At 69.3% G+C, this 55,487-nt stretch carries 51 protein-coding genes, 1 tRNA gene and 1 riboswitch (1 of these 53 only partly in view); of the genes, 34 read left to right on the top strand and 18 right to left on the bottom strand.

Translation table 11 applies throughout. The annotated features are described in order from the left end of the window. The 3 genes from GGQ63_RS07590 to GGQ63_RS07580 form a co-directional block, all read left to right on the top strand. Positions 1 to 945, top strand: partial view of a type III PLP-dependent enzyme gene (locus GGQ63_RS07590; RefSeq protein ID WP_183854317.1) — the 3' portion only. 186 nt of this gene lie to the left of the window's left edge; the window shows 945 of its 1,131 coding nt (coding positions 187–1,131); its start codon lies off the left edge, out of view; the stop codon is at positions 943 to 945. 10 nt (positions 946 to 955) lie between these two features. Next, positions 956 to 1,534: a GNAT family N-acetyltransferase gene (locus GGQ63_RS07585; protein WP_183854315.1), complete on the top strand. Its 579-nt coding sequence runs from the start codon at positions 956 to 958 to the stop codon at positions 1,532 to 1,534. Between the two features lie 109 nt (positions 1,535 to 1,643). Beyond that, positions 1,644 to 3,083 carry a homospermidine synthase gene (locus GGQ63_RS07580; RefSeq protein WP_183854313.1) on the top strand — a complete coding sequence of 480 codons (1,440 nt, stop codon included), beginning with the start codon at positions 1,644 to 1,646 and terminating at the stop codon, positions 3,081 to 3,083. A 14-nt stretch (positions 3,084 to 3,097) separates the two neighbouring features. On the opposite strand, the gene GGQ63_RS07575 is transcribed toward GGQ63_RS07580, so the two are convergent. Further along, positions 3,098 to 3,679 carry a DUF2937 family protein gene (locus tag GGQ63_RS07575; RefSeq protein WP_183854311.1) on the bottom strand — a complete coding sequence of 194 codons (582 nt, stop codon included), beginning with the start codon at positions 3,677 to 3,679 and terminating at the stop codon, positions 3,098 to 3,100. A 133-nt stretch (positions 3,680 to 3,812) separates the two neighbouring features. Here GGQ63_RS07575 and GGQ63_RS07570 point away from each other — a divergent pair, with 133 nt between their 5' ends. Next, positions 3,813 to 4,178: a hypothetical protein gene (locus GGQ63_RS07570; protein ID WP_183854309.1), complete on the top strand. Its 366-nt coding sequence runs from the start codon at positions 3,813 to 3,815 to the stop codon at positions 4,176 to 4,178. A 114-nt stretch (positions 4,179 to 4,292) separates the two neighbouring features. Here GGQ63_RS07570 and GGQ63_RS07565 read toward each other — a convergent pair whose 3' ends face one another. The 3 genes from GGQ63_RS07565 to secA form a co-directional block, all read right to left on the bottom strand. Continuing rightward, the gene (locus GGQ63_RS07565) at positions 4,293 to 5,273 is read right to left on the bottom strand and encodes a WD40 repeat domain-containing protein (RefSeq protein ID WP_183854307.1); all 981 of its coding nucleotides are present in this window, start codon (positions 5,271 to 5,273) and stop codon (positions 4,293 to 4,295) included. 30 nt (positions 5,274 to 5,303) lie between these two features. Next, positions 5,304 to 6,368 (bottom strand): CobW family GTP-binding protein, encoded by a 1,065-nt coding sequence (locus GGQ63_RS07560; protein ID WP_183854305.1) that lies wholly within the window; start codon positions 6,366 to 6,368, stop codon positions 5,304 to 5,306. A 476-nt stretch (positions 6,369 to 6,844) separates the two neighbouring features. Next, a complete protein-coding gene (gene secA, locus GGQ63_RS07555) occupies positions 6,845 to 9,568 on the bottom strand; it encodes a preprotein translocase subunit SecA (protein WP_183854302.1) in 2,724 nt (907 codons plus the stop codon). A gap of 370 nt (positions 9,569 to 9,938) precedes the next feature. Here secA and GGQ63_RS07550 point away from each other — a divergent pair, with 370 nt between their 5' ends. After that, the gene (locus GGQ63_RS07550) at positions 9,939 to 10,829 is read left to right on the top strand and encodes a peptidylprolyl isomerase (protein WP_183854300.1); all 891 of its coding nucleotides are present in this window, start codon (positions 9,939 to 9,941) and stop codon (positions 10,827 to 10,829) included. Positions 10,830 to 10,841: 12 nt separating this feature from the next. On the opposite strand, the gene GGQ63_RS07545 is transcribed toward GGQ63_RS07550, so the two are convergent. Beyond that, a complete protein-coding gene (locus GGQ63_RS07545; RefSeq protein WP_183854298.1) occupies positions 10,842 to 11,468 on the bottom strand; it encodes a TetR/AcrR family transcriptional regulator in 627 nt (208 codons plus the stop codon). A gap of 129 nt (positions 11,469 to 11,597) precedes the next feature. Between GGQ63_RS07545 and GGQ63_RS07540 the strand changes: the two genes are divergently transcribed. From GGQ63_RS07540 to GGQ63_RS07520, 5 genes are all read left to right on the top strand, one after another. After that, the gene (locus tag GGQ63_RS07540) at positions 11,598 to 11,876 is read left to right on the top strand and encodes a putative antibiotic biosynthesis monooxygenase (RefSeq protein ID WP_183854296.1); all 279 of its coding nucleotides are present in this window, start codon (positions 11,598 to 11,600) and stop codon (positions 11,874 to 11,876) included. A 67-nt stretch (positions 11,877 to 11,943) separates the two neighbouring features. Further along, positions 11,944 to 13,185 carry a bifunctional glutamate N-acetyltransferase/amino-acid acetyltransferase ArgJ gene (argJ, locus tag GGQ63_RS07535; protein WP_183854294.1) on the top strand — a complete coding sequence of 414 codons (1,242 nt, stop codon included), beginning with the start codon at positions 11,944 to 11,946 and terminating at the stop codon, positions 13,183 to 13,185. 1 nt (position 13,186) lies between these two features. Beyond that, a complete protein-coding gene (locus GGQ63_RS22335; RefSeq protein WP_183854292.1) occupies positions 13,187 to 13,936 on the top strand; it encodes a GNAT family N-acetyltransferase in 750 nt (249 codons plus the stop codon). A 12-nt stretch (positions 13,937 to 13,948) separates the two neighbouring features. Then, the gene (locus GGQ63_RS07525) at positions 13,949 to 14,350 is read left to right on the top strand and encodes a (deoxy)nucleoside triphosphate pyrophosphohydrolase (protein WP_183854290.1); all 402 of its coding nucleotides are present in this window, start codon (positions 13,949 to 13,951) and stop codon (positions 14,348 to 14,350) included. 39 nt (positions 14,351 to 14,389) lie between these two features. Continuing rightward, complete coding sequence (locus tag GGQ63_RS07520) at positions 14,390 to 14,611, top strand: hypothetical protein (protein WP_183854288.1); 222 nt, start codon at positions 14,390 to 14,392, stop codon at positions 14,609 to 14,611. Positions 14,612 to 14,629: 18 nt separating this feature from the next. Here GGQ63_RS07520 and GGQ63_RS07515 read toward each other — a convergent pair whose 3' ends face one another. Then, positions 14,630 to 15,520 (bottom strand): methyltransferase domain-containing protein, encoded by an 891-nt coding sequence (locus tag GGQ63_RS07515; protein WP_183854286.1) that lies wholly within the window; start codon positions 15,518 to 15,520, stop codon positions 14,630 to 14,632. A gap of 81 nt (positions 15,521 to 15,601) precedes the next feature. Here GGQ63_RS07515 and GGQ63_RS07510 point away from each other — a divergent pair, with 81 nt between their 5' ends. From GGQ63_RS07510 to GGQ63_RS07495, 4 genes are read left to right on the top strand one after another with little or no spacing between them, the layout of a single operon-like run. After that, entirely contained in the window at positions 15,602 to 16,408 is an 807-nt protein-coding gene (locus GGQ63_RS07510; RefSeq protein WP_183854284.1) for a ComF family protein, read from the top strand. Between the two features lie 42 nt (positions 16,409 to 16,450). After that, positions 16,451 to 16,705: a glutaredoxin 3 gene (gene grxC, locus GGQ63_RS07505; RefSeq protein ID WP_183854282.1), complete on the top strand. Its 255-nt coding sequence runs from the start codon at positions 16,451 to 16,453 to the stop codon at positions 16,703 to 16,705. A 35-nt stretch (positions 16,706 to 16,740) separates the two neighbouring features. Further along, positions 16,741 to 17,589 (top strand): carbon-nitrogen hydrolase family protein, encoded by an 849-nt coding sequence (locus tag GGQ63_RS07500; protein WP_183854280.1) that lies wholly within the window; start codon positions 16,741 to 16,743, stop codon positions 17,587 to 17,589. 15 nt (positions 17,590 to 17,604) lie between these two features. Continuing rightward, positions 17,605 to 18,054, top strand: coding sequence for a DUF1178 family protein (locus GGQ63_RS07495; RefSeq protein ID WP_183854278.1), 450 nt, complete (start codon positions 17,605 to 17,607; stop codon positions 18,052 to 18,054). 17 nt (positions 18,055 to 18,071) lie between these two features. Here the strand turns inward: GGQ63_RS07495 and GGQ63_RS07490 are convergent, their stop codons facing one another. Then, positions 18,072 to 18,332: a BolA family protein gene (locus GGQ63_RS07490; protein WP_183854276.1), complete on the bottom strand. Its 261-nt coding sequence runs from the start codon at positions 18,330 to 18,332 to the stop codon at positions 18,072 to 18,074. Positions 18,333 to 18,423: 91 nt separating this feature from the next. Here GGQ63_RS07490 and GGQ63_RS07485 point away from each other — a divergent pair, with 91 nt between their 5' ends. From GGQ63_RS07485 to GGQ63_RS07470, 4 genes are all read left to right on the top strand, one after another. Then, on the top strand, positions 18,424 to 19,053 hold the full coding sequence (locus tag GGQ63_RS07485) for a J domain-containing protein (protein WP_183854274.1): 630 nt from the start codon (positions 18,424 to 18,426) through the stop codon (positions 19,051 to 19,053). Between the two features lie 82 nt (positions 19,054 to 19,135). Continuing rightward, a complete protein-coding gene (gene cobS, locus GGQ63_RS07480; protein WP_183854272.1) occupies positions 19,136 to 20,122 on the top strand; it encodes a cobaltochelatase subunit CobS in 987 nt (328 codons plus the stop codon). Then, positions 20,119 to 22,020, top strand: a complete 1,902-nt coding sequence (gene cobT / locus GGQ63_RS07475; RefSeq protein WP_183854269.1) for a cobaltochelatase subunit CobT — start codon at positions 20,119 to 20,121, stop codon at positions 22,018 to 22,020. The genes cobS and cobT overlap by 4 nt, the downstream gene beginning before the upstream one ends. Beyond that, complete coding sequence (locus tag GGQ63_RS07470) at positions 22,017 to 23,063, top strand: esterase-like activity of phytase family protein (protein WP_183854267.1); 1,047 nt, start codon at positions 22,017 to 22,019, stop codon at positions 23,061 to 23,063. Before cobT ends, GGQ63_RS07470 begins: the two co-directional genes overlap by 4 nt. A 52-nt stretch (positions 23,064 to 23,115) precedes the next feature. Here the strand turns inward: GGQ63_RS07470 and GGQ63_RS07465 are convergent, their stop codons facing one another. Both GGQ63_RS07465 and rpmB read right to left on the bottom strand, forming a co-directional pair. Then, positions 23,116 to 23,754, bottom strand: coding sequence for a VUT family protein (locus GGQ63_RS07465; protein WP_183854264.1), 639 nt, complete (start codon positions 23,752 to 23,754; stop codon positions 23,116 to 23,118). A 25-nt stretch (positions 23,755 to 23,779) separates the two neighbouring features. Then, on the bottom strand, positions 23,780 to 24,070 hold the full coding sequence (gene rpmB, locus GGQ63_RS07460) for a 50S ribosomal protein L28 (protein ID WP_183854262.1): 291 nt from the start codon (positions 24,068 to 24,070) through the stop codon (positions 23,780 to 23,782). 279 nt (positions 24,071 to 24,349) lie between these two features. Here rpmB and GGQ63_RS07455 point away from each other — a divergent pair, with 279 nt between their 5' ends. The 6 genes from GGQ63_RS07455 (at position 24,350) to GGQ63_RS07430 (ending at position 34,060) form a co-directional block, all read left to right on the top strand. Continuing rightward, complete coding sequence (locus tag GGQ63_RS07455) at positions 24,350 to 25,201, top strand: DUF3108 domain-containing protein (protein WP_183854260.1); 852 nt, start codon at positions 24,350 to 24,352, stop codon at positions 25,199 to 25,201. A 1,344-nt stretch (positions 25,202 to 26,545) separates the two neighbouring features. Then, on the top strand, positions 26,546 to 30,043 hold the full coding sequence (locus GGQ63_RS07450; protein ID WP_183854258.1) for a helicase-related protein: 3,498 nt from the start codon (positions 26,546 to 26,548) through the stop codon (positions 30,041 to 30,043). A 6-nt stretch (positions 30,044 to 30,049) separates the two neighbouring features. Next, the gene (locus tag GGQ63_RS07445) at positions 30,050 to 30,346 is read left to right on the top strand and encodes an RNA-binding S4 domain-containing protein (protein ID WP_183854256.1); all 297 of its coding nucleotides are present in this window, start codon (positions 30,050 to 30,052) and stop codon (positions 30,344 to 30,346) included. Between the two features lie 144 nt (positions 30,347 to 30,490). After that, entirely contained in the window at positions 30,491 to 30,829 is a 339-nt protein-coding gene (fdxA, locus tag GGQ63_RS07440) for a ferredoxin FdxA (RefSeq protein WP_183854254.1), read from the top strand. Between the two features lie 384 nt (positions 30,830 to 31,213). Next, a complete protein-coding gene (locus GGQ63_RS07435; RefSeq protein WP_183854252.1) occupies positions 31,214 to 31,810 on the top strand; it encodes a CarD family transcriptional regulator in 597 nt (198 codons plus the stop codon). A 1,380-nt stretch (positions 31,811 to 33,190) separates the two neighbouring features. Further along, entirely contained in the window at positions 33,191 to 34,060 is an 870-nt protein-coding gene (locus tag GGQ63_RS07430; RefSeq protein WP_183854250.1) for an RNA polymerase factor sigma-32, read from the top strand. Positions 34,061 to 34,106: 46 nt separating this feature from the next. Here the strand turns inward: GGQ63_RS07430 and GGQ63_RS07425 are convergent, their stop codons facing one another. Together GGQ63_RS07425 and GGQ63_RS07420 are read right to left on the bottom strand one after the other, a co-directional pair. Then, a complete protein-coding gene (locus GGQ63_RS07425) occupies positions 34,107 to 35,594 on the bottom strand; it encodes a M48 family metalloprotease (protein ID WP_183854248.1) in 1,488 nt (495 codons plus the stop codon). Next, positions 35,581 to 36,309 (bottom strand): thermonuclease family protein, encoded by a 729-nt coding sequence (locus GGQ63_RS07420; RefSeq protein ID WP_183854246.1) that lies wholly within the window; start codon positions 36,307 to 36,309, stop codon positions 35,581 to 35,583. Before GGQ63_RS07420 ends, GGQ63_RS07425 begins: the two co-directional genes overlap by 14 nt. Before the next feature lie 214 nt (positions 36,310 to 36,523). Here GGQ63_RS07420 and GGQ63_RS07415 point away from each other — a divergent pair. From GGQ63_RS07415 to GGQ63_RS07385, 7 genes are all read left to right on the top strand, one after another. Further along, positions 36,524 to 36,600 (top strand) — tRNA-Arg (locus GGQ63_RS07415). A 116-nt stretch (positions 36,601 to 36,716) separates the two neighbouring features. Further along, entirely contained in the window at positions 36,717 to 41,018 is a 4,302-nt protein-coding gene (locus GGQ63_RS07410) for a methyltransferase domain-containing protein (protein ID WP_183854244.1), read from the top strand. A 139-nt stretch (positions 41,019 to 41,157) separates the two neighbouring features. Continuing rightward, positions 41,158 to 41,264: riboswitch (guanidine-I (ykkC/yxkD leader) on the top strand. Between the two features lie 172 nt (positions 41,265 to 41,436). Further along, on the top strand, positions 41,437 to 42,249 hold the full coding sequence (locus GGQ63_RS07405) for an ABC transporter ATP-binding protein (RefSeq protein ID WP_210308432.1): 813 nt from the start codon (positions 41,437 to 41,439) through the stop codon (positions 42,247 to 42,249). Then, the gene (locus GGQ63_RS07400) at positions 42,246 to 43,148 is read left to right on the top strand and encodes an ABC transporter permease (protein WP_183854242.1); all 903 of its coding nucleotides are present in this window, start codon (positions 42,246 to 42,248) and stop codon (positions 43,146 to 43,148) included. Before GGQ63_RS07405 ends, GGQ63_RS07400 begins: the two co-directional genes overlap by 4 nt. Positions 43,149 to 43,260: 112 nt before the next feature. Continuing rightward, complete coding sequence (locus GGQ63_RS07395; protein WP_183854240.1) at positions 43,261 to 44,265, top strand: ABC transporter substrate-binding protein; 1,005 nt, start codon at positions 43,261 to 43,263, stop codon at positions 44,263 to 44,265. A 61-nt stretch (positions 44,266 to 44,326) separates the two neighbouring features. Further along, the gene (locus GGQ63_RS07390) at positions 44,327 to 45,103 is read left to right on the top strand and encodes an N-acyl homoserine lactonase family protein (protein ID WP_183854238.1); all 777 of its coding nucleotides are present in this window, start codon (positions 44,327 to 44,329) and stop codon (positions 45,101 to 45,103) included. A 17-nt stretch (positions 45,104 to 45,120) separates the two neighbouring features. After that, positions 45,121 to 45,834: an urea carboxylase-associated family protein gene (locus GGQ63_RS07385; protein ID WP_183854236.1), complete on the top strand. Its 714-nt coding sequence runs from the start codon at positions 45,121 to 45,123 to the stop codon at positions 45,832 to 45,834. Between the two features lie 16 nt (positions 45,835 to 45,850). Here the strand turns inward: GGQ63_RS07385 and GGQ63_RS07380 are convergent, their stop codons facing one another. From GGQ63_RS07380 to GGQ63_RS07360, 5 genes are all read right to left on the bottom strand, one after another. Then, entirely contained in the window at positions 45,851 to 46,789 is a 939-nt protein-coding gene (locus GGQ63_RS07380) for a threonine ammonia-lyase (RefSeq protein WP_183854234.1), read from the bottom strand. Between the two features lie 22 nt (positions 46,790 to 46,811). After that, entirely contained in the window at positions 46,812 to 47,657 is an 846-nt protein-coding gene (locus GGQ63_RS07375; protein ID WP_183854232.1) for a carbohydrate ABC transporter permease, read from the bottom strand. Continuing rightward, positions 47,654 to 48,541, bottom strand: a complete 888-nt coding sequence (locus GGQ63_RS07370; RefSeq protein WP_183854229.1) for a carbohydrate ABC transporter permease — start codon at positions 48,539 to 48,541, stop codon at positions 47,654 to 47,656. The genes GGQ63_RS07375 and GGQ63_RS07370 overlap by 4 nt, the downstream gene beginning before the upstream one ends. A gap of 67 nt (positions 48,542 to 48,608) precedes the next feature. After that, complete coding sequence (locus GGQ63_RS07365) at positions 48,609 to 49,946, bottom strand: ABC transporter substrate-binding protein (RefSeq protein WP_183854227.1); 1,338 nt, start codon at positions 49,944 to 49,946, stop codon at positions 48,609 to 48,611. 205 nt (positions 49,947 to 50,151) lie between these two features. Then, positions 50,152 to 51,162 carry a succinylglutamate desuccinylase/aspartoacylase family protein gene (locus tag GGQ63_RS07360; RefSeq protein WP_183854226.1) on the bottom strand — a complete coding sequence of 337 codons (1,011 nt, stop codon included), beginning with the start codon at positions 51,160 to 51,162 and terminating at the stop codon, positions 50,152 to 50,154. A gap of 61 nt (positions 51,163 to 51,223) precedes the next feature. Here GGQ63_RS07360 and GGQ63_RS07355 point away from each other — a divergent pair, with 61 nt between their 5' ends. After that, positions 51,224 to 51,964, top strand: a complete 741-nt coding sequence (locus tag GGQ63_RS07355; protein WP_183854223.1) for an MBL fold metallo-hydrolase — start codon at positions 51,224 to 51,226, stop codon at positions 51,962 to 51,964. Positions 51,965 to 51,980: 16 nt separating this feature from the next. Here the strand turns inward: GGQ63_RS07355 and GGQ63_RS07350 are convergent, their stop codons facing one another. Beyond that, positions 51,981 to 52,751, bottom strand: a complete 771-nt coding sequence (locus GGQ63_RS07350; protein WP_183854221.1) for an SDR family NAD(P)-dependent oxidoreductase — start codon at positions 52,749 to 52,751, stop codon at positions 51,981 to 51,983. Between the two features lie 152 nt (positions 52,752 to 52,903). On the opposite strand from GGQ63_RS07350, the gene GGQ63_RS07345 reads away from it, so the two are divergent. Then, positions 52,904 to 53,413 (top strand): RidA family protein, encoded by a 510-nt coding sequence (locus GGQ63_RS07345; RefSeq protein WP_183854219.1) that lies wholly within the window; start codon positions 52,904 to 52,906, stop codon positions 53,411 to 53,413. Between the two features lie 5 nt (positions 53,414 to 53,418). Here GGQ63_RS07345 and GGQ63_RS07340 read toward each other — a convergent pair whose 3' ends face one another. Next, positions 53,419 to 54,228 (bottom strand): IclR family transcriptional regulator, encoded by an 810-nt coding sequence (locus tag GGQ63_RS07340; RefSeq protein ID WP_183855354.1) that lies wholly within the window; start codon positions 54,226 to 54,228, stop codon positions 53,419 to 53,421. 230 nt (positions 54,229 to 54,458) lie between these two features. Between GGQ63_RS07340 and GGQ63_RS07335 the strand changes: the two genes are divergently transcribed. Next, complete coding sequence (locus tag GGQ63_RS07335) at positions 54,459 to 54,965, top strand: heme-degrading domain-containing protein (RefSeq protein ID WP_183854217.1); 507 nt, start codon at positions 54,459 to 54,461, stop codon at positions 54,963 to 54,965. Positions 54,966 to 55,487 lie beyond the last annotated feature (522 nt).

The following is a 55,487-nucleotide window of genomic DNA, read 5'->3' as shown; positions in this document are numbered from 1 at the left end:
TCCAATTTCGACTGCGCCTCGGTGGCGGAGATCGACATGGCGCGCACCGCCGGCGCGACCGCCGAGCGCATCTCCTTTGGCAACACGATCAAGAAAGAGCGCGACATCGCCGCCGCCTTCGCCCGCGGCATCAACCTCTTCGCGGTCGATTGCGAGGCCGAGGTCGAGAAGGTCGCCCGCGCCGCCCCCGGCGCGCGCGTGTTCTGCCGTATCCTCTGCGACGGCGCCGGCGCCGAATGGCCGCTGTCGCGCAAGTTCGGCTGCGAGCCCGACATGGCGGTCGGCGTGCTCGAGCACGCCCATCGTCTCGGCCTCGCGGCCTATGGCGTGTCGTTCCATGTCGGCTCGCAGCAGGGCAATGTCGAAGCGTGGGACGCGGCGCTCGCGTCTGCGGCCGGCATCTTCGAACTGCTCGCCGAGCGCGGCATCCAGCTGCAGATGGTCAATCTCGGCGGCGGCTTCCCGACCCGCTACCTCAAGGAGGTGCCGGGCGTGCCTTCCTATGCGCAGGCGATCGACGGCGCGCTGAAGCGGCATTTCGGCAACCGCATTCCGGAGACGATCATCGAGCCGGGCCGCGGCATGGTCGGCAATGCCGGCGTGATCAAGGCCGAAGTGGTGCTCGTGTCGAAGAAGCACGAGAGCGATTCGGTGCGCTGGGTCTATCTCGACATCGGCAAGTTCGGCGGCCTCGCCGAGACGATGGACGAATCGATCCGCTATCCGATCCGCACCAGCCACGACGCGGACGAGAAGGCGCCCTGCGTACTCGCCGGCCCGACCTGCGATTCGGCCGACGTACTCTACGAGAAGACCCCGTACGACCTGCCGATCTCGCTGTCGATCGGCGACGAGGTGCTGATCGAGGGCACCGGCGCCTATACGACGACCTATTCGGCCGTCGCCTTCAACGGTTTCGAACCGCTCGCCTCCTACGTGATCTGAGGGGGAACGAATGGTCCTGATCGAAGCCGAGGCGCCCGACGACTGGGGCGCCCGGGAGGCGCTGCTCGACCGCGTGATGGGCGAGGGGCGCTTCCTCAAATCCTCCGAGCGGCTGCGCGAGGGAAGGCTTCCCTCGCCCGGTCTCGCACTCGTCGCCCGCGACGGCGCGAGCGGCGAACTCGTCGGTACCGTGCGCCTGTGGGACGTCTCGGCCGGCGGTCGGCCCGCGCTGATGCTCGGGCCGCTCGCCGTGGCGGACGATCGCCAGGGCGAAGGCATCGGTGGCCGGCTGATGCGCGTGGCGCTCACCCGCGCGGCGGGCTTCCGCCATGACGCCGTGATCCTCGTCGGCGACGCGCCCTATTACGCGCGGTTCGGCTTCTCCGCCGCGCCGACGCGGCGGCTTCAGATGCCCGGCCCGGTCGATCCCGACCGGTTTCTGGCGCTCGAGCTGACGAAGGGCGCGCTCGACGGCGCGGCCGGCATGCTGCGGCCGACCGGCGCCATCGCCGCGCCCTTCGCCGGGACGTCGCTGCGGCCCCTCCGGCGGCCGGTTCCGACCTTGGCACGGCTCGACGCGGCCGCCTGAACTCTCTACGGTTCCCCCGCCTTAGCGGACGGGCAATCCTGCCCGTCCGTTTCCCATTCCTATTAGGAACTCTGGCCGAACGGCACACGGCCCCGAGGAGCATCCGGACATGACCACGCCCGCCGACTGGCCCATTTACGGCACCATCGACGGCCCGATCGTGATGATCGGCTTTGGCTCCATCGGGCGCGGCGTCCTGCCGCTGCTGGAGCGTCATTTCCGCTTCGACAAGGACCGCTTCGTCGTTATCGCCCCGGACGACCGCGACCGCCGGCTGCTCGACGAGCGCGGCATCCGCTTCATCCATCAGGGGCTGACGCGCGACAACTATCGCGACCTGTTGTCGCCGCTCCTGACCGCCGGAGAAGGCCGGGGTTTTTGCGTCAATCTCTCGGTCGATACCGGGTCGGTCGACATCCTGCGGCTCTGCCGCGAACTCGGCACGCTCTATATCGACACGGTGATCGAGCCCTGGCCGGGCTTCTACTACGACCGCAACGCCGATACCGCCGCGCGCACCAATTATGCGCTGCGCGAGACGCTGATGGCGGAAAAGCGCGCGCGCCCCGGCGGACCGACCGCGGTTTCGACCTGCGGCGCCAATCCCGGCATGGTGTCGTGGCTGGTCAAGCAGGCGCTCCTCGACATCGCCCGCGATACCGGCCGTCCTGTCGAGGCGCCCACGGACCGTGCGGGCTGGGCGGCGCTGATGCGTGGACTCGGCGTCAAGGGGGTGCACGTCGCCGAGCGCGACACGCAGCGATCGCGCATGCCGAAACCGGACGACACCTTCGTCAACACCTGGTCCGTCGACGGCCTGCTCTCGGAGGGCATGCAGCCGGCCGAGCTCGGCTGGGGCACGCACGAGCGCTGGATGCCGGACAAGGCCCGGCGCCACGCGAAGAGCGACGCGGCGGCGATCTATCTGCTGCAGCCGGGCGCCGATACGCGGGTTCGCACATGGTGCCCGATCTCCGGGCCGCAATTCGGCTTTCTCGTCACCCACAACGAGGCGATCTCGATCTCGGACTACTATTCCGTGCACGAGGACGGTGCGCTCGTCTATCGGCCGACCTGCCACTACGCCTATCACCCGTCGAACGACGCGGTGCTGTCGCTGCACGAGCTGTTCGGCCAGGCCGGCCAGCCGCAGGGCAAGCAGCACATCCTGAGCGAGAGCGAGATCGTCGGCGGGCGCGATGAGCTCGGCGTTCTCCTCTACGGCCACGCCCGCAACGCCTACTGGTACGGGTCGCGTCTCACCATCGAGGAGGCGCGCACCCTCGCGCCCTATCAGAATGCGACGGGGCTGCAGGTTACCTCCGCTGTCATGGCGGGAATGGTCTGGGCGCTCGAGAACCCGGCTGCGGGGATCGTCGAGGCGGACGAGATGGACTTCGCCCGCTGCCTGTCGATCCAGCGGCGCTATCTCGGCACCATAGAGGGCCACTATACGGACTGGACGCCGCTCGACGGCCGGCCGGGCTTCTTCCCGGAAGATCTCGATCGCGACGACCCCTGGCAGTTCCGCAACATTCTGGTGCGGTAGGGCCGGCGGGACGATCAGAAGCCGGGATCGGCGCTCCTCCCCCAGTCGACCCGGTGCGGGCGGCGCGGGGGCGGGGCGGCCGCAAAGTCGTCGTCCTCGTCGGGACGGCGGCGCCGACGCTTCGGGCGGCGCAGCGTCATGCCGAGCGTGCGGGCGAGCACATAGACGAGGCCGAAGCCGAGACCCGCGGCGACGAAGCCGTCCGGTGTCGTCGGCACCGCCGGCTCGTAGTCGCGCCAGGTGCCCGACATCAGCGTCGGATCGGGCGCCGCGGCGACGGCACGAAGGGTCGCGAGGATCGCGCCGGTTTCGAACGCCGCCTGCTGCCGGCTGAGCGCCGCATAGCGTTCGAAGGCGCGTTCCATGCTCGCCGCGCGCAGCCGGATGAACTCGTCGGAGGCGCGACGCATGCTCTCGACGGCGCGGGCGCGATCGAGGCCGGCCTCGGCCGCATCGCGATCGAAATCCGCGACCACCCGGCCGAGTTCGGCGGCGGCGCCGCCGAGCCGCTGACGGTATTGCTGGCCGAACTCCGGCCCCTGCGCGGCGACGAAGCCGGCGAAGAGAGAAAGCGCCAGAAGCACGGGTCTCGCCATCGGGTTCGCTCTCCTTCACGGGCTGTGATGCGCGTTACTGCCCGCAGGCCGGGAAAATGCTCTTGAGACGCCGCACAACCCGACCACGCTCGGCGCATCGGCCGAGGCCGGTCGACTCACCACGGGGGAGAACATGCCTCAACTGAGCCAATGGTTCATCAAAACAGCGATCGTCTATCTCGTCATCGGCATGCTGATGGGCATCGGCATGGCGATGTCGCAGGATCACCGCCTCGTCGGCGCGCACGCGCATCTCAACCTGCTCGGCTGGGCCTCGTCGGCGCTGTTCGGCTTCTATTACAACGCCAATCCGCACAAGGCGGCGTGGACGCTCGCCAAGGTCCAGTTCTGGATCTCGACCGCCGGCATCGTGCTGATGGTCCCCGCGCTCGCGGCGCTGCTGCTCGGCTATCCGCAATTCGAGCCCGTCGTGGCGATCGCCTCGCTGCTCGCGCTCCTCGGGGCGCTGATGTTTCTGGTGAATGTGTTCAAGCGGTAGGCGTTTTCACCTCCGCCGTCGTTCCCGCGAAGGCGGGAACCCATCCGGCCGAACAAGGAGAGGTTCTCCTGCTCGATGGATCCCCGCCTTCGCGGGGATGACGACCAGAGCGCCTCAGCCGGCGAGGTCGATCACGCCCGCCGTGCCGTCCTCGCCGCCGAAGGCGAGGCGTTCGCCGCGCCGGTCCCAGGCGAGCGCCGTGATCGGGCCGCCGCTGCCGGGCGCCCGCAGGCCCGCCTCATTGCCATCGGCGAAACGCACCGCGGCGACCTCGCCGTCGCGATAGCCGATCGCCACCACCTCCTCGGTCGGGTGGCAGGCGACGGCCGAGACGATCCCGGCCCGCGGACCGAGCTGCAGCGGCTGGCGGCCCATCGGCCCGTCCTTGTAGTGGAACGGCCAGCACACCGCGGCTTCCGAGCCCGAAGTGGCGAGATAGCGGCCCTTGGGCGACCAGGACATCGAGCGGACTTTGCCGGGATAGCCGGACATGCGCATGTGCTTGCCGTCGGCGACCGTCCAGCCGTGCAGCGCGTTCTCCTGCATCGTCGTGACGACATATTTGCCGTCCGGCGAGAAGGTCACGCCGATATGCGAACCCTTCCATTCGAGCGTCGCGGCCGCCGCGTCGGTCGCCGGGAACCACAGCGAGACGCCGTTGTAGCGGGCGACGGCGAGGCGCAGCCCCTTCGGCGCGAAGGCGAGGCCGCCGACCGCGCGCTCGTGCTCGAGCACCTTCTCCCGGCCGTTCGCCAGGCGGACATAGGCCTGCCGGCCGCTGCCCCAGGCGAGCGCGCCGTCCGGCCCGGTCGCCACCGTGTCGATCCACTTCTTCGGCAGCCGGGCCACCTCCTCGACATGGCCCGCCGCATCGATCAGCGCGACCTTGCCGTCGTCGCCGGCGGTGGCGAGCCGCTTGCCGTCCCATGTGGCGGCGGCCGCGAGAAGGCCGCCGTCATGAACCGGCACGGTCTCCGCCGCGGGGCCGTCGACGATCGCCACCCGGCCGTCACCGGTCGCGAAGACGGGACGGCCGTCGAGGAAGGTCGCGGCGACGACATAGCCGCCGAGCGGAAAGGTCTGGATGGTCGGCAAGGGTCCGGTCCCGGCGTCTCGGAAGGCGGCTCACGCCGCCATGCAGGCCTCGAAGCTCTTCCTGAGTGCGACTTCGTCGAGCTTGCGGCCGATGAAGACGAGCCGGCTCTCATGCGTCTCGCCCGGCCGCCATTCGCGCTGATGATTGCCCTCGATGATCATGTGGACGCCCTGCAGCACATAGCGCTCGGGATCGCCCTTGAAGGCGAGGATGCCCTTCAGCCGCAGGATGTTCGGCCCCTCGAGCTGGGTCAGCTGCTGGATCCAGGGAAAGAAGCGGTTCGGATCGAGCTCGCCCCCGCGCAACGAGACGGAAAAGACCGACTCGTCATGGCGCGGATGATGGTGGTGATGGTCGTGATCGTGGTGGTGGTCATGATCATGATCATGGTGGTGATGATCGTGATCATGGTCGTGGTCGTGATGGTGGTGATCGTCCTCGAGGAATTCCGGATCGAGGGAGAGGATGCGGTCGAGATCGAAGGCGCCGCGGTCGAGCACGCGGTCGAGCGGGATGGCGCAGCGCTCGGTGCGGTGGATGGTGGCGTGCGGATTGATGTCGCGGATGCGGCGCTCGACGGCGGCGAGTTGCTCGGCGGAGACGAGATCGGTCTTGTTGAGGAGCACCACGTCGGCGAAGGCGACCTGCTCCTCGGCCTCCGGCGCATCGTCGAGCCGCTGCAGCAGGTGCTTGGCATCGGCGACGGTGACGACGGCGTCGAGCTTCGAGCGGCGGCGCACCTCGTCGTCCATGAAGAAGGTCTGCGCGACCGGCGCCGGATCGGCGAGGCCGGTCGTCTCGACGAGGATGCCGTCGAAGCCGCCCGGCCGCTTCATCAGGCCCTCGACGACGCGGATCAGGTCGCCGCGCACCGTGCAGCAGACGCAGCCATTGTTCATCTCATAGATCTCTTCGTCGCTCTCGACGATGAGATCATTGTCGATGCCGATCTCGCCGAACTCGTTGACGACGACGGCGTAGCGCTTGCCGTGGTTCTCCGAGAGGATGCGATTGAGCAGCGTGGTCTTGCCGGCGCCGAGATAGCCGGTCAGCACGGTGACGGGGATCTGCGCTTCGGAGGAGGTCTGGCTCATCGATGAACTCCGGGGCGGCGCGGCGCCGCCATGGTGAGGTCGGTGCCCGGATATAGGCGATCGGCGGAGCGATTGCACGGGGGGTGCGCGAGGGGGCTCGGACGGGCGAGGTCGGCTCGGCGTGATGGCTCCCGCCTTCGGGGATAAGGGGGATGCGACGCGGCTCGCGACCCTCGGGTGGACAGCGCGGGGACAGCCCCGCGTCATTGATTATGGACCCCGGCACGGAGGCCGGGGTGACGGGTGCTCTGAGACGGAAAGGGCGCGCTGGATATAGGAACTGGGAAGGGGCTCGGGTGCCGGACGAGGGCGGCGCCGCATCGGGGACATCCCCTTCCCCCGTCATGCCGGCCTCCGTGCCGGCATCCATAATCGTGAGGCTGGGCGTACCGGTGGAGCCTCTCCATCCGGTATCCCACGACAGTCGGAAATCCGCAGAAGAAGGCCCGGCCCTGCTTCCGCCCGCGCGGCTCGCCTCAGGCGAGCCGGCCGTGGCAGTGCTTGAACTTCTTGCCCGAGCCGCAGGGGCAGAGCGCGTTGCGCTGGACCTTGCCCCAGGTGGTCGGATCGTTCGGATCGACCTCCTCCGCCACAAGGCCGGGGGCGTTGGCAAGCGTCGGCAGGGCGCTGTCGTCCATCTCGTTCTCGCCCGTGAAGGGATCGAGATGGCGCGCCTCGATCTGATCCTCGTCCGGCGGCGCGAGCTGGGTCTCTTCCGGACGGACGAGCTCGACGCGCATCATCTGGCCGGTGACCGCCTCGCGCAGATTGGCGAGCATCGCCTGGAAGAGTTCGAAGGCCTCGGTCTTGTATTCGTTGAGCGGATCGCGCTGCGCATAGCCGCGGAAGCCGATCACCTGGCGCAGATGGTCGAGCGTGACGAGATGCTCGCGCCAGAGATGGTCGAGCGTCTGCATCAGCACCGCCTTCTCGACCTGACGCATTACCGGCGGGGTGAAGCGCGAGGTGCGGGCGGCGGCGGCCTCGTCGGCGGCGCGCATGATGCGCTCCTTGACCTCGTCATCGGCGATGCCCTCTTCGGCCGCCCAGTCCCCGACCGGCAGGTCGAGATTGAGCACATTCGCCAACGCGGTCCGCAGTTCGGCCGTCTCCCACTGTTCCGGATAGGCCTTTTCCGGGATGTGGCGGGACACCAGCGCCTCGATCACTTCGTGCCGCATGTCGGCGACGGTGCCGGAGACGTCTTCCTGCGCCATCAGCTCGACGCGCTGCTCGAAGATGACCTTGCGCTGGTCATTCATCACATCGTCATATTTGAGCAGGTTCTTGCGGATGTCGAAATTGCGCGCCTCGACCTTCTGCTGCGCCTTTTCGAGCGCCCGGTTGATCCAGGGATGGACGATCGCCTCGTCCTCCTTGAGGCCGAGCCGCTGCAGCATGCCGTCCATGCGGTCGGACCCGAAGATGCGCATCAGGTCGTCCTGCAGCGACAGGAAGAACTTCGAATGGCCGGGGTCGCCCTGGCGGCCGGAGCGGCCGCGCAGCTGGTTGTCGATGCGCCGGCTCTCGTGCCGCTCGGTGCCGACGACATAGAGCCCGCCGGCGGCGAGCGCCGTCTGCTTCAGCTGGGCGATCTCGGCCTTGATGGCGGCGATGCGGGCCTCGCGGTCGGGTCCCTCCGGGATCTCGGAGAGTTCCTGCTGGATCCGCATGTCGAGATTGCCACCGAGCTGGATGTCGGTGCCGCGGCCGGCCATGTTGGTGGCGATGGTCACCGCACCGGGCACGCCGGCCTGCGCGACGATGAACGCCTCCTGCTCGTGATAGCGGGCGTTCAGGACCTGGTGCGGCACCTTCTCCTTCTTCAGCGCTTCCGAAAGGAGCTCCGATTTCTCGATCGAGGTGGTGCCGACCAGAACCGGCTGGCCGCGCTCGCGGCAATCCGCGATCAGCTTGATGATCGCCTTGTACTTCTCGGCCGCGGTACGATAGACCTCGTCGTCGTCGTCGATACGGGCGACCGGCACATTGGTCGGGATCTCGACCACTTCGAGGCCGTAAATGTCGGCGAACTCGTCCGCTTCGGTCGAAGCCGTGCCGGTCATGCCGGAGAGCTTCTCATACATGCGGAAATAGTTCTGGAAGGTGATCGAGGCGAGCGTCTGGTTCTCGGGCTGGATCTGGACGTGTTCCTTCGCCTCGAGCGCCTGATGCAGACCCTCGGAATAGCGCCGGCCGGGCATCATGCGGCCGGTGAACTCGTCGATGATCACCACTTCGTTGTTGCGGACGATGTAGTCCTTGTCGCGCTGGAACAGTCGGTGCGCACGCAGCGCCTGATTGACGTGGTGGACGACGGTGACGTTCTCGACGTCGTAGAGCGACTCGCCCTTCAGAAGCCCGGCCTCGCGCAGCAGCCGCTCGAGCTTCTCGTTGCCCGCCTCGGTGAAGGTGGCGGAGCGCTGCTTCTCGTCGACATCGTAGTCTTCGGCGGCGAGCAGCGGCAGGAACCGGTCGATCGTATTGTAGAGATCGGAACGATCGTCCAGCGGGCCGGAGATGATCAGCGGCGTGCGCGCCTCGTCGACCAGGATCGAGTCGACCTCGTCGACGATCGCGAAGAAATGGCCGCGCTGGACCATCTGGCCGCGATCATATTTCATGTTGTCGCGGAGATAGTCGAAGCCGTATTCGTTATTGGTGCCATAGGTGATATCGCAGGCATAGGCCGCGCGACGCTCATTGTCGTCGAGGCCATGGACGATCACGCCGACCGACAGGCCGAGGAAACGGTAGATCCGGCCCATCCACTCGGCGTCGCGCTTGGCGAGATAGTCGTTGACGGTGACGACATGAACACCCTTGCCGGCGAGCGCGTTGAGATAGACGGGCAGCGTCGCGACGAGCGTCTTGCCTTCACCGGTCTTCATCTCGGCGATGTCGCCGTCATTGAGGACCATGCCGCCGATCATCTGCACGTCGAAATGACGCATGCCGAGCGCCCGGCGGGCCGCCTCACGGACCGTGGCGAAGGCCGGCACGAGCAGATCGTCGAGGGGCTTGCCGGCGGCGATCTCGGCCTTGAAGGCCGCGGTGCGGCCGCGCAGCGCCTCGTCGGAAAGCGCCGAAAGCTCGGCCTCGAGGGCGTTGATCTCCGCGACGCGAGGGCGATAACCCTTCACCCGCCGGTCATTGGCGGAACCGAAAATCTTGCGCGCCAGCGCACCCAGACCGACCATAGGGTCATCCTCAATGTTATGGCCGGACCGCTCGATGACGTCGAGGCGGAGCCGGGATTTCGGCCGAACGCCGCTCCACGCGACAGACGCCGAACCTCTGAAGGGAGCCCGCCACCTCGGAAAGGCCGGCATCCTAGACGCCGCGACGGGAGACAGATAAGAGGGGGCCTTGCTTCTGTCAACGGAGCGGCCGGCGGGCGGAGCGGGCCGCCCGCGCGCCGTAAATCCGCCAAGGATGGTGCGAAGAACCGACCTCCGGAGCCCGGCAGAGGCAACCCTCCGCGGCTTCGCACCTTGCCCTCATCGCCGGCGAGCCTCCGGCTTCTCCTGTCCGTCTTCTTCATCGTTCTCTTGCCACGGGAATTGTCCGATGACCTCCCACCTCAAACTCAGGGCCGCCGGCATCGCCTTCGCCGCCCTCCTCGCCTCGGGGCTGGCGGCCTCGGCCCAGGATCCGGTGCCCGCTCCGGCCGCCCCGGCAGACCCCGACAAGGTCGTCGCGACGGTGGGCGGCTCGCCGATCACGGCGCTCGATCTCGCCATCGCGCAGGAGGACTTCGCCGAGGAGCTCGCCAAGGTCCCGGCTCCGGAGCGCCCGAAGGCGGTGCTGACCGTGCTGATCGACATCAAGATGATGGCCGAGGCGGCGGCGAAGGACGGGCTCGACAAGGGCGACGAATTCACCCATCGGCTGGCGCTGCTGCGCGAGCGGGCGCTGCGCAACGAGTATTTCCGGGTTCATATCGACCAGGCGGTCACCGAGGACCAGGTGAAGGCGCGCTACGACGCCGAGATCGCCAAGATCACGCCGCAAGACGAGATCCGCGCCAGCCATATCCTGGTCGAGACCGAGGACGAGGCGAAGGCGATCATCGCCGAGCTCGACAAGGGCGCCGATTTCGCGACCCTCGCCAAGGAGAAGTCGAAGGATCCCGGCTCGGGCCAGATGGGCGGCGATCTCGGCTTCTTCGCCAAGGGCCGGATGGTGCCGGAATTCGAGCAGGCGGCCTTCGCGCTCGAGGTCGGCAAGTATACCGAGACGCCCGTCAAGTCGCAGTTCGGCTGGCACGTCATCAAGCTCGTCGACAAGCGCAAGCAGCCGATGCCCCCGTTCGAGCAGGTGAAGGAGCAGGTCCGCCAGCTCGTCATGGGCGAGGCGTTCAGTGCCGCGGTCAAGACGCTGCGGGACGACACGCCGGTCGAGATTCTCGACGACAGCCTGAAGCCGGCGGCGGCTCCGGCCGAGGCGCCGAAGCCGTAAGGCGACGATCGCTCAGCGCGCCGGGAGCGTCCAGCTCCCGGCGAGATGCCGGACGGCGGTCCGGATGGCCTCGTCGGCGAGATCGAGATCGCCGATCAGGAGATGCAGCCAGGCATAGGCGGCGACGAGTTCCGCCGCCTGCTGCGGATCGACATCGGCGGCGAGCTCGCCGCGCGCCCGGGCGCGGGCGATGATCCGCCCGGTCTGAACGCGGCGATCCTGCGTGAAGGCGGCGAGGGCTGCGGCGCTCGCCGGATCGGACTGCGCCTCGGCGATGGTCGAGCGGAAGATCGGCCCTGAAGCCGTGTCGCGCCAGTGCCGCAGCAGGCTGCGCAGGAAGAGGAAGAGATCCTCCTCGAGCGCGCCGGTATCGGGCTCCTCGACCCGCTTCTGGCGCTGATAGACGTCGAGAAGCAGCGCCGCCTTGCTCGGCCACCAGCGATAGATCGTCGGCTTGCCCGCCCGCGCGCGGCGCGCCACCGCCTCGATCGAGAACCCCGCATAGCCCTTTTCCCGCAGCACGTCGGCGGCGGCTTCGAGGATCGCCTCGGCGCTCTCGGCGCTGCGGCGCGCGCCGACCGAGCGGCGCCGGCCGGCCTCCTCTTCCTCCCCCGTCCCGTCCCGCTCCGGCTCGCTCATGGTTCGCTCCTCATCTGCGGCGACCTTAGGCGCTTCCGCGCCGCTTGACAAAACGAAACGGCCCGTTTTATATAACGAAACGTTCCGTTCAGATACGGTTCGCCGTTCCGATCTTCGAGGAGCTTCCCGATGTCCACCGCCGCCCTCGGCGCCACCCGCGCCACCGCCGCTCCGTCCGCCGCCGCGAGCCCGGTCCTGTCGCGGCCGCGCTTTGCGCTGCTCGTGCTCGCCGTCGTCTACCCGCTCGTCACCACGCTCCTCTATCTGCTCCGCCCGCTGACCGCCGGATGGAGCGTGTGGCAGCAGACCATCATCCTGGTGCCGATCATGGTCGGGGCGATGGTGTGGGGCGTCATTCCCGCCGTACAGAAATATGGCCGCCGCTTCATCTTGGTGCGCCGCGGCTGAAGAGCCTTGCGCCGCCGCGCGGCATCCTGCAAACGGTCGGCATCCGGCTCCAGATCGAGAAGGTCCGATGTCGACCGCAGTCTCCCCGCTCGCTCCGAAATCCTATCCCGACCTGCCGGCCATCGAAGGGGTCTCCTTCGCCACCGCCGAGGCGGGCATCAAGTACAAGAACCGCACCGACGTGCTGCTCGTCGGTCTCGCCGAGGGCACGACCGTCGCCGGCGTGTTCACCCGCTCGAAATGCCCCTCGGCGGCCGTCGACTGGTGCCGCGAGGCGCTCGCCGGCGGGGCGGCGCGCGGCCTGCTCGTCAATTCCGGCAATGCCAATGCCTTCACAGGCAAGAAGGGCCGCGAGACCGTCCGGCTCTCCGCCGACCATGCGGCGAAGGCGCTCGGCGTGCCGGCGGAGACGATCTTCCTCGCCTCGACCGGCGTGATCGGCGAGCCGCTGCCGGCGGAGAAATTCGCCGGCGTGCTCGACGATGCGGCGGCCCGCCTCGCAGACGGCCCGTGGCTCGACGCGGCGAAGGCGATCATGACGACCGACACCTTCCCGAAGGTCGCGACCCGCACCGTCGAGCTGGACGGCGTCGCCGTGACCCTCAACGGCATCGCCAAGGGCGCCGGCATGATCGCGCCCGACATGGCGACCATGCTCTCCTTCGTCTTCACCGACGCGCCGATCGCCGCGCCCGTGCTGCAGGCCCTGCTCGGCAAGGGCGTCGCCGGCTCGTTCAACGCGATCACCGTCGACAGCGACACCTCGACCTCGGACACGCTCCTGCTCTTTGCGACCGGTGCGGCCGCGGCGCGCGGCGCGGCGCCGATCGAGACGATCGAGGACGCGCGCCTCGCCGCCTTCGACGCGGCGCTCGCCGATCTGCTGCGCGATCTCGCCCATCAGGTGGTGCGCGACGGCGAGGGCGCGCGGAAATTCGTCGCCGTCACGGTGACCGGCGCGACCTCGGACGGTTCGGCGAAGCGGATCGCGCTGTCGATCGCCAATTCGCCGCTCGTGAAGACGGCGATCGCCGGCGAGGACGCCAATTGGGGCCGCATCGTCATGGCGGTCGGCAAGGCCGGCGAGCCGGCGGACCGCGACCGGCTGGCGATCTGGTTCGGCGACACGCAGGTGGCGGCCGAAGGCGAGCGCGTGCCGGACTATTCCGAGGCCGCGGCGAGCGCGGCGATGCGCGAGGAGGAGATCGCCGTCCGGGTCGATCTCGGCCTCGGCGACGGCTCGGCGACGGTGTGGACCTGCGACCTGACCAAGGACTATGTCGCCATCAACGGCGACTATCGGAGCTGACGTGGATCTCCTCACCGCGCCGCTCTCGATCGAGGCCGCCTGCCTCTCCGCCTGGCCGGCGATCGGGGCGGTGCACGACCGTGCTTGGCTGTGGCGCTTCGCGCAGGGCTATACGAAGCGGTCGAACTGCTTCCAGAGCCTCGATCCGGCCGACGACGCCGATTCCGAGCGGCGGATCGCCCGGCTGGCGGCGCTGTCGACCGGCCACGGCATTCCCCCGGTCTTCCGGGTGACGCCGCTCGCCGGCGAGGGCATTGTCGCCGCGCTCGACCGGCTCGGCTGGGCCCCCTTCGAGGAGAGCCGGGTGATGATCCGGCCGCTCGATGCACCGCCCGCCGGCGACGGGGAGGTGCGGCTCTTCTCGCCGACCGATCCGCGCTGGTATCGCGCCTATGCAACGCTCGCCAGCGCGCCGGGACCGACCATCGAGACGCTGAAGCTGCTCTTGAGCCTGATCGCCCCCGAGGCGCGCGGCTTCGTCGCCTATGGCCGCGACCGCACGCCCGCCGCGGCCGCGCTCGCCGTCGTCTGCGGCGAGGTCGCCGTCTTCCTCAACGTCGTCACCGACCGTGCCCGGCGCCGGCAGGGCTTCGGCCGCGCCGCGATGACGGCGGCGCTCGGCTGGAGCCGGGAGGCCGGGGCCCGGCTCGCCGCCATCCAGGTGATCTCCGACAATGCGGCCGCGATCGGCCTCTATGAAGGCCTCGGCTTCGGCGAGCACTATCGCTACCACTATCGCCGTCCAGCCTGAGACCGGCCCCACATGAAGCGCCTCGTCCTCGTCGTCGCCTGCGCTCTTCTCGATGCCGACAACCGCGTGCTGATCGCGCAACGCCCGCCGGGCAAGACGCTCGCCGGCCTGTGGGAGTTTCCCGGCGGCAAGGTGGAGCCGGGCGAGAGCCCCGAGGCGACGCTGATCCGCGAGCTGAAGGAGGAGCTCGGCGTCGACACCGAGGCCGCCTGCCTCGCGCCGCTGACCTTCGCCAGCCACGCCTATGAGGACTTCCACCTCCTGATGCCGCTCTATGTCTGCCGGCGCTGGCGCGGCCTGCCGCAGGGTCTCGAGGGCCAGGCGCTCAAATGGGTGCGGGCCCGGGCGCTCCGGGACTATCCGATGCCGCCGGCCGACGAGCCGCTGATCGCGCCGTTAATCGATCTTTTGTAGTTTCGCGCGAGGTTCCGGCAGGGCAACGGGACGAGGCGCATGAAACATCCGAGCACCGCGCCGGCGATGAGGCCGATCCGGGTCGAGCCGGTCGCGCGCGATTGCGCACCGCGCGATGCGCGGAGGACGCGCCCCGCCGGAACGGCTGCCGAGCTGCTCGCGGTCGCCGCCGTGATCGCGGCCGCCCTCATCGGCGTGGTCGCGACGAGCGAAGGGGCCTTCGGCCTGATCGCCCGTTTGGGGGCCGCGCTCGGCGGCTGAGGCCGTCGTCTCTTCACGCTACCCTTCCTGCGGCGATCGGCCGGCCTGCCGCACGGCATCGGCGAGGCTCGCCCGCGCAGAGCCCGGTCGGAGCGGCTTCTGCTGCGTCTCCGACGGCGCCCAGCCCGACAGCGAGACGATTTCGAACCGCGCCCGGATACGGCCGTCCGGATCCGCGAACCGCTCGGCATAGATCTCGGCCGCGCGGACGAGAACCGCCCGCGGCAGCGGCCGGCGGCTGCGCGCGGCGAGCACATTGGTCGCCCCCATCGCGCGCAGATCGCGCATCAAAGCGAAAAGATCGGCATAGCGGACCGTGATCGTCTCGGTATCCGCGACCGGCAGGGCGAAGCCGGCACGCTGCAGCAGCGCGCCGCCGTCGCGCACGTCGAGAAAGGGAAAAACCCGCGGCGAGGCGCCGCCGGTCAGTTCGCTCTCGGCGGTGGTCAGCGCGGTGCGCAGTTCGCCGAGGGTCGCCCCGCCGATGAGGGCCGCGAGGAACAACCCGTCGGGCGCGAGCGCCCGGCGGATCTGCACGAGGGCACCCGGCAGATCGTCGACCCATTGCAGGGCGAGCGCGCTGACGACCAGATCGACGCTCGCCTCGGCGAGCGGCAGCGCTTCCGGATCACCGGCGATGCCGCCGGAGCCGAGCGCCTGCGGCAGCCGGTCGAGCCGGTCGACGCGGCCGACCCGGCCCGCAGCGACGAGCGAGGCGGCGAGCGCCGGTGTCGGGCTGCCGATCTCGAGCGCCCGCTCGAAGCGGCGGTTGACCGTCGACAGCCGGTCGACGAGGTCTTCGCCGACGCGCGCGAGCAGGAAATCGGCGCCCGGCGCGGCGGCGGCGAGCGCGCGGGCGCGGGCGCGATCGAGGGCGGGCTTGTCGAAGAGGCGCGGGCGCTCGGTCATGCCGCCCTTATGAGCCCGCCGCCCCGCGCGGTCAAAGCGGAAGACGTTCCGTCGCGGGCGCTTCGGGGTTACGCTCGCGTCATGGATGCCGAACGCGCCGATCTCGCCCTGCCGATTCCCGCGGCGCGCCGCCTCGCCGCAGCCTTCGGCCGGCTGGGGCGCGGTCTCGCCGATCTCGTCCTGCCGCCGACCTGCCTCGCCTGCGACGCACACATCGGCCGCGACGGCGCCCTGTGCGCGCTCTGCTGGGGCGCTGTCGCCTTCATCGAGCGGCCGTTCTGCGAGCGGCTCGCGATCCCGTTCGGCTACGACATCGGCCCGGGCGCGCTGTCGGCGGAGGCGATCGCCGATCCGCCGCCCTTCGGACGGCTGCGTGCCGTCGCCGTTTATGACGAGATCTCGGCGAAGCTGGTGCACGGGCTCAAATACCGCGACCGGCCGGAACTCGGACGCGCGCTCGGCGCCATGATGGTGCGGGCAGCGGCCGATCTCGCGCCGGGCTGCGAGCTCGTCCTGCCGGTGCCGCTCCATCCCCGCCGGTTGTGGAGCCGCCGCTTCAACCAGTCGGCGCTCCTCGCCGCCGCGGTGGCGGAGGGCTTCGGCGTCGCCTTCGAGCCGACCCTGCTCGCCCGCATCCGCCCGACCCGCCAGCAGGTCAGGCTGCCGCCCGGCCAGCGGGCCGAGAACGTGCGCGGCGCCTTTGCCGTGCCGCCGGCGCTGAAGCCGCGGCTCGCCGGCCGCCGCGTCGTGCTCGTCGACGACGTCTATACGACCGGGGCGACCGTGAAGGCGGCGACGCGAGCGCTGATCCGGGCCGGCGCCGCCTCGGTCGACGTCGCCGTCTTTGCCCGGGTGACGGGCGGCCGGGTTGTCGCTGCGCGGGGATGAGACCTATATAGGCCGGTCCGTTCCCGTGCGGCGAGGTTCGTCATGGCCGATGTGGTCATCTACACACGTCAGTTCTGCGGCTATTGCACGGCCGCCAAGCGCCTGCTCGACGAGAAGGGCGTCGCCTATGTCGAGCACGACGCCACCGACCGGCCGGAGCTGCGGCAGGAGATGATGACCCGCTCCGGCCGCACCACCTTCCCGCAGATCTTCGTCGGCGCCACCCATGTCGGCGGCTGCGACGATCTCTACGCGCTCGAGCGCGCCGGGCGGCTCGATCCGCTGCTCGCGGGCTGATGCTCGATTTTTCGCAACACCGAGGGGGTTCCGGCATGGCGACGTTCAAGGCGGCGACGATCCAGATGCGCAGCGGGCGCTCGATTGAGCGCAATGTCGAGGATGCCGAGGCGCTGATCCGCGGTGCCGCAGCCGCGGGCGCGGGCTATATCGTCACGCCGGAGATGACCAACATCATCGAGCGGGATCGCGCCGCCCTCGCCGCGGCGCTTGCCCCCGAGGAGACCGATTTCGCCCTGCAGCGCTTCCGCGAGCTGGCGCGCGAGCTCGGCATCCACCTCCATATCGGCTCGCTCGCCATCAGGAACGGCGACGCGATCGCCAACCGGGCCTTCCTGATCGGCCCGAACGGCGCGGTGATCGGCCGCTACGACAAGATCCACATGTTCGACGTCGACCTCGCCGGTGGCGAGAGCTGGCGCGAGTCGGCGACCTACCGTCCGGGCGACACCGCCGTCGTGGCCGACCTGCCCTGGGTCCGGCTCGGTCTGTCGATCTGCTACGACCTGCGCTTCCCGCAGCTCTACCGCACCCTCGCCAAGGCCGGCGCGACCGTGCTCGCCGTTCCCGCGGCCTTCACGCGGCAGACCGGCGAGGCGCATTGGCACGTGCTGTTGCGCGCCCGGGCGATCGAGACCGGCTCCTTCGTCGTCGCGGCCGCGCAGGGTGGCCGGCACGAGGACGGCCGCACCACCTATGGCCACAGCCTCGTCGTCGACCCCTGGGGCAAGGTCATCGCCGAGGCGGGCGACGAGCCGGGCTTCCTCGTCACCGAGATCGACCCGGCCGCCGCCGACGAGGCGCGGCGCAAGATTCCGGCGCTCGCCAACGAGCGTGCCTTCCACCTGCCGGAAATGCCGCAGGTCGGCTCCTTCGCGATATGAGATGCTCCTGACCGCATGATCCGCTACGACCTCGTCTGCTCCGCCGAGCACGCCTTCGACAGCTGGTTCCGCGATTCCGCCGCCTATGACAAGGCGGTGGCCGCTGGCCTCGTCGCCTGCCCCGTCTGCGGCTCGACGAGGGTGGAGAAGGCGCTCATGGCGCCCGCCGTCGCCGGTATCGACCGCCCGGCGCGGGAAGCCCCGCCGGAGGCGCGCCAGCCGGTCGCCGCCGCCGATCCGCGCCGCGAGGCGATGATCGCCGTGCTGCGGGAGATGAAGAAGCACGTGCTCGCCAATGCCGACCCGGTCGGCGACAAGTTCGCCGAGGAGGCGCTGAAGATCCATTTCGGCGAGGCCGAGCCGCGCAGCATCTATGGCGAGGCGACGGCGGAAGAGGCGCGCCGGCTGATCGAGGAGGGCGTCGAATTCGCCCCCCTGCCGGTGCTTCCCGAAGAAGGGAATTAGCGACGACGAGGCCTGCGTCAGGCCGCCTTCGCCTCGATCGCCAGCGCGTGCACGCCGCCGGAGAGTTCGTCGGCGAGCAGGGCGTTGATCCGGCGGTGCATTTCGAGCCGCGACAGGCCCGCGAAAGCGGCCGCGGTGATACGGATGCGGTAATGCGTCTCGCCGCCCGGCCGGGCGCCGGCATGGCCCTTGTGGAGGTGCGACTCGTCGACCACATCGAGGGCCTGCGGCGAGAGAGCCTCCGTGAGGCGTGCCGCGATCCTCTCCTTCGTGTTCATCTTCACGTCCTTTCTTCGGCTGGGGCGAAAGGCGCCTTGCCCGTCGGCGGGGCGGTCCCCATAATCCCGCTTCGGCTTACCGCATCGCATCATGTCGCTCGACCAAAAGATCTTCGACCGCATCCGCATCAGACCCGACGCCGAGACCGTCCTCCGGGCGAGCGAACCCGCATGCGAGTATGAGGGCTGCGACAAGGCCGGCACCCACAGGGCGCCCAAGGGCCGCAGGCAGGAAGGCGCCTATTGGCGCTTCTGCCTCGATCACGTCCGGCTCTACAACAAGTCCTACAACTATTTCGCCGGCCTCGACGACGACGCGATCGCGGCCTACCAGAAGGATTCGCTGACCGGTCACCGGCCGACCTGGTCGATGGGCGTCAATCCCGACGGCGAGAAGCGCGACGAGGTCCATCGCCATCGCGGCCGCGATTTCGGTGGCGCCTTCTCCGATCCGTTCGAGATGTTCCGCGGCTATTCTTCCGCGCGCGAGCGCGCGGCCGCGCCCGAGCCGCCGGAGCGCAAGCTGAAGACGCTCGAGCAGCGCTCCTTCGAGACGCTCGACCTCGAGGGCCGCGAGCGCGGCGCCGAGATCAAGGCGCGCTACAAGGCGTTGGTGAAGCGGTTGCACCCGGATGCGAATGGCGGCGACCGGTCCTCGGAGGACCGCCTGCGGGAGATCATTCAGGCATATAACTATCTCAAATCCGCAGGCTTCTGCTAAGAACCGTCCGCCGGAACGCCTCGTGGCGAACCGTCATTTCCGAAGCACGACCGCCAGCGCCGCCGCGGCGCCCGGAGACATCATGACCGAGACCACCGCCGACACCGCCGCTCTGCCCGACAAGACGATTTCCGTGCGGCAGGTCTTCGGCATCGATTCCAATCTCGAGGTGCCGGCCTATTCGGCGCCGAACGAGCACGTGCCCGACGTCGACCCCGACTATCTGTTCGACCGCGCGACCACCCTCGCCATTCTCGCCGGCTTCGCGCGCAACCGGCGCGTGATGGTCTCGGGCTATCACGGCACCGGCAAGTCGACCCATATCGAGCAGGTCGCCGCCCGCCTCAACTGGCCCTGCATCCGCGTCAATCTCGACAGCCACATCAGCCGGATCGACCTGATCGGCAAGGACGCCATCGTGCTCAGGGAAGGCCAGCAGGTCACCGAGTTCCGCGACGGCATCCTGCCCTGGGCCTATCAGCACAATGTCGCGCTCGTCTTCGACGAATACGATGCCGGCCGGCCGGACGTGATGTTCGTCATCCAGCGCGTGCTCGAAAGCTCGGGCCGGCTGACGCTGCTCGACCAGAACCGCGTGATCCGGCCGCATCCGGCCTTCCGCCTGTTCGCCACCGCCAATACGATCGGCCTCGGCGACACCTCCGGCCTCTATCACGGCACGCAGCAGATCAACCAGGCGCAGATGGACCGCTGGTCGATCGTCACCACGCTCAACTACCTGCCGCACGACAAGGAAGTCGAGATCGTGATGGCGAAGGCGCCGCATTACCGCGACCAGAAGGGCAAGAACGTCGTCTCGCGCATGGTCCGGCTCGCCGACATGACGCGCAGCGCCTTCATGAACGGCGACCTGTCGACCGTGATGAGCCCGCGCACCGTGATCACCTGGGCCGAGAACGCCGATATCTTCGGCGATATCGGCTTCGCCTTCCGGCTGACCTTCCTCAACAAGTGCGACGAGCTCGAGCGGCCGCTCGTCGCCGAGTTCTACCAGCGCGCCTTCGGCGAGGAACTCGCCGAATCGACCGCCAACGTCGTCCTGTCGTGACGAGCAACAGCGATCCGCGCGCCAAGCCCGGCGAAGGGCCGACCGAACCCTTCAAGCGGGCGGTCGCTGCCTGTACGCGCGCGATCGCCGGCAAGCCGGATCTCGAGGTCGTCTTCTCGGCCGACCGGCCGATGCTCACCGGGCTGAAGGCCCGGCTGCCCGAGCCGCCGCGCAAGCTCGGCGCGCGCGAGGCGGCGATCACCCGCGGGCTCGGCGATTCGATGGCGCTCCGCCTCGCCTGCCACGACCCCGCGGTGCACCGCGCCCGTTCGCCCGAGGGCAAGAATGCCCGCGCCGTGTTCGACGCGGTCGAGCAGGCGCGCGTCGAGGCGATCGGCGCGCGCCGCATGGACGGCGTCGCCAAGAACCTCACGGCGATGCTCGAGGACAAATATCACCGCGGCAATTTCGGCGACATCTCCGAGCGCTCCGAGGCGCCGCTCGAGGACGCCGTGGCGCTGATGCTGCGCGAGCGGCTGACCGGCCTCGCGCCGCCGGAATCGAGCCGCCGGCTGGTCGACCTCTGGCGCGCCACCATCGAGGAGAAGGCGGGGCCGGCGCTCGACCGGCTCGCCGGCCGGCTCGACGACCAGAACGCCTTCGCATCCGCCGTGCGCGACCTGCTCACCTCGCTCGACATGGGCGACGAGCTCGGCGCCGACGAGGGCGACGACGAGCAGTCCGGCGAGGAGACCGAGAACGCCGGCGCCGAACAGGAGACCCCGTCCGAGGAGGCCGACAAGGCCGAGTCCGAAGCGGCGGAGGAATCCGAGGCGAGCGGCGAAGAGGCCGAGGCGGGCGAAAGCGAGACGACCGAGGCGGGCTCCGAAGAGGAGGCCGAGGGCGAGGAATCGACCGATGCCCGCGATGCCGGCGAGGCGCGCCGGCCCGACGCGGCCGCGTCCAACATGGCGCCGCAGAGCGACTACAAGCCCTTCACCGTCAAGTTCGACGAGACGGTGAAGGCCGAGGACCTCTGCGACGCGGCCGAACTCGACCGGCTGCGCGGCTTCCTCGACAAGCAGCTCGCCAATCTGCAGGGCGCCGTCGGACGGCTCGCCAACCGGCTGCAGCGCCGCCTGCTCGCGCAGCAGAACCGCGGCTGGGATTTCGACATGGAGGAGGGCCTGCTCGATCCCGCCCGCCTCCACCGCATCATCCTCGATCCGATGCAGCCGCTCTCCTTCAAGATCGAGCGCGACACGGATTTCCGCGACACCGTCGTCACCCTGCTGCTCGACAATTCCGGCTCGATGCGCGGCCGGCCGATCACGGTCGCCGCCACCTGCGCCGACATCCTCGCCCGCACGCTCGAGCGCTGCGGCGTCAAGGTCGAGATCCTCGGCTTCACGACGCGCGCCTGGAAGGGCGGCCAGTCGCGCGAGAGCTGGCTGCAGGCCGGCAAGCCCGCCTCGCCGGGCCGGCTCAACGACCTGCGCCACATCATCTATAAGTCCGCCGATGCGCCCTGGCGGCGGGCACGGCGCAATCTCGGCCTGATGATGCGCGAGGGCCTCCTCAAGGAGAACATCGACGGCGAGGCGCTCGCCTGGGCCTATCAGCGGCTGATGGCCCGGCCCGAGCAGCGCAAGATCCTGATGATGATCTCGGACGGCGCGCCGGTCGACGATTCGACGCTGTCGGTCAATCCCGGCAACTATCTCGAGCGCCATCTGCGTTACGTCATCGAGGAGATCGAGACCCGCTCGCCGGTCGAGCTGATCGCGATCGGCATCGGTCACGACGTCACCCGCTACTACCGGCGCGCGGTGACGATCGTCGACGCCGAGGAACTCGCCGGCGCGATGACCGAGAAGCTCGCCGAACTGTTCGAGGAGACGAAGAACCGGACCTCGGCGCCCGCCGCCCCTGTGCGCCGCCGGGCGTCGGCCCGATGAGGGGCCGCGCTGCCGCGCTCGCGCTTCTTCTCCTCGCGAGCACGGCCGGCGCGCAGGAATTCCGGCCGCTTCCGCTCTCCGCACGGCCGATCGAGACGTTCTCGATCGGCTCGTCCGCGACCCGCTTCGGCGAGTTCGAGTTTCTGGGCGGCCTCGTCGTCACGGCCCGCGACCGCGATTTCGGCGGCCTGTCCGGCCTCGATTTCACCGGCGATGGACGCCTCCTCTTCGTCTCCGATCTCGGCTTCTGGGTCGAGGCGCGCCCGGTGCGCGAGAACGGCCGGCTCGCCGATCTCGTCGAGGGCACGATCGCGCCGATGCTCGACCGGACGGGGCGGCCGCTCGAAAGCAAGCGGAACGCCGACGCCGAGGGCCTGCGCATCGTCGACGGCACGGCCTATGTCACCTTCGAACGCCACCACGCGATCGCCGCCTATTCCGCGCGCGATCCCGCTGGCTCCCGGCCGCGCCGGCTCGGCATCCCGAAGACGCTCGGCCGGCTGAAGAGCAATAGCGGTCTCGAAAGCATCGCGGCGGCGCCCGCCGACGGACCGCTCGCCGGCGCGCTCGTCGTCATCGCGGAGAACTCGCTCGACGCCGACGGCAACCACAAGGGCGCCGTTCTCTCCGGGCCGCGCGCCGGCGCCTTCCGCGTCCGCAAGACGGACGGCTATTCGATCACCGATGCCGCCTACCTGCCGAACGGCGACCTTCTGATCCTCGAACGCAAGGTGCCGACGGCGATCAGCGTCGCGATGCGGATCCGCCGGCTGCCGGGTGCCATTCGCCCCGGCGCGCTGCTCGACGGGCCGGTGGTGCTCGAAGGGACGATGCGCGACGAGATCGACAACATGGAAGGGCTCGCCGTCTCCAGGATGGAGGACGGCCGCACCCGCATCACGCTCGTCTCCGACGACAACCGGAGCCTCTTCCAGCGCACCCTGCTGCTCGAATTCGCCTGGCAGGGCGCCCCGCCGCTCGCGGCACCGGAAGCGGGCGGGCCGCCGCACGCGCCGCCGCCGCGCTCGAAGCCGACCGGCTGACCGCGCAGGCCCTGCTCTACCGGGAAAGCCGGGCCGACGGAGAGAAAGAGGATCAGGCCGGGCGCTGCTGGCCCGCAGGCCAGGGCAGGATGAGCCCCATCACCACCCGATAGGGCACGAGGAGCACGAGGGCGGCCGCGAGCTTCACCGACAGGTCGCCGAGCGCCCAGGACATCCAGCGCGGCAGATCGGGCGCAAACGCGCCGAGCAGCGGCGCGGCCTCGATCGCGAAGGGATCGTTCGGGCCGAGGAAGACGGCCGCCGGCGCGAAGGCGAGCGTGAAGAAGATCGCCGTGTCGAGCACGGAGCCGACCACCGAGCCGGCGAGCGGCGCACGCCACCAGGCGAGCCGGCGCAGCCGGTTGAAGAAGGTGACGTCGAGCAGCTGGCCGACCAGGAAGGCCGTGCCCGAGGCGATGGCGATGCGGGCGGTCGAAAGCTCGATCGAGACGAGCACCGCCGCGGCGAAGCCGACGAGCACGACGAGCCGCGCGACCGACGGGCCGAAGCGGCGATTGGTGAGATCCGAGACGAAGAAGGCGAGCGGATAGGTGAAGGCGCCCCAGGTCAGCACATCGGCGAGCGCGATGCGACCGAGCTGCGCGTCGACCGGATACTGGACGAGGACGTTCGACAACACGACGACGGCCGCCATGGCGGCGGCCGCGGTCAGGAATCCGGCGATCTTCATGCGAGCCTCCGGCAAAAGCCGCGGCTCAGGCGCTCGCGGCGACCTTCTTGGCGATCTGGCGCTTCAGGACCAGGGCCTTCTGCGACAGCTCCTCGGCGGACGCCTTGGCGAGGAAGGCGTCGAGGCCGCCCCGGTGCTCGACCGAGCGGAGCGCATTCGCCGAAACGCGCAGCCGGTAGCTCTGGCCGAGGGCATCGCTGATCAGCGTGACCTGGCAGAGATTCGGCAGATAGCGCCGGCGCGACTTGTTGTTGGCGTGGCTGACCGTATTGCCGGTCATCACGGCCTTGCCGGTCAGTTCGCAGCGACGAGACATCGAAGCAATCCTTTGACACTGGCGGAACGCGCGCGTAACCGGCGCTGCTCACGACAGAACGGTCGGAAAAGTCGCGGTTCAATAGCGGCGGGCGTCGCCCCCGTCAAGCGTCACGCGGAAATCGCCCGGTCCGCCACACGCCGGCCGTGATGCTCCGCTAGTGACGCGGACGGCCGGATCGCCTAGACTCTTCGTTCGAAGCGGGGGGTGCTTCGCATCGGGATTGCAGATGGCCGGACCGGCACCGGCCGAAAGCGACGCTTTGGACGGAAACCATCGATGGTCAATTCCTTTCTTTCGCGAACGGGCCTCGGCCGTTGCGTCGCCGCGCTCGCCGTCGCCGCCGGCCTGGCGGCCCCCTCCTCCGCGGGTGCGGTCGAGAGCGGCTCCGTCAAGGCGACCTACGTCATCACGATCAACAGCATCGTGATCGGGCGCTTCACGCTCGCCTCGAAATTCGAAGGCGACGACTACGACATCACCGTCTCGGGCTCGACGAGCGGCGTCAGCCGGCTCGTCTCGGATGGCAGCGGCGCCCTGCAGAGCAGCGGCCGTTTCAACGGCGACAAGCCGCTGCCGACCACCTATGTGCTCGAGACGAACGAGAGCGGCCGGCGCACGTCCGTGAACATGATCATGAAGGCGGGCACGATCACCCGCCTGTCGGCCGAGCCGCCGCTCGCCGACCGGCCGGACCGCGTGCCCGTCACCGCACGCGACAAGACCAACATCCTCGATCCGCTGTCGGCCTTCCTCGTTTCTTATAGGAAGGGCCGGGAGACGCGCGCCTGCAACCGCAGCATCCCGGTGTTCGACGGCTGGCAACGTTTCGACATCAAGCTCTTCTACAAGGCCACCCGCGATGTCCGCAGCGCGAGCGAGGACGGCTATAGCGGCCCTGTGATCGTCTGCGGCGCGCGCTACGTGCCGGTGGCCGGCCACCGGCCGAGCCGCGAGGCCGTCGAATACATGGCCCGCAACACGGCGATGGAAGTCTGGTACGCGCCGGTCGAAGAGCTCGGCGTGATGTTCCCCTACCGCTTCCAGATCGGCACCAAGCTCGGCGAGCTCGCCATGCATTCCTCGAAGCTCCGCGTGAACCCGGTCGGCGACCGCGCCTCGGTGGAATAGGCCGGGCGGGATCGGTGCCCGGGCGGACCGGCAAGGCGCCGCGGGAAGCCGTCGCTTCCGCGGGCCACGGCCACCCCGAACCCGTCACCCCGGCCTCCGTGCCGGGGTCCGTGATCGTGCCGCCGGGTCCTCCGAGCGCCACGGCGGCCCCCGTGCACCCGTTGTCCTCGCGAAGGCGAGGATCCATCACACTGTGCCGTCCTCTGCTTCATGGATCCCGCCTTCGCGGGAGGGACGGGCGGAGAGATGGTGCCCGGATCACGACCCTCACGATTATGGATGCCGGCACGGAGGCCGGCATGACGGGTGGGGCGTTGTTCGACGGCGCCGAACCGGGGCTCGGGGAGGAAGCCGGCGAGACGGTTCGGGGACGCAGAGCCCCGCCGCGCCCCCCCGAACACCCGTCACCCCGGCCTCCGTGCCGGGGTCCATAATCGTGACGCCGGGCCATCCGAGCGCCACGGCCGGCCCCGTGCACCCGTTGTCCTCGCGAAGGCGAGGATCCATCACACTGTGCCGTCCTCTGCTTCATGGATCCCCCTTCGCGGGAGGGACGGGCGGAGAGGTGGTGCCCGGATCACGACCCTCACGATTATGGAGGCCGACACGGAGGCCGGCATGAGGGGTGGGCCGTTGTTCGACGGCGCCAGACCGGGGCTCGGGGAGGAAGCCGGCGAGACGGTTCGGGGGCGCAGAGCCCCGCCGCGCCCCCGAACGCCCGTCACCCCGGCCTCCGTGCCGGGGTCCATAATCGCGCCGCCGGGCCATCCGAGCGCCGCGGCCACCCAACCCACCCCCGCGCGATCACCTGCCTGTGCCTTATCGGGACGCGGGGCGTGGCCGCCCGTAACCCTTTCGCCGCGTGCTTCCCGCCGCCGGGAGGGTGCCTTTGCGGTCCAGTCCCGCCGGGAACGCAAGATCGTGTGCGCACAGAGGACGAACATCGCGCGATCGGCGATTCGTCGACGATTCGTTCCGCTTCCGGACGAAAGGTTGACGGCGCCACGAGGTTTCACACGGGAGGCGGTAACGCCTCGCTAACCCTGTCCTCGACCCGCGCAGACCGCCGATCACGGGGCTGCGCACGGCAGAGCGGTTAACGTGGCGTGGCGATCGGGGAATCTCCGGCCGCCCTTCTTGCCGCCCCTCGTGCGAAGCCGGGCCGGGCACCCCATATCTTGCGGTGAACGGAAGGCGAAGAGCGCCGGGTGAGTGATTCGGGCCTCTTTCGTTCCGCGCCCGTTCCGATCGTAAACCGGCGCGGCCTCTCATCGATTTTCAGCACCGATCCTGTATCGGCATGATACACAACCGGTGACGGACCGAGGAAAGACCCACTTCCGCATGACGCTTCCTTTGAGTTCCGGCGGCGCCCCGAAAGACGGTGGCCGCAATGTCGTCGCCGTTCTCGGACCGACAAACACCGGCAAGACCCATTTCGCCATCGAGCGCATGCTCGCCCATCCCTCGGGCGTCATCGGCCTGCCGCTCAGGCTGCTCGCCCGCGAGGTCTATACGAAGGTAGCGGCCCGGGTCGGCGCCGATCAGGTCGCCCTCGTCACCGGCGAGGAAAAGGTCATCCCCGCCAATCCGCGCTTCCGGGTCTGCACCGTGGAAGCGCTGCCGACCGACACCGGCGCCTCGTTCCTCGCCATCGACGAGATCCAGCTCGCCGGCGATCTCGAACGCGGCCATGTCTTCACCGACCGCATCCTCAATCTGCGCGGCCGCGACGAGACCCTGCTGCTCGGCGCCGGCACGATGCGCGGCATGGTCGAGAAGCTGATCCCCGGCGCCACCGTGATCACCCGGCCGCGCATGTCGATGCTGACCTGGTCGGGCTCGAAGAAGATCACCCGCCTGCCCCGCCGTTCGGCGATCGTCGCCTTCTCGGCCGACGAGGTCTATGCGATCGCCGAACTGATCCGGCGCCAGCGCGGCGGCGCCGCCGTCGTGCTCGGTTCGCTGTCGCCGCGCACCCGCAACGCCCAGGTGGAGCTCTTCCAGTCCGGCGACGTCGATTTCCTCGTCGCCACCGACGCGATCGGCATGGGGCTCAATCTCGACGTCGACCACGTCGCCTTCGCGCAGGAGCGCAAGTTCGACGGCTACCAGTACCGCCGGCTGACCGCCGCCGAACTCGGCCAGATCGCGGGCCGCGCCGGCCGCCACACCCGCGACGGTACCTTCGGCGTCACCTCCGGCGTCGATTCTTTCGAAGACGAGCTGATCGAACAGCTCGAGACACACAGCTTCAGCCCGGTCCGCACCGTGCAGTGGCGGAACCGGCTGCTCGACTTCCGCTCGGTCGAGACCCTCAAGGAGAGCCTCGAACGGACGCCGCAGCAGGAAGGCCTCACCAAGGCGCCGCCGGCCGAGGACGTCGCCGCGCTCCATTTCGCCGCGCGCGATCCCGAGGTGCGCGATCTCGCGGTCGGTGCCGAGCGCGTCGCCCTGCTCTGGGATATCTGCGCCATTCCCGATTACCGGCGCATCGCCCCCGCCAATCACGCCGAGCTCGTCATTGACATTTTCGGCCATGTCGCGCGGCGCGGCGCGATCCCGGAGGACTGGTTCGCGGCGCAAGTTTCCTATGCCGACCGGACCGATGGCGACATCGATACGCTCGCCAATCGCATCGCTCACATCCGGACCTGGACCTTCGCGGCCAACCGTCCGAACTGGCTCGCCGATCCTCGCCATTGGCAGGAGCGCACGCGCGCGATAGAGGATCGTCTTTCCGATGCCCTTCACGAGCGCTTGATGCAGCGTTTCGTCGATCGGCGCACCAGCGTGCTGATGAGGCGCCTGAGAGAGAACGCCATGCTCGACGTTGAGATCACTCCGGCCGGCGACGTGATGGTCGAGGGCCAGCATGTCGGCAGCCTGCAGGGCTTCCGCTTCACTGCCGACGCGGCCGGCGACGGTCCGGACGCCAAAGCGGTGCGGGCCGCGGCCCAGAAGGCGCTCTCGGGCGAAATCGACCGGCGCGCCGACAAGCTCGGCAACGCCCCGAACCCCGAATTCGCGCTGTCCGCCGACGGCACGCTGCGCTGGCTCGGCGCGCCCGTCGCCCGGCTCGTCGCCGGCGACGAGGCGCTGAAGCCGCGCCTCGTCCTGCTCGCGGATGAAGGCCTGACCGGCCCGGCCCGCGAGCGGGTGCAGGATCGGCTCGACCTCTGGCTGTCGAGCCAGATCGGCACGCTCCTGAAGCCGCTGCTCGATCTCCTCGCCGCGGAGGGCCTGCCGGGCGCCGCACGCGGCATCGCCTATCGGCTGGCCGAGAATTTCGGCGTCATCGAGCGGGCCGAGATCGCCGAGGAGGTCAAGGCGCTCGACCAGGAGGCGCGGGCGGGCCTGCGCAATCTCGGGGTCCGCTTCGGCGCCTATCACATCTATGTGCCGGCGCTGCTCAAGCCGGCGCCGGGCGCGCTCTCGGCGATGCTCTTCGCCCTCAAGAATGGCGGCCTCGATATGGCCGGCCTGACCGAGTTGCCGCAGCTCTCGGCCTCGGGCCGCACGACGATTCCGGTCGATCCGACATTCGCCCGCCCGCTCTATCGCGTGGTGGGCTATCGCATCGCCGGCAATCGCGCCGTCCGCATCGACATTCTGGAGCGGCTCGCCGACATCATCCGGCCGCTGATCGCCTGGAAGCCGACGCCGGACAATCCGGTCGGACCGGACGGTGCGGTCGACGGCAACGGCTTCACCGTCACCGTCTCGATGACATCGCTGCTCGGCTGCTCGGGCGAGGACTTCGCCTCGATCCTGAAGGCGCTCGGCTACCGGCTGGAACGCCGGCCGGCGCCGAAGCCGGTCGCCGCGCCGCCCGAAACGACCGCTGTGGCGCCGCAAGCTGCCGCGCCGGCCGAACCGGCCGCCGGGGTCGAGACGACCACCGCCCCCGACGCGGAGCCGGTGACGGCGGAAGGTCAGCCGGACGAGGCCGCGCCGACCGTCGATCGGGAGGAAGCCGCACCGGCCGTCGATACTGCGCCGGACGGGGAAGCGGACCAGCCCGCCGCCGCGACCGCGGCGGCGACGGACGAGACCGCGGAACCGGCGGCCGAGACCGCGGAACCGGCGGCCGAGACCGCCGCCGTGGAAGCCGCTGAGGGGGATGCGGAAGAACTGCCCGCCGGCGGCGGGCCGTCCGCCGGCCTCGCGGATGCCGCCGCCGGACCCGAGGCCCCTGCGGAGCCCCAGCCGTCTGCCGAGGCCGACGAGACGCCCGCGCAGGCCGGGCCAAGCGCGGCCGAGGCCTCCGACGCCCCTGCCCCTGCCCCTGCCGCCGACGCAGCGCCCGCAGAGGCGGAGGCCGAGCCGGCCTTCATCGAGATCTGGCGTCCGGGCCGCTTCGACCGACGCCCGGACCGCAAGCGCGAGGACCGGCGGCGTCCGCAGGCCGGCGCCACCGAGACGGCGGAGAGCGGCGAGCGCCGCGGCCCCCGCGAGGGCGGCGGCGAGCGGCGCGGCGATCAGCGGCCGCATGGCCGGCCGGGCGACCGTCGCCATCAGGGCGGCGGCCGGCGCGACGGCGAGGCCTCCGCAGGCGGCGACGACCGCCGTGCCCAGCCGAGGCCGGAGCGTGGCGGCGGCGGTGGTGAGCGGAGCGAGGCGCGGCCCGAGCGGCGGGACCGGCCCGACCGCCCGGAGCGGCGCGGCGGCGGCCCGCAGAGCGGCGAGCGGCCGGAGCGCCGCGAGGGCAAGGAGCGGCGCCCCGAGCGCCCCCGCGACGAACGGCCGCGGGAGGAGCGGCGCGACCGGCCGATCGATCCGAACTCGCCTTTCGCGAAGCTCGCCGCCCTGAAGGCGAGCCTCGAGGGCAAGGGCGGCTGATCCGCGATGACGGCGGGTGAACGGCAGCGCATCGACAAATGGCTGTGGTTCGCCCGCTTCACGAAGAGCCGGACCGGTGCGCAGCGCCTCGTCGAGGCGGGCGCGGTTCGGGTCAACCGCGAGAAAGTCGACCAGCCGAGCCGGCTGGTCGGCCCGGGCGATGTGCTGACCCTCGTCACGCCGGCTGCGGTGCGCGTCGTGCGGATCGCCGCCTGCGGTGGACGGCGCGGCCCCGCCGAGGAAGCCCGCCGGCTCTATGAGGACGTTCCGGCCTCCGGCGAGGCCCGCGGACCGGCCTCGTGACGGAGCGTTGCGCGCATCGCCGCCGGCGTGAAAAATCGATCCTGTTCCGCCGCTTCGGACAGCGCGCTCGTTCTTGCGCGCTCCGGCCGAACCGGCTACCCAACGCCTGCCGGCCCGCTGCCGGCCGACTTCCGGGAGACCGTCGTGACCTATGTGGTGACCGACAACTGCATTCGCTGCAAGTACACCGACTGCGTCGAAGTCTGTCCGGTGGACTGCTTCTACGAAGGCGAGAACATGCTGGTCATCCATCCGGACGAATGCATCGATTGCGGCGTCTGCGAGCCGGAATGTCCGGCCGAGGCGATCAAGCCGGATACCGAGCCCGGCCTCGACAGATGGCTGAAGCTCAACGCTGACTACGCCGAGAAGTGGCCGAACATCACCGCCCGCAAGGAGCCGCCGGCGGACGCGAAGGCGATGGATGGTGTCGAGAACAAGCTCGACCTCTACTTCTCCCCGGAGGCCGGCGAAGGCGACTGAGCCACGCCGTCTGGTCTCGCCGCCCGATCCTGCCCCGCCGTCGAGCATTCGACAGCGGGCGCGCTGCTGTGCGGCAATAGTGCACGGCGCGCTTTATTTTTCCCCTATTTTGTGGTAGGGTAGCTCTTACAGTCAGATTCTGGCTCGTTCTGCTCCCGCCCACCGTGTCGGATACGTGATCAGCCACGAGAGCCGTCCGCCCTGTCGAATTCGCGTCGCCGCGCGGGTTCGGAGCGGAAGGTTCTTGGGCGCATTGGTCCCTTGTGCGCAAGCGGGCCCGGCCGGCAGGGGCTGCGGTTGGGAAGCGTGGCGCGTCGCCGCGCGCCGATGAAGAGGGCTGCCGGCTTCGCCGAGCCGGGCGGTCATGACAGGAGTTGAAGCGTAATGGCCACCGTGAAGAAGCCCGCCTCTCGTTCCGAGTTCAAGACCGGCGAGCACATCGTCTACCCGGCGCACGGCGTCGGCACGATTGTCGGTCACGAGGAGCAGGAAGTGGCGGGGCTCAAGCTCGAGCTCTACGTCATCTTCTTCGAGAAGGACAAGATGACGCTTCGTGTGCCGGTCGCCAAGGCCAATACCGTCGGCATGCGCAAGCTATCCGACGCAGCGACCGTCAAAAAGGCGCTCGAGACCATTCGCGGCCGCGCCCGCGTCAAGCGGACGATGTGGAGCCGCCGCGCCCAGGAATATGAGGCGAAGATCAATTCGGGCGATCTGATCGCCATCGCCGAGGTGGTGCGCGACCTCTATCGGTCCGATACCCAGCCCGAGCAATCCTATTCCGAGCGGCAGCTCTACGAGGCGGCGCTCGACCGCATGGCGCGCGAGATCGCCTCGGTCGGCCAGATCTCGGAGACCGAGGCGATCCGCCAGATCGAGCAGAACCTCGCCAAGAGCCCGCGCCGCGGCGCGAAGACCGAGGCGAGCGCCGAAGACGCGCCGGCCGAGCCCGAAGACGAGGAGCAGGACGAGGCCGCCTGACCGCGCCGCGCCGAACGCAGCGCCCCGCCCTTCCGGCCTGAGCATCTCGGCCGCTGGCGCTCCCTGCGACGCCCAGGCCGGAAGCCCTCTCCCGCAAGCGGGAGAGGGGAAGAGGGCCGATTGCAGGGAAGAGAAGTCGCCCTCCCGATCGAGCGCAACGGCGGCAACCCCCTCTCCCGCATCGCGGGAGAGGGTGGGGGCGAGGGCCCTTCCCTTCCCCGATGAAGAAAGCGGCCCTCACCCTTCCGGCCTAAGCATCTCGGCCGCTGGCGCTCCCTGCGACGCCGAGGCCGGAAGCCCTCTCCCGCGAGCGGGAGAGGGGAAGAGGGCCGATTGCAGGGAAGAGAAGTCGTCCTCCCGATCGAGCGCAACGGCGGCAACCCCCTCTCCCGCATCGCGGGAGAGGGCGGGGGTGAGGGTCCTTCCCTTCCCCGATGAAAGAAAGCGGCCCCCGCCCTTCCGGCCTACGCGCCTCGGCCGCTGGCGCTCCCTGCGACGCCCAGGCCGGAAGCCCTCTCCCGCAAGCGGGAGAGGGGAAGAGGGCCGATTGCAGGGAAGAGAAGTCGTCCTCCCGATCGAGCGCAACGGCGGCACCCCCCTCTCCCGCATCGCGGGAGAGGGCCGGGGTGAGGGCGCTTCCCTTCCCCGATGAAGAAAGACGCCCCTCACCCTTCCGGCCTAACCGTCTCGGTCGCTTGCGCTCCCTGCGACGCCGAGGCCGGAAGCCCTCTCCCGCCGCGCGGGAGAGGGGAAGAGGGCCGATTGCAGTGAAGAGAAGTCGTCCTCCCGATCGAGCGCAACGGCTACAGCCCCCTCTCCCGCATCGCGGGAGAGGGCGGGGGTGAGGGCTCTTCCCTTCCCCGATGAAGAAAGCGGCCCTCACCCTTCCGGCCTAACCGTCTCGGTCGCTTGCGCGACCTGCGACACCAAGGCCGGAAGCCCTCTCCCGCCGCGCGGGAGAGGGGAAGAGGGCCGATTGCAGGGAAGAGAAGTCCTCCTCCCGACCGAGCGCAACGGCGGCAACCCCTGTCCCGCGAGCGGGAGAGGGGAGCGGCATGGGCTGCGCGGACGCCCGCCGAAGATGCGCCCGGCGAACGGCCGAGGGGGCGTTGGGCGGACGAGCCAAATTGGCTCCTCGACGACGTCACCGAACCTCGCCGATGCTGATCCGGGCACGCCACCGCTTCGTAACATGAGCTGCGCGTCGGATAGGCGCCGCGCGGCAGATCCGTCGATCCCTTCGCCGCAGCGCAACCCGAGTGTCGTCCCGCCGTTCTATCGTCTCACGGCATTGTGTGACCCGATGGATGGCGGGCCGCGTAAAGTTCGGAATGTCGAGCCGCGGAGATGCCGCGGCCTCGGACTCCCCGGAGGCGAAGGATGGCGTCGGCGTCATACCCCCGCGGAAACATCGTCCGAGCGGCGATGCGAGCGCCCTACCTCGAACGCGACGAGGAACACGCGCTCGCGACCCGCTGGCGCAGCGAGAACGACCAGGTCGCGCTTCATCGCCTGACCTCCTCGCACATGCGGCTCGTCATCGCGATCGCCGCCCGCTTCCGCCATTTCGGCCTGCCGATGAGCGACCTGATCCAGGAGGGCCATGTCGGGCTTTTGGAAGCGGCGGCCCGCTTCGAGCCGGAGCGCGAGGTGCGCTTCTCCACCTATGCCACCTGGTGGATCCGCGCCTCGATCCAGGATTACATCCTGCGCAACTGGTCGATCGTCCGCGGCGGCACGAGCTCGGCGCAGAAGGCCCTCTTCTTCAACCTGCGCCGGCTGCGCGCCCGTCTCGCCCGCGGCACGACCGGCCTGCCCGATCACCAGATCTACCGGCAGATCGCCACCGCGATCGGGGTCTCGACGAATGACGTCGCACTGATGGATGCGCGCCTCTCCGGACCCGACATGTCGCTCAACGCACCTGTCAGCGAGAGCGATCAGGGCGCCTCCGACCGGCAGGACTTCCTCGTCGACGGCGAGCCGCTGCAGGACGAGCGGGTCGGCACGGCGATCGACAGCGAGCGCCGCGTCGCCTGGCTCAACGATGCGCTCGCCGTGCTGTCACCGCGCGAACTGCGCATCGTGCGCGAGCGGCGGCTGCGCGACGACGGGGGCGCGACACTCGAAGCGCTCGGCGAAAGCCTCGGCATCTCGAAGGAGCGGGTCCGCCAGATCGAGAGCCGGGCGCTCGAGAAGCTGAAGGCCGCCCTGCTGCAGCAACACCCGGACACGGCGAACTTCATCTGAGTCGGACGCTCCCGTCGCGCGTCCGCCGCCGTTTCTGCCCCTCGGCCTACTGGATGATCTTGACCTTGCTGCCCGGCGAAGGCTGGTCGCCCGGGCCGATGCCGTTGAGAGCCCGGAAGAGATCGGCGGGGCGGTCCACCTCCGACATCTGCGCGGCGAAGCGCTCCACCGTATCGCCCGGGCGCACGGTGACGACCCGCACCCGCAAGGGCTGCAGCCGCGACGCTTCGTCCGCCGTCAGCTTGCGGAAGCTCGCGATCGTCGCGTCCGCCGCCTGCTGCAGGCCGGGTGCGTCACTCTCGTTGGCGAAGATGAAGCGATAGGTCGCGGTCTCGCCGGCGCGGATCAGGATGATCCGGAAGGCCCAGCCGCGCGCCGACGCGCGCGCCGACGCGGCCTCCATGCCGTTGACGGAGAAACTCGTGATCGAACTCCGGTCGAGCCCGTTGACCCAGCCCGAGGTCAGATAATCGACGAGCGAGGTGCCGGCGGCGAGATTGGCCCCGTCGAAGCGGAGCGCCGTGCCGTCCGTGCCGGTCGCGAGCACCGCATCGGCCGTGTTGTCGAGCACGAACCCGTCCGGGACGGTGAAACCGACGCCGAGCGCGGGATGCAGGAAATTGCGGCCGCGGACATAGCCCTGCGACGGATCATCGCCGAAGACGACCCCGTCGATGCCGTCGAGATAGCGGTTGCGGTCGACCTCGCCGATGCCCGGGGCGCCGAACTGGCGCGCCGCGCGGATGGCGAACTCGACCCGCTGCGGCGTCGAGGGATGCGAGGAGAGGAAGTCCGCCCGCTTGTCCTGCACCGCGCCCGGCGCCGACTTGTAATCGGCGAAGCGGCCCATCCGCTCGAGGAAGCGCGCTGCGGCGAACGGGTCGTAGCCGGCTTTGCCGATCGTCCTGATGCCGATCGCGTCGGCCTCCAGTTCCTGCTGCTGCGAGAAGGCGGCGAGGGTGCGCTGCGAGGAGGCGAGCGCCAGCTTGCCGGCGAGGCCGTCGTCGAGCACATCGGTGACGACGCGGCTGACGATCACCGCCTCGCGGGCGCGGTTCTGCCGCTCGACCGCATGATTGGCTGTGACGTGCGCCATCTCGTGCGCGATCACCGCGGCGAGTTCGGAGGAGTCGTTGGCGAGCGCGAGCAACCCGCGCGTGACGTAGAGATAGCCGCCGGGGAGCGCGAAGGCGTTGACGGTCGGCGAATTGAGGATGGTGATCCGATAGGCCTGCGACGGCACCTCCGAGGCATCGACCAGGCGGCCGACGACGCGGGCGAGCGTCTGCTCGAGCTTGGGGTCGCGATAGACGCCGCCGAAAGCCGCCACAATGCGGGGATGTTCCTCGGCCCCGACACGGGCGACCTGCGGATCGACCGGCGCGGGTTGCGCCGCACCCACGAGCGGCTGACTCGGTCCGAGCGTCCCCTCGAGCACCGTCGAGGTACAGCCCGACAGCGCCGCGGCGAGCGTCACGGCCGCGACGAAGCGTATCGCCCGGTCCAGTCCCCGCTGAGCGTCAATTGCCGCCATCGGCCTCGTCCAGAATCTCGATCTGCTCGGGATGCGTGATGCGAACCAACGGCCCGCCATGCTCCTCGATCCAGCCGCGCACTCGAACAATTCGCCCCTCAAGGGTTTCGACGGGAACGCCCGCCGCCGCGAACGCGTCTTCCGCCTGGGCCTCGATCTCGGCCGTGAAGTCGCTCGTCCAACGCCGGCCGAAATTCAGATAGATGCGACGGCCGGCCCGGCCGATGGAGAGGACCCGGCCCTCCACGAGTTCATATAGGCCTTCTTGCTGCAGAAGCGAAGAATCCCGCGCGGCGCGAATGTGATAATCGGGGACATGCCAGAGTCCGCTTCCGGCCGACCGTGCGGCGCGCTCGGCCGCCGCGAGCGGAACGAGACAGGCGCGATCATCGGCGGCCGAGGCGAAGCGCCCCCTGCCGGCCTCGACGAGCGCCCGCTGCAGCCAGAGCGCCGGCTCGCCATCGCGCCCGACCCGAAACACATGGGCGCGCGCCCGGCCGTGGCGATCACGCCGCGGGCCGCTATAGCGCAATTCGACCCGCCGCCCGAGCGCGAGATCGGCGAGTGCCTCGCGGGCTGCCGCAGCCGGTTGCGGATCGGCGGCCGAGCCGGGGACGGCGAGCCCCGCCAGCCGCACGACCAGGCCGTCTTCGAGCACCAGCGTAGCACCGTCCGGCACCGCAGCGACGCGGCCGGCCTCGCCGGCGGCGAGCACGCAGTCGGCCCCGCCGACCAGCCGTTCGGCGCCATCCGCCGCCCCGCTCACGAACGCGAAGACGACGCCCGCCAGCGCGCGGTGCCATGCCGGCGGGCGGCCGCCCGGCCGGCCGGACCGCCTCCACCGCGGCCGACCGGCACTGCCCCGGAAGGCCGAAAGCGCTTGAACCCGACACCGCTCTCGGCTCATATGCCGCCTGGATCTCCGCTGCGTCCCGGTAGCTCAGCAGGATAGAGCAACGGTTTCCTAAACCGTAGGTCAGGGGTTCGAATCCCTTCCGGGACGCCACTCCCCGCGCCAGCGCTTCCGGCGTGCGAGGTTCTCGGCCTGCTCACGGCGCTGTGGCCGGGGCGAGACGGGCCGATCATGCGGCGAGAGAAGAATCGGACGATCGGGAAAGACACGTGGCGCAGTTGGAACGCTTCAGCCCGGAGATGAGCGGCCGAATAGCCTACGAGCATCTGCATCGCTACGCCGCCTGCCGTCCGTTCGCCGAAGATCGAACCGTGCTCGATCTCGGCTGCGGCGTCGGTTACGGCACCGCACTGCTCGGGGCGCGGGCAGCCCGGATCGAGGGGCTCGATCACGACCCCGCGACGATCGCCGAGGCCGAACGGCACTATGGCGGGGCGGACCGCATCGCCTTCCGCGTCGGCGACGCCACCGCTCTTCCCTATGCCGCGGCGAGCTTCGACCTCGTCGTCGCCTTCGAGATCATCGAGCACGTCGACGCCCCGGCGCAGCAGCGTTTGGTCGCGGAGATCCGGCGGGTGCTGCGGCCCGGCGGTCTCGCCATCGTCTCGACGCCGAACCGGCCGGTCTATGGGCGCGCCGTGCCGGTCAACGTCTTTCACCGGCGCGAGATGGACCGTGAGGAGTTCGTCGGACTCCTGCAGCCCTGCTTTCCTCACCTCCACCTCCTCGGCCAGCGCATGGGGGTCGCGTCCTGGGTAGGGCCCCTTGATGAGGTCACGGCGCCGCCGCCGCTGCCCCTCGTCGGCCGCCGGCTCGACGCGGGATTCGCGGTCGAGAGGGGCGGCCCGCCGATATGGGAGCCCGAGTATTTCCTCGCCTTCTGCGCCGATCGGCCGATCAGCGAGGCGGCTGAGGCCATCTCGACGCTCTCCCGGTCCGACGACGATCTCTGGGAGGCGCAGAACAGGACGCTGCTCTGGGCTTCCGGCCTGCACGAGGAGGACGAGGCGCTCCGCCGGATCAACGCCGAGAACGAACGGCGCCTCGCCGCGCTCACCGGCGAACGGAATATGCTCGCCGAGGCACGGGACGCGCGCGCCGTGGAACTCGAACACACCCGCGCCGCGCTGCAGGCACTGAGGACCGGGCAGGCGGAGCGTGCGGACGCCGCGATGCGCGCTGCAGTCGAGGCACAGGCCCGCGCGGGCACGAAAGCGCTCGCCGAACTCCGGGCGGATACGGAAGCGCGCCTGGCGCTGGCCGAAGCACGCGCGCATGTGCTGCGCGAGCGGCTCGGTGCGGAGAAGCGGCTCGCCGCAGCCCGCCGGCGGACGGCGGGGTCGTCGGCGAAAGCCGCCGAGCCGGCCGCCGCCTCGGCACCGCGGCCGCCGACCGATGGGTCCGCTGCCCGGCGTCGCCGGCTGGGCGATCGGATCTGGCCGGCGCGCAGACGACCGGCCGGGGACCCGCCCGCCGAGGGCCCGCCGCACGCCTTCTTCGATGCGGAATGGTTCGCGCTCCGCCACCCGGAGCGGCTGGCCGGAAGGCCGCTCGCCGATGCCTATGCCGCCTACGCCACCGCGCCCGATCGCGCTCGCCTGTCGCCGCACCCCATTCTCCTTCCCGACTACTATCTCGCGCTCCGGCCGGATGTCGCAGCCGCCGGCATCGAGCCGCTCCAGCACTTCATCATGCACGGAGAGGGCGAGCATCGCTCGCCGCATCCCCTGGTCGACATCGGCTGGATGATCGCGCAGCGCGAAGCGTTCGCCGACGATCCGCAATGGCTGCAGCACTATCTACGAGATCCCGACCTGTTCGAGATCGCTCCGCATCCGCTCTTCGACCCGCTCCACTATCGCGCGCAGGCGCGCGATCCCGCCGAGGCGGAAATCAACCCGCTCGTCCATTACCTCGTGCATGGCTGGCGGGCGGGCCGCTCGCCGCATCCCGCCTTCGACGGCGACTGGTATCTCGCGGTCAATCCGGACGTGCTCGCCGCGGGCGAGAATCCGCTCGTCCATTTCCTTCGCCATGGAGCCGCCGAGGGGCGCAACCCCAACCCGGTGTTCGACATCGCCGCCTACCGTCGGCTCTACCCCGACGTACCCGGTGCGGACGCCGAGCCGTTCCTCCATTTCCTGCAGCACGGCCGCTTCGAGGGCCGCGCCTTCTCGGCAGACCCCCGCATCGCTCTGGCGGCTGCGCGGCTCGGCGCCACACGGGACCTGTTCGGCGCGTTGCTGGGCGAGGACGAGACGACGGAGGCACCTCCCGATGAAGGCGCGTCCGCCTCGGGTCGGTTCCCTGCCGCCCTTGCCGGCCATCTCGTCGACACCGGCCGGCCGCGCGACGTGCCGCGGCTCGCCGGCCTCTATGCGGCCCTCGCCGCATTCGGTGAGCGGCAGGAGACGTTCCGCGCCTCCGCCGCCTTTCGCCGGCTGTTCGAGCGGGCGCGGACGCGCTCCGCACTGCTCAGCCGCGAGACGCAGGACGTGCCGGACGTCTCGATCATCGTCCCGATCTATCGCAATCTCGTCGACACGCTCGCCTGCCTCGTGTCGCTGCTCGAACACCGGACGGACTTTTCCTGCGAGATCCTGATCGGCGATGATGCCTCGCCCGACGACACCGGGGCGATCCTCGCCGGCATCGGCGGGATCGTCCGGGTGGTGCGGCACGCCGAAAACGAGGGCTTCATCGGCAATTGCAATCGCACCGCCGAACACGCCGCGGGCCGGCATCTCGTCTTCCTCAACAACGATACGCTGATCCTCTCCGGCTGGCTCGACCAGCTCGTCGGCACCCTCGAGCGCGATCCGGAGATCGGTCTGGCCGGCTCCAAGCTCCTCAACTGGAACGGCACCCTGCAGGAAGCGGGCGGCATTCTCTGGCGCGACGGCTCCGCCTGGAACTATGGACGCGATCAGAACCCGCGCCTGCCGGGCTTCAACTATATGAAAGACGTCGACTATTGTTCGGGCGCCGCGATTGCCGTCCCGGCAGCGGTGTGGCGGGCGCTCGGCGGTCTCGATCGCCATTTCGCTCCGGCCTATAGTGACGATGTGGATTTCGCCTTCCGGGTCCGCACCCGGGGTCTGCGGACCGTCTACCAGCCCTTCGCCGAAGTGGTGCACCATGAGGGGCGCAGCCACGGCCGCGATCTGTCGGTCGGCATCAAGGCCTATCAGGTCACCAATCTCGTCAAGCTCGTGGAACGCTGGCAGGAGACGCTCGCCGCAGAGCATTTCGTGAACGGGGAGGATGCCTTCCTCGCGCGCGACCGCTCCGCCGCCAAGCCGCACATTCTGATCGTCGACCACTATGTGCCGAAATGGGACCGCGATGCTGGATCCCGAACAATCGAGCATTACATCCGGTTCTTCCTGGCGGAAGGCTTCCATATCACCTTCTGGCCCGACAATCGCTTCTACGATCCCGTCTACGCCCCCATCCTCCAGCAATTGGGGGTAGAGGTCATCCATGGTGACTTTCCCGGCCACGGCTTCGACGAATGGATCTCGACCAACGGAAAGTATATCGATTACGCCTTTCTCTCCCGGCCACACATTTCGATCAATTATGTCGGGGCGGTGCGCGCCTATTCGCGGGCACGAATCCTCTATTACGCCCATGACCTGCATGGCGAGCGGCTGAGGCTGCAGCACAGGATCACGGGAGAGTCCGGCCTTCTCGCCCTCGCGGAAGCGGCCGATGCTCAGGAGGATGCGATCGGCGCGCAATCGGATGCCGTCGGCCTGCCGAGCGAGGCGGAAGCGGTGCTGATGCGGGCGCGGCTGCCGGCGACGGTCGATGCGATCGCGATGTCGATCCTCGCCTACCCCGACGAGACATTCGCTCACGCCCGCTCACGCCTCGCAGCCGAAGCCACACCGCGCGACCGTAGTCTGTTGTTCGTCGGGGGCTTCGGGCACGCACCGAACGCCGACGGCATCGTCTGGTTCGTCGATAAGGTCCTGCCGCTCCTGCGCGATGAGACGAAGGGGCTGATCGTCAATGTGGTGGGCTCGGATGCGCCCGCCGAGGTAGAGGCGCTCGCCGCGCCGGACGTCCGTCTCCTCGGCGCGGTGTCGGACGAGACACTCGCCGCGCTCTATCGGACCTGCGGGGCGGCCATCGTGCCGCTGCGCTTTGGCGGCGGCGTCAAGGGCAAGGTGCTCGAAGCGATGCTCAACGGTGCGCCCCTCGTAATGACGTCGATCGGGGCGCAGGGCATCGAGGCCCCGGAGACCATGGCCTGGATCGCCGACACGCCCGAGGCTTTCGCCGCCGCCGTCCGCGACGCGCTCGCGCGTCCGGACCCGGAGCGGGCTGCGCGCGCGGTGGCCTTCCTCGAGGCACGCTACTCGCGTCGCGCCGCGCGTGACCGGCTCGCCGGCTTCATGCCGGAGCTCGGCCGGCCGCGGGTTCTGGATGCCGCGGCGCGTCAGGCGGCGCAGGCCCGCGCCTATGGAACCGCCGTAGCCGGCGCGCCGGAGGCCGCCCGCTGAGGGCCGAAGGCGGCGAAGGCGCAGCCGCGATCTTGGGCAGGGCGCACAGCTTTTGGCGCCGAAGGCGCCGAAGCGCAGCGTCCGGCACGAGGCAAGACGCCAGACCTCTAACTGGCACAGGCTTTGCTAATCTTCGTCTCGAGCTTGAGGCTAGGGTTCCGGCATCCGTTCGATGCGCTGGTCCGAGAGCCTCAGTCAGGGCGGGAGACATCCCCCTGAGCACGGCGGGATAAAAGCCCGGGAGATCTCACCAGTCGCGGACGCGGAGTTCTGCTCCGGCCGCTGCGAGATCAGGAGGCGCCGTGCCATCGTCCTCGATCCAGTTCCCGGCTTTCGATCACGCCGCGCGGAAGCGTTTGGCGCGCCCGGATCAGCGCGCGCGCTCCGTCCGGCGATCCCTCGACCAGAGGAGACCAGCATGATGGGGACCAGCAGCGCCGCGCCGAAAAAGCTCGATCTGCGCGGGATCACCAAACGCTTCGATACGCCGGAGGGCGGCATCCTCGCCGTCGACGACATCTCGCTGTCGGTGGAGAAGGGCCGTTTCACCAGCATCATCGGCCAGTCCGGATGCGGCAAGTCGACCCTCTTCAACATCTTCGCCGGCCTGCTCAAGCCGAGTTCGGGCGCCGTCGTGCTCGACGGCGAGGACATCACGGGCCGCGCCGGCATGATCTCCTACATGCTGCAGAAGGATCTGCTGCTGCCGTGGCGGACGATCCTCGACAATGTGATCTTCGGGCTCGAACTGCAGGGCATCGGCCGCGACGCGGCGCGCGAGACCGCCCGCCCCTTTCTCGCCCGCTATGGCCTCGGCGCGTTCGAGAACCACTATCCGGCGGCGCTCTCCGGCGGCATGCGTCAGCGCGCGGCGCTGCTGCGGACGCTCCTCTGCAACAAGGACGTCATCCTGCTCGACGAGCCTTTCGCTGCGCTCGACGCGCAGACCCGCTTCCGCATGCAGCAATGGCTGCTGACGCTGTGGCGGGATTTCGACCTCACCATCCTTTTCGTGACGCACGATGTCGACGAGGCGATCTTCCTCTCCGACGACATCGTCGTGCTGTCGCCCCGCCCGGGCCGGGTGCGCGACAGCTTTCCCGTCGGCCTGCCACGCCCGCGCGCCCGCGACATCGTCACCACGCCGGAATTCGGCCGATTGAAGCATCGGTGCCTCGAACTGCTGTTCGAGGGCCGGACGTCCGAGGACGAGGAAGCGGAGACCGCATGAAGATGTCCGCGACGACCCAGAGTGGCGGGCCGGTGACGGCAGCCGATGCGAAATCCGAAGCCACCCCCGCGCTGCCGAAGCGCCGCGCCGGCGTGGTGCTGAAGGCGCGGCGCGACTGGCCGCCGCTCGCCATTCACTCGGCTCAGCTCGTCATCCTCGCGGCGATCCTCGCCTTCTGGGAGTTCGGGGTGCGGGCCGGCTTCATCAATGCCTTCTTCTGGTCCTCACCGTCGGACATCGCCCGCGTGGCCCGCATCTTCGTCACCGAGGGCACGGCGCTGCAGGACACCTGGTTCACCTTCCGTGCGACGGTGATCGGCTTCGTCGCCGGCTCGCTGCTCGGCGCGGCGATCGGCTTGTCGCTGTGGTGGTCGAAGAACGCGGCCCGCATCGTCGAGCCCTTCATCGTCGTCTTCAACGCCATTCCCAAAATGGCGCTCGGCCCGCTGATCATCCTGATCTTCGGCATCGGCATCAGCTCGAAGATTGCGCTCGCCATCGCGCTGACCTTCGTCATCACCGCCCTCGCGGCTTATTCGGGCGTCAAATCGGTCGATGAGGATCTCGTCAAGCTGACCTATTCTCTCGGCGGCCGCCGCTGGGACGTCTTCCGCAAGATCATCCTGCCATCCTCGATGCCGTGGATCATCTCCTCGCTCAGGATCAACATCGGCCTTGCACTCGCCGGTGTACTGGTCGGGGAATTCATCTCGTCGCAGTTCGGGCTCGGCAAGGTCATCATGTATGCCGGCGCGACCTATGACATGGCCCTGATCTGGGTCGGCATCACCATCCTCTCCGTGCTGTCCATGGCGCTCTATGGCGTCGTGGTCTGGATGGAGCGGCAATTGCTCAAGGGCTTCCACAGCGCGGAGACCTCACGCGACAGCACGCGCTGACGGCGTCCACGCCGCAGCCGCGTCCCTCCCTTCACCCGTCACGACGAGCCCGGCGAGAGACCTCGGCCCCGGGGCGGGTGGACTATCGCCTCGACCAACCAAGGGAACAGACATGACAAAGCTCACACGCCGCCAGTTCGGCACCGCCGCCCTCGCGCTCGGTGCCGCCAGCCTCGCCGGAGGCCGCCTCGCGCGGGCCGCCGATCTGAAGACCTTCACGGTCACGGAGCCCGGCCACAGCGTCGACAGCCTGCCCTTCTATGTCGGCATCAAGAAGGGCTTCTACGAGGAAGCCGGGCTGAAGATCGAACTCGTCACCACGGAAGGCGGCGGCAAGCACATCGCCGCCGTGCTGTCGGGCGATGCCGATGCCTATATCGGGGGGCCGGAGCACATCGCCTTCGTGCGCGCCCGGGGCGGCATGCCGCTGCGCGCCGTGGTCGCCCTGTCGAACCGGGCGAACGCCTTCCTCGTCGCCAAGACCGGCGTGACGATCGATCCGGCTGCCTCTTTCGCCGACAAGATCCGCGGCAAGAAGATCGCGATCGGAACCCGCGGCGGCACGGGCTATTCGATCATGCTCTATCTGCTCGAGCGGGACGGCCTCGATCCGCGTTCCGACGTGACCCTGATCGAGATCGCGACGAGCGCCGGTCAGATGGCGGCCGTCGCCGCCGGAACCGCCGACGTCGCCATGGTGTCCGAGCCGACCATCGCGCAGGGCATCAAGCAGGGCGTCTGGCAGGCCCCCTTCGCCAGCATGCCGGCCGAGCTCGGCCTGTTCGCCTGGACGACCGTCAACCTGCCGCTCAGCCTGATCGAATCCGATCCGACGCTGTGCAAGGCGATGGTCGACGCGACGCTGAAGTCGCTCGCCTATGTCCGCGACGAGCCGGACGAAGCGAAGGAGCTCGCCCGGCAGGAATTCCCCACCCTGCCGCCCGACGATCTCTCGGCGATCCTCGCCTCCACCATCGCCAACGACATGTGGCAGTACGACGGCGCCATCCCGCCCGAGGCCTGGGACAAGACGCAGTCGATCGTGCGCATCGCCGGACTTCTCAAGGAGGACGTGCCGTACGATCAGGTGTTCGATCCCCGCTTCCTGAAGGGCTGATCCTCGGCCGGCGGAAGGCGCCCCCTTCCGCCGGCCCCCTTCTTCTCCCGACGAGGCCGCCATGACCGACGTTCGAAAGCTCTTCATTCTGCTCTGCGGCTATGAGGTGATCCGCAAGTCCGCCTGCATCCGCGGCGACGACCGGCGGATCGTCCTCGCCGTGCCGATCTGCGCCTATCTGATCGAGACCGCGAAGGGCTACGTCCTCTTCGACACCGGTCTCGACAGCGCCCCGCTCGCCGATCCGGTCGAGGCGGTGCGGCTGTTCCGCAACGACAGCTTCCCCGCCCCGCCGGTGGTCCTCCCGGAGCACGAATTGCTGCCGCAACTCGCCCGTCTCGGCGTCGCGCCCGACGATATCGGCACGGTGCTCCTGAGCCACGCCCATGGCGACCATACCGGCCATCTGCGCCATTTCCGGCGCGCCCGCGTCGTCATCCAGAAGATGGAGCACGAGGCGGCCTTCTCCGAAGCCGGCCGTCAGGCGCGCTCCTTCGCCGAGATCGCCGGGCCGGAGATCGACTGGCACATCGTCGAGGGCGACCATTCCGTGATGCCGGGGCTCGACCTCGTGCTCACCCGCGGCCATCGGCCGGGCCACCAGTCGGCGGTCGTCCGCCTGCCGAACAGCGGCGTAAAAATCCTGACCGGCGATGTCGTCGACCTGCTCGAGAATTTCGACCGCGAGATTCTCGGCTCGAGCATGGACGACGCGGCGGCTATGGCGAGCCTGCGCCGTCTGAAGGCGATCGCCGCCGAGACCGGGGGCGAACTGGTGCCGCTGCACGATCCCGGCTTCGTCGCCCGCGCGAAGCTCGCCCCCGATTTTTACGACTGACCGAGAAGGCCGAAGCGATGTCCACCACCGGCTATGGCTATCAGGCGCTCGCCCCCGAACAGCGCGACCGCTTCGCCCGGCTCGCCGCGGAGACCGACCGGCGCCGCACCGTGCTCGACCGGTATGTCGAGCGGGAGCGCGGCTTCGCCTTTCCGGTCCGCAGCGGCGAGATCCTCCGGATCACCTGCTGCGACGGGCCGCAGGTCTGCGATTTCAACGCCTTCGCCGCCGACGACCCGTCCGAACATTTCTGGTCCGGCCGGACCCGCACGCTGCAGGGTGCCCATCTCTCGGTCGGCGACCGGCTGTGGAGCACCGAACCGAAAATGCGGCCGATGTTCACCATCATCGCCGACACCGTGCCGCACGGCGCGCTGCCCTTCAACGCGGCCTCGCACGATCTCGTCTACGCCCGCTGCAGCGCCAGCGCCTGGCGGCTCCGCTTCGACCGCGACATGCCGAACTGCAACGACAACCTGACCGCTGCGCTCGCGGCGATCGGCTTCCCGGCGAGCCATGTCCACGACGCCTTCAACATCTTCATGACGACGGGCGTCGACGACCGGCAGCGCCTGTTCCACCTCGAGCCGGAGGCCCGGCAGGGCGACTATATGGAACTCCATGCCGAGATGGACACGGTGGTCGCGGTCTCCTGCTGCCCCGGCGGCTGCAGCGGCCCGGAGAACAAGGGCCTGCAGGTGACCGTCTTCGCCCCGCTCGACGCAGAGTAGGCGGCAGCGGCACCCCTCAGAGGCCGAGGCCGTCCGTGCCGCTGCCGCAGAGCACGGCGACCACCTTTTCGCCCGGCCGCGTGCGGACATGGCCGTTGAGCACCGCCGCCGCGGCGGTCGCGGCGCCGAGCTCGACGGCGAGGCCGGTGTTCTTCCACATCCATTCCGCCACGGGTTTCGGCTCATCCTCCGGCACGAGGACCAGCTCGTCGACATTCCGCTCGACGAGATCGAAATTGATCGGCTCCGTCGTCCGGGCGGCGAGGATCGGCACATTGGTGACGAAGTTCTCGATCTTGACGATGTGCCCGGCGGCGCGCGCGGCATGGAGCGTCGGACAGGCCTCCGTCTCGACCCCGACGATCCGCACCGCGGGTTTCCTCTGCTTGATCGCCTCCGAAATGCCGCCGATCAGGCCGCCGCCGCCGATCGCCACCACGACGGTATCGACATCGGGCATCTCCTCGAGGATTTCGAGGCCGATCGTGCCCTGGCCGGCGATCACCGGCTCCTGCGCGAAGGGGTGGAGCAGCGCCCCGCCGCGCTCGGCGGCGAGCGCCTTGCCGGCCTCCCAGGAAAGATCCCAGTGCTCGCCGATGACGTGCAGCGTCGCGCCATAGCCCGAGATCCGCGCCCGCGCATAAGGCGTCGAACCGGTCATCACCACGATCTCCGCCGGCAGGCCGAGTTCGCGCGCCGCATAGGCGATCGCCGCGCCGAAATTGCCGCCCGAGGCGGTGACGACACCCCGGCGACGGACCTCGTCCGGCAGCGACAGCACGGCATTGAAGGCGCCGCGCGCCTTGAACGAACCCGAGACCTGCAGGCATTCCGGCTTGAAGAACAGGGTTCCCGGCACCGACGACGGAAGGGTCGGCGCCGCGGGCACCAGCGGCGTGCGTCGGATGTGATCGCGAATGCGCGCCGCGGCCTCGGGATAGACGCTTCGATCCATGTCGTATCCTCGTCTCGGCGGGTCAGCCCTTGAGCGCGCCGGTCAGCATCGACTTGCCGATATAGGGGTAGGCGAAGAGGCCGAGGACGAGCGGCGGAATGATGCCGAGCGTCATCGCCGCGGCCGTTGCGCCCCATTTCACGCCATAGGTGGTGACGAAGAAGGTGGCGCCGACCGTCACCGGCACGGCCTGCCGCGTCGTCAGGATCAGGCCGAAGATGAACTCGTTCCAGGCATAGATGAAGGAGAGGATGGCGACGGCGAAGAGGATCGGCCGCGACAGCGGGAAGATGACGTGGCGCAGAATGCCCCATTTGCCGGCGCCGTCGATCTTCGCCGCGGCGTCGAGCTCGTCCGGAATGTCCTGGATGAAGCCGACGAAGAGGACGAGCGCCACCGGCACATTGATCACCGCGGCGATCAGCGCAAGGCCGAAGCGGGTATCGAGCAGCCCCGCGAACTGGAACATCAGATAGATCGGGATCGCATAGATGATCAGCGGCAGCGCGCGCAGATTGGTGATGATCGGCAGCAGCCAGGATTTGCCGACATCGTAGCGGACCATCGCATAGGCCGCCGGGAAAGCGAGGAGGATGGCGATCACCGCGCCGCCCGAGGCCATGACGACGCTGTTGAAGAGATAGCGCGGGAAGTCCGCATTGCCGGCGAACAGCACCTCGACATAGTTCTCGAGCGTCGGCCAGAAGATCAGCGGCGGCGGCGAGGTGTTGATGTCGGCCATCGTCTTGAACGAGGTCAGCACCGTCGCCAGGATCGGGAAGTTGAGCACGAGCGCGACGAGCACGAACACCGCCCAGCGCAGGGCCGTCGTCGCCTTGGCGAGCCTGTTGGCGCGCGACACGATCATCGTGCGGTCCTCCGGACGACGAGCTTCAAGCCGAAATAGAGGAGCGCGAGCGCGGCCACGAGCAGCATGACCGAGAGCGCCACCGCCTCGCCCAGCCGGTTCTGCACGAAGAACAGCTTGTAGATATGGATGCTGATCGAGGTGGTCTGCGTGCCCGGCCCGCCGCCGGTCAGGACGAAGATGTGGTCGAACACGCGAAAGCCGTCGATGAAGCGGATGAAGGCGACGATGGCGATCGCCGGCAGCATGATCGGCAGGATGACGTGGAGGAAGAGCCGCAGCCCGGTCGCGCCGTCGACCGCCGCCGCCTCCTCGAGCTCATAGGCGACGCCCTGGCGCGCGGTGAGCAGGATCAGGAAGGCGAAGGGCGTCCATTGCAGCACCTCGATGGCGACGAGGGTGGCGTAGACATTCGCCCGGCCGAGGAAATTCATCGAGATGCCGACGAGCTCGAGATAGCCCGGAACGAGGCCGGTGAACTCGTTGAGGATCAGCCGGTACATCACGCCCATCAGCGCCGGCGAGACCATCATCGGCAGCATCAATATGCCGGTGAGCCAGGGACGCTTGGTGAGGAGCGGATGCAGGACGAAGACGAGGACGAGCCCGATGCCGACCTCGATCGCCGTGGTCAGCAGCGCGAAGCGGACGGAGAAGCCGAGCGCCGTCCACATGCGCGGATTGGCGACCGCATCGGCATAATGGCGCAGGCCGACGAAATCGGTCGAGGCGAGGTTCTGGAACGAGACGTCTGAGAAGCTGTACCAGAGATTGGCGAGCGTCGGGAAGCCGAGCATCAGCGCGAGGAAGACGCAGAGCCCGGCGAGGAAGACGCGCGCTTCCGCCTTGTCGCCCTGGTCGAGGCCGATCGTCTTCGCCGCCATAGGATGTCCCGGAAACGAGGTCGAGAGGAGGCGGCCGCCGGTCATCCGGCGGCCGCGGCGCGTCCGGCTATTCCTTGCCGAAGGCCTTCTTCATCGCCGTCTCGACATTGCCGATCGCCGTGTCGATATCGAGCGCGTCGTTCCAGTAGCCGGTGAAGTTCTCGGCCATGACGGTATAGATGTCGAGCGCCTGCGCGCTCGTGCCGCCATTCATCACCATGCCGTATTTCGCCGCCTGCTCGCCCTGGGCGAGAATGTCCGGCCGGCCGGCGGAAACCTGCTTGATCAGATCTTCATTGAGCGGCGGCTGGCCGCCTTCGCGGGCATACATGGTGATCGCCGGCTCGGAGGCGAGATAGGCGAGGAATTTCTTCGCCTCGTCCTGCTTGTCCGAGTTCTTCGAGAGGCCGAGACCGAGCGAATGGAAATGGGTCTTCGGGCCTTCGGGGCCGGCCGGCTCGTGGGTGATGTCGAACTTGCCCTCGACGGCGGGATACTGCTTCGGATCGATCAGCTCGGCATAGGCCGCCGACCACTGCACCATGAAGGCGACCTGGCCGGTGCCGAAGGCGCCGTTCGCCTCGGCATATTCGTAGGAATTGCTGTCGCCCGGGGTCGCTTCGAGATCGACCAGCTTCTTGTAGATCTCGAGGCCCTTGCGATAGGCGTCCGAATTGACGGTGATGTTGCCGTCGGCGTCGCGCCAGTCGCCGCCATAGCTCTGCACCGTGCCCTGCCACACCATGATGTTGAAGAGGAGGTTCTTCAACTGCAGCACGGTGCCGTAGCGGACCGGGCTGTCCGGGTTGATCGACTTGGTGAAGAAGAGCGCCGTGGCGATATAATCGTCCCAGGTCCAGTCGGCAGGCGCCTTCGGGTCCATCGCCGTGCCGAGGTTCTCCTCGGAGATCTCCCGATATTTCGCCTTCCAGGCGTCGTCGGAGAGGAGCTGGTCGATCAGGTCCTTGCGGTAATAGAGGAAGTGCAGCGAGAGGTCGGTCGGGATGCCGTAGAGGTGGCCCTCATAGCTCTGCGAATCGAGCGCCGCCTTCGGGAAGGTCGTCTTCACCGCGTCGGTGGCGAGTTCGTCGATCGGCGTCATGAACGGCGCATATTTGCCGATATTGTAGGTCGCCGTCAGCATGACGTCGAATTCCTTCGAGCCGGCAGCCGAATCCGACAGCATCTTGTCGAAGAAATTGTCGCGGCTGAAATAGAGGAGGTTCGCCTTCGAACCCGCCTCCTTGCCGACCGTGTCGTTGTAGCTGTCGACGACCTTGCGCAGCGCCGTCTCCGCCGGGCCGCCCGGCCAGGCGAGAATGGTGATGTCGGCGAATGCCGACGTCGCCGTGAGCACGCCGCCGACGATCGCGGCACAAGCGGCCAGAATTCCCGATCTCTTCATCGCCTTCCCCTCTGTCTGGTCCGGGCACGCCCGGCCTCGCCCGCCGCTCGCTGCGGCGACGGCCGCGCATGGCCTCGCCAGGCCCGGCCGCGAACCCGGTCCATCACCGGGCTATCCCTGCTGTTTATTCCATTTTAATGGAATTGCATTCATTGCTACAGAAGAGTAACATCGTGGCTCGTCGGGTCAAGGCCCGAACGGCCGGTCATTCCCTCGCGAGCCGCGCCACGTTGACGAGACAGTCGCCGGACTGGGAGTGGGTGTGCAGGCGCCGCGTCAGAACGATCCCGCCTTCCCGGAAGGTCAGCGGCTGCGGCGCCTCGAGCGGCCGTTCGAGATCGTGCAGATAGCCGGCGACCGCCCCGGTCTCGACCGTGTCGCCGATATCGACCGCCGGCTCGAACCAGCCCTCCCGCTCGGCATAGACGAAGAGCGACTGGCCGCCGGTCGACAGGAGCACGGTGTCGGTGGTCGTGTCGGGCGCCGGCGAGACGATCGGACGGCGCGTCAGCCCCATCGCCATCATCAGATTGTCGACCGCGCTCTCGGTCATGCGCAGCGTCGCCTTCGTCGCCGTCGCCCCGCCGCCGAACTCGCCGGACAGGCCGATCAGGCCCTGCCGCGCCGCCGCCGCCATCGAGGTCGGCGAATCGAGGCCGTTGTCGGCGATCATGCCGTAGGGCAGCCGCATCGCCTTCATGAGGGCGAGCGCCTTCGCGAATTGCGCCGGCTCGCCGATCCGCTCGACCAGGCTGCAGACGAGATGGTCCATGCTCGTGCCGCCGGAATGGATGTCGAGCAGCACCTCGTGCCGCGGCAGGATCTCGTGCTCGATGAAATGGGCGATGCGGAAGGTCGGCGTGCCCTTCGGATCGCCGGGAAAGGCCCGGTTCAGATTGCCGTTGTCATAGGGCGAGCAGCGCTTCGCCGCCATCACGGCCGGCAGATTGGCGGCCGGCAGGATGGTCAGGCTGCCGGTCACGTCCTCCGGCTGCGTGAGGCGGATGAGCTTCAGGAGCGTCAGCTCGCCCTCATATTCGTCGCCGTGATTGCCGGCCATCAGGACGAGGCTCGGCCCTTCGCCGTTCTGGATCCGGCAGACCGGCACCTTGATCTGGAAATAGGGCGACCGGTCGATCGAATAGGGGAAGCTGAAGAAGCCGACCTGCTTGCCCTGTTCGGTCCAGGAGATGTCGGAAAAAGCGCCGGTATGCATCGGTGAAACGTCCTTATGGGCGGCAGCCGGCCGCGATCGGCCGGGGGAGAGAGGAGCGCAAATGCGGATCGACAGCGAGATCCATCTGGTGATGAGCGGCGGCGGCGGGTTCGATCTCACCGACGCCTTCGACTGCAACGTCTTCCTGGTCCGCGCCGGAGCGGACTGGCTGATGTTCGACGCCGGCGCCGGCCGCGATCCGGAGCGGGTGGCCGAGCGCCTCGCCGGGGACGGCATCGCGCCCGCCGCGATCCGCCACATCTTCCTCACCCACGCCCATGCCGACCATTCCGGCGGCGTCGCGCACTGGCGCGGTGTGACCGGTGCGACCGTCCATGCGGGCGCCGCGACGGCGGCGATGGTCGAATCGGGCGACGAGGCGGCGATCAGCCTCGACCGGGCCCGTGCCGCCGGCATCTACCCGGCCGATTACCGTTACCGCGCCTGTCCCGTCGACAGCGTGCTCACCGAGGCGACGCCGGTCACGGTCGGCCCGGCGACGGTGCGGATGATCGAGACGCCGGGCCATTCCCGCGACCACGTCTCCTATCTCGTCGACCTCGCCGGCCGGACCCTCCTGATCGGCGGCGATGCGCTCTTCCATGGCGGCAAGGTGGCGATTCAGGACATTGCCGATTGCGACGTCTCGGCGATCTGCCGCACGGTGCGCCGGCTGGCGCAGACGCCGTTCGATGCGCTGCTGCCCGGCCATCTCGCCTTCAGCCTCTCGGGCGGTCGGCGGCACGCGGAGGCCGCGCTCGCCCATGTCGAGGCCTTCCGGATCCCGCCCTCGATCATCTGAGGCCGAGCCGGTCATGTCAGCCGCCGCGCATCGCGCCGAAGATCATCGCCGAGAGACCGCCGTCGACGGTGATCGTCGCACCCGTGGTATAGCCGTTCGCCGCCTCGGCGAGATAGAGCGCGGCGCCCGCCACCTCTTCCGGCAGGCCCGGACGGGCGAGCGCCACCTCGTCCCGCAACGCCGCGGCGAGCTTCGGCGCGCGGTAGGAGTCCCCATTGTTGGGCACGTCGATCGGGCCGGGTGCGATCATGTTGCAGAGGATGCCGTGGCTGGCGAGATCGACCGCCATCGCCCGTGTCAGCATGGCGACGCCGCCCTTCGCGGCGACGTAGGGCGCGGCGTTCGGCTCCGACTGGTAGGAATTGACCGACCCGACGGTGACGATCCGGCCGCCGCGGCCGGCCGTCGCCATCGCCCGCGCGGCGGCCCGGCAGAGCACGAACATGCCGGTCAAATTGACGCCGATATAGCGGTCCCAGTCCTCGTCGGTCAGATCGAGGAAGGGTCCGCTGCCACCCTTCAGCGCGCCCGCCGCGACCAGCACGTCGAGTCCGCCGAGCGTCTCGACGGCGGCCGCCACCGCCCGCTCCGTCCCCGCCCGGTCGGCGAGATCGCAGGCGATCGGGACGATCCCGTCGCCCGGCCAGACGGTGCGGCCGAGCGGGTCCGCGAGGTCCATCGCGACGATCCGCGCGCCCTCGCGCGAGAAGGCCTCGACCACCGCGCGGCCTATGCCGCCGGCCGCCCCGGTGACGATGCACGCCCTGCCGTCGAGCCGTCCCGCCATGCCGACCCCTCGCTCCTTCGCTGCCGGTCGAGGCTTGACCGCGCGAGAACGGATGCTAGCATTCCAGATCAATGAACTCAATTTCACAACTATAGAACAATGTGCGGACTTCACAGCGGTGAGGTCGCGCCGGACGAGGGCGGACGACGAGCATGACGGAGCGTGCGGCAGCCGGGTCGGTGGCGATCGAGCCCCGGGAATCGCCCTATCGACGGCTCGAGGCGCTCGGCATCGCGCTGCCCCCCGCCCCGGCGCCGGTGGCGAATTTCGTCACGGCGGTGCGCGAGGGCAATCTGCTCTTCCTCTCGGGCCAGGGTCCGCTCGAACCGGACGGCCACGAGCATCGCGGCAAAGTCGGCGCCGAGGTGAGCGTCGAGGAGGCCTATCGCCATGCCCGCGTCACGGCGATCAACATGCTCGCCGTGATGCACGAGGCGCTCGGCTCGCTCGACAAGGTGCGCCGCATCGTCAAGGTGTTCGGCATGGTCAATGCGGCACCCGGCTTCGGCGAGCATCCGAAGGTGATCAACGGCTGCTCGGATCTCTTCGTCGCGGTGTTCGGCGAGGCGGCCGGCCGCCACGCCCGCTCCGCGGTCGGCATGGGCTCGCTGCCCGGCCAGATCACCGTCGAGATCGAGGCGGTGGTCGCCGTCGCCGATTGACGGCCTCAGCCGCCGTGGTCGCGCCAGCCGAGATTGCGCTCGATCGTCTCGGACGCGGCGCGCACCGCATCGGCATAGAAGGCGCGGTTCGCGACCACCTTGTGCTCCGGCAGCACGATCGAGATCGTCGCGACGCAGGCCCCCGACGCATCGCAGATCGGCGAGGCGACACAGGACACCATGAAGTCCGTCTCGCTGATCTGGATCGACAGCCGCTCCTCGAGCGCCTTCGCCGCGAGTTCGGCGAGGGTCTTCGGATCGGTCTGCGCCTTCCTGGTCGGCGAGGCCTTGGCGCTGCGCCGGAAGATCGCGATCCGCTCCGCCTCGGGAAGATGGCCGACGAGCAGCCGGCCGGACGCCGTCCAGTTGAGCGGCACGCGGGTGCCGACCTCCGAGCTGACACGGAAATGGCCCGGCCCGTCCGCCATCGAGAGCACGACCATATTGTCGTTGTCGCGGCCGCAGATCTGCACCGATTCCTCGACCGTGCGGCAGAGCGCGTGCATCACATGGCTCGCCTCGCTCAGGAAATCGAGCGAGCGGGCATAGACGAGCCCGTAGTGATAGAGCCGCGGCCCGAGCCAGACATTGCCGTCCGGTCTGCGGACGAGAAGCGACCGCTCGACCAGTTCGTCGATCACCACATAGGTCGTCGACAGAGGCGCGCCGATCGCCTTGGCGATCGCATAGCCACCGGCCGGCGCGCCCGTCTCATAGAGATGGTCGAGGATCTGCAGGGCGCGGTCCATGCCGCTCACCCGCGTCCGCCGCGCCGCGGGCGCCGCCGCCTCGGCCGCTTCGATACCGTCCGACATCGCCAAGAGCCGGTCCTTTCGGCAGGCGGCCGCCGGAGCGTGCGGCCGCGACGCTTCCCGGATTAGGCGCCCCAACCCGCTCCGTCAACGGCACGAACCCCGGCCGCGACACTTCCACTCGTCTGGACGATAAGCCACTCTTTTGTCAGAGTGAAAAGCCGCGCGGCAGACCGCCGCTTGCGCCCGCAGGGCCGCCGAAGCATGCTCCGCGCTCGACCGGAGGATGCCAGATGACCGACGAAGCCCTTCTCGCCGAACTCCTCGCCCAGGAGGAGAGGCTCGTCTTCGAGCGCTTCGACAACGACACCGCGATCGCGCTCGGCGAGGCGCTGGTCGCCCGCGGCCGCCGCGAGAAGCTCGCCATCACCGTCGACATCTGCCGCGGCGAGCAGCAGATCTATCACTGCGCGCTCGCCGGCACGGTCGCCGACAACGATCACTGGGTGGCGCGCAAGAACGCGGTGGTGCGCCGCTTCGGCCACTCGTCCTATTACATGGGCGTCAAGGCGCGGGTCCGCGGCGTCGATCTGTCGGACAGCCACTATGTCGATCCGCGCGCCTTCTCCGCCCATGGCGGCGCCTTCCCGATCATCGTCCGCCATGTCGGCCTCGTCGGCACGGCGACCGTATCCGGCCTGCCGCAGGCCGACGACCACGCCCTCGTCGTGGCCGTGATCGAGGAATTCCTCGGCGCCCTGCCCGTCGAGGAGAGCGGCGCGGAAGTCTGGACGGCGTGATCCCCCTCTCCCGCTCTGTTCGAGGGGGCGGCCGGCGGAGCGCCGGCGGACGAGCGCGGCGCCGGGCTTCCTCCTCTCCCGCTCCGCGGGAGAGGGGGGTGGCACCCACTGTGTGGAACGGCTGCCGACGATGGGCGGGGGGACCAGCCCGCCCGCCGGACTTCCCCTCTCCCGCCCGCGGGAGAGGGTAGGGTGAGGGTCTTCACTTTCCTTCGCCGAGCAAGAGCCACCCTCACCCTTCCGGCCTACGCGTCTCGGTCGCTGCCGCGGCCTGCGACGCCAAGGCCGGAAGCCCTCTCCCGCAAGCGGGAGAGGGGAGCCCCACCTCAACCGCTGTCCCCAAGCGGAGAGGGAGCCCGACCGGCGGATCGGATCACCCGCCCCGCCATCGCGACGAGCCCCTCTCCCGCTCCGCGGGAGAGGTTGGGTGAGGGTCTTCACTTTCCTTCGCCGAGCAAGAGCCACCCTCACCCTTCCGGCCTACGCGTCTCGGTCGCTGCCGCGGCCTGCGACGCCAAGGCC

It is taken from the genome of Prosthecomicrobium pneumaticum, assembly GCF_014199915.1.
GTDB lineage: Bacteria > Pseudomonadota > Alphaproteobacteria > Rhizobiales > Kaistiaceae > Prosthecomicrobium > Prosthecomicrobium pneumaticum.
This window is presented reverse-complemented; position numbering and strand designations above follow the sequence as displayed.

Coding starts and splice junctions, on each gene's coding strand:
- GGQ63_RS07380 (WP_183854234.1), bottom strand. CDS start 46,789: ATGGATCGAAGCGTCTATCCCGAGGCCGCGGCGCGCATTCGCGATCAC.
- GGQ63_RS07430 (WP_183854250.1), top strand. CDS start 33,191: ATGGCGTCGGCGTCATACCCCCGCGGAAACATCGTCCGAGCGGCGATG.
- grxC (WP_183854282.1), top strand. CDS start 16,451: ATGGCCGATGTGGTCATCTACACACGTCAGTTCTGCGGCTATTGCACG.
- GGQ63_RS07435 (WP_183854252.1), top strand. CDS start 31,214: ATGGCCACCGTGAAGAAGCCCGCCTCTCGTTCCGAGTTCAAGACCGGC.
- GGQ63_RS07340 (WP_183855354.1), bottom strand. CDS start 54,228: ATGTCGGACGGTATCGAAGCGGCCGAGGCGGCGGCGCCCGCGGCGCGG.
- GGQ63_RS07485 (WP_183854274.1), top strand. CDS start 18,424: ATGTCGCTCGACCAAAAGATCTTCGACCGCATCCGCATCAGACCCGAC.
- GGQ63_RS07390 (WP_183854238.1), top strand. CDS start 44,327: ATGACCGACGTTCGAAAGCTCTTCATTCTGCTCTGCGGCTATGAGGTG.
- GGQ63_RS07450 (WP_183854258.1), top strand. CDS start 26,546: ATGACGCTTCCTTTGAGTTCCGGCGGCGCCCCGAAAGACGGTGGCCGC.
- GGQ63_RS07510 (WP_183854284.1), top strand. CDS start 15,602: ATGGATGCCGAACGCGCCGATCTCGCCCTGCCGATTCCCGCGGCGCGC.
- GGQ63_RS07405 (WP_210308432.1), top strand. CDS start 41,437: ATGATGGGGACCAGCAGCGCCGCGCCGAAAAAGCTCGATCTGCGCGGG.
- argJ (WP_183854294.1), top strand. CDS start 11,944: ATGTCGACCGCAGTCTCCCCGCTCGCTCCGAAATCCTATCCCGACCTG.
- GGQ63_RS07395 (WP_183854240.1), top strand. CDS start 43,261: ATGACAAAGCTCACACGCCGCCAGTTCGGCACCGCCGCCCTCGCGCTC.
- GGQ63_RS07550 (WP_183854300.1), top strand. CDS start 9,939: ATGACCTCCCACCTCAAACTCAGGGCCGCCGGCATCGCCTTCGCCGCC.
- GGQ63_RS07525 (WP_183854290.1), top strand. CDS start 13,949: ATGAAGCGCCTCGTCCTCGTCGTCGCCTGCGCTCTTCTCGATGCCGAC.
- GGQ63_RS07575 (WP_183854311.1), bottom strand. CDS start 3,679: ATGGCGAGACCCGTGCTTCTGGCGCTTTCTCTCTTCGCCGGCTTCGTC.
- GGQ63_RS07385 (WP_183854236.1), top strand. CDS start 45,121: ATGTCCACCACCGGCTATGGCTATCAGGCGCTCGCCCCCGAACAGCGC.
- GGQ63_RS07335 (WP_183854217.1), top strand. CDS start 54,459: ATGACCGACGAAGCCCTTCTCGCCGAACTCCTCGCCCAGGAGGAGAGG.
- GGQ63_RS07365 (WP_183854227.1), bottom strand. CDS start 49,946: ATGAAGAGATCGGGAATTCTGGCCGCTTGTGCCGCGATCGTCGGCGGC.
- GGQ63_RS07350 (WP_183854221.1), bottom strand. CDS start 52,751: ATGGCGGGACGGCTCGACGGCAGGGCGTGCATCGTCACCGGGGCGGCC.
- GGQ63_RS07490 (WP_183854276.1), bottom strand. CDS start 18,332: ATGAACACGAAGGAGAGGATCGCGGCACGCCTCACGGAGGCTCTCTCG.
- GGQ63_RS07360 (WP_183854226.1), bottom strand. CDS start 51,162: ATGCATACCGGCGCTTTTTCCGACATCTCCTGGACCGAACAGGGCAAG.
- GGQ63_RS07515 (WP_183854286.1), bottom strand. CDS start 15,520: ATGACCGAGCGCCCGCGCCTCTTCGACAAGCCCGCCCTCGATCGCGCC.
- GGQ63_RS07345 (WP_183854219.1), top strand. CDS start 52,904: ATGACGGAGCGTGCGGCAGCCGGGTCGGTGGCGATCGAGCCCCGGGAA.
- secA (WP_183854302.1), bottom strand. CDS start 9,568: ATGGTCGGTCTGGGTGCGCTGGCGCGCAAGATTTTCGGTTCCGCCAAT.
- GGQ63_RS07520 (WP_183854288.1), top strand. CDS start 14,390: ATGAAACATCCGAGCACCGCGCCGGCGATGAGGCCGATCCGGGTCGAG.
- GGQ63_RS07375 (WP_183854232.1), bottom strand. CDS start 47,657: ATGATCGTGTCGCGCGCCAACAGGCTCGCCAAGGCGACGACGGCCCTG.
- cobS (WP_183854272.1), top strand. CDS start 19,136: ATGACCGAGACCACCGCCGACACCGCCGCTCTGCCCGACAAGACGATT.
- GGQ63_RS07465 (WP_183854264.1), bottom strand. CDS start 23,754: ATGAAGATCGCCGGATTCCTGACCGCGGCCGCCGCCATGGCGGCCGTC.
- GGQ63_RS07370 (WP_183854229.1), bottom strand. CDS start 48,541: ATGGCGGCGAAGACGATCGGCCTCGACCAGGGCGACAAGGCGGAAGCG.
- GGQ63_RS07495 (WP_183854278.1), top strand. CDS start 17,605: ATGATCCGCTACGACCTCGTCTGCTCCGCCGAGCACGCCTTCGACAGC.
- GGQ63_RS07580 (WP_183854313.1), top strand. CDS start 1,644: ATGACCACGCCCGCCGACTGGCCCATTTACGGCACCATCGACGGCCCG.
- GGQ63_RS07560 (WP_183854305.1), bottom strand. CDS start 6,368: ATGAGCCAGACCTCCTCCGAAGCGCAGATCCCCGTCACCGTGCTGACC.
- GGQ63_RS07540 (WP_183854296.1), top strand. CDS start 11,598: ATGTCCACCGCCGCCCTCGGCGCCACCCGCGCCACCGCCGCTCCGTCC.
- GGQ63_RS07445 (WP_183854256.1), top strand. CDS start 30,050: ATGACGGCGGGTGAACGGCAGCGCATCGACAAATGGCTGTGGTTCGCC.
- GGQ63_RS07585 (WP_183854315.1), top strand. CDS start 956: ATGGTCCTGATCGAAGCCGAGGCGCCCGACGACTGGGGCGCCCGGGAG.
- GGQ63_RS07570 (WP_183854309.1), top strand. CDS start 3,813: ATGCCTCAACTGAGCCAATGGTTCATCAAAACAGCGATCGTCTATCTC.
- GGQ63_RS07545 (WP_183854298.1), bottom strand. CDS start 11,468: ATGAGCGAGCCGGAGCGGGACGGGACGGGGGAGGAAGAGGAGGCCGGC.
- GGQ63_RS07470 (WP_183854267.1), top strand. CDS start 22,017: ATGAGGGGCCGCGCTGCCGCGCTCGCGCTTCTTCTCCTCGCGAGCACG.
- rpmB (WP_183854262.1), bottom strand. CDS start 24,070: ATGTCTCGTCGCTGCGAACTGACCGGCAAGGCCGTGATGACCGGCAAT.
- GGQ63_RS07455 (WP_183854260.1), top strand. CDS start 24,350: ATGGTCAATTCCTTTCTTTCGCGAACGGGCCTCGGCCGTTGCGTCGCC.
- GGQ63_RS07500 (WP_183854280.1), top strand. CDS start 16,741: ATGGCGACGTTCAAGGCGGCGACGATCCAGATGCGCAGCGGGCGCTCG.
- GGQ63_RS07425 (WP_183854248.1), bottom strand. CDS start 35,594: ATGGCGGCAATTGACGCTCAGCGGGGACTGGACCGGGCGATACGCTTC.
- GGQ63_RS07355 (WP_183854223.1), top strand. CDS start 51,224: ATGCGGATCGACAGCGAGATCCATCTGGTGATGAGCGGCGGCGGCGGG.
- GGQ63_RS07400 (WP_183854242.1), top strand. CDS start 42,246: ATGAAGATGTCCGCGACGACCCAGAGTGGCGGGCCGGTGACGGCAGCC.